Here is a 54986-nt window from a genome sequence, read left to right on the forward strand (position 1 = left end):
AGAAGAAGCAAGGGGGGGGTGGGCGCGAGGACAAGCGGGGTTAGAGCAGGCCCGCGCTGGCGAATTGCTGTTTCATGTCGATCTGGGGCCGGGGGCCGATATGGCTGATCACTTCGGCTGCGCACAGGTTGCCCATGCGCCCGCAGGTGGCAAGGTCTGCGCCCGTTGCCAGCCCATAGATGAACCCGGCGGCGAATTGGTCGCCTGCGCCGGTCGCATCCACGGGAGTGACCGTTTCCACAGGGATGTCGTGGCGTTCGCCGTTTCCGATGATTGTGACGCCGTCGCCGGATTTGGTGCAGACCAGCAAGTCGATCATGTCGGCGGTCTTGTTTAGCGCCATTTCCAGATCGTCGGTTTCAAAGAGCGACGTGATTTCGTGCTGGTTGCCGATCACGAAGTCCAGCTCGTTGCCGATCATGTCGAGGAAGTCGGGGCGGTGGCGGTCGACACAAAACGGGTCGGAGATGGCGATGCCCGCCTTGCCACCTGCGCTGCGTGTGAGGCGGGAGGCCTGGCGGAAGGCTTCTTTGCCCTTGTCCTTGTCGAAGAGGTAGCCTTCTAGGAACATGAATTGCGCGCCGGAGGCCACGTCATCCGGCACGTCGTCGGGACCGAGTTCGGTCGAGATACCCAAGTATGTGTTCATCGACCGCTCGCCGTCGGGGGAGACGAAGATCATGGATCGGGACGTCGGCAGTTCGCCGTCTGGGATCGGCGCGTTGACGAAATCGGTGCCGCTGTCGGCCATGGATTGCGCATAAAAGCGCCCGAGCGCGTCGTCGTGGACCCGACCGATGAAGGCGGTGGGCAGACCGAGGGCGCCGACGCCCGCGATGGTGTTGGCCACGGCCCCACCCGGCGTTTGCAACCGGTCTGTCATGGAGGCGTAAAGCACCTCGCCCCGGTCTTGTTCGATGAGCTGCATGATCCCCTTTTCGATCCCCATGAGGTCGAGAAAGCTGTCATCGGCATGGGTGATCACATCGACAACGGCGTTGCCGATGCCAGCGAGCGTATATTTGGTCATTCGGTTTTGTCCTCAAACGGGCAGAGATCATTGATAATGCAGGTGGGGCAAAGCGGTTTGCGCGCTTTGCAGTGGTAGCGCCCGTGCAGGATCATCCAGTGGTGGGCGTGCAGCTGGAAATCAGCCGGTATGTTGTCTTCGATGGCGCGTTCGACGGCGTCCACAGTCTTGCCCGGTGCGATGCCTGTGCGGTTGCCGAGGCGGAAGATGTGGGTGTCGACGGCCTGGGCAGGGTGGCTCCACCACATGTTGAGAACCACGTTGGCCGTCTTGCGCCCGACGCCGGGCAGCGATTGCAGGGCGGCGCGGCTGTTGGGCACTTCGCCGCCGTACTCGTCCACGAGGATCTGGCTGAGCTTCATCACGTTCTTGGCCTTCTGGCGGTAGAGGCCGATGGTCTTGATGTGGTCGGTGAGCCCTTCGAGGCCGAGATCGAGCATTTTCTGGGGCGTGTCGGCGATCTGGAAGAGCGCCCTTGTCGCCTTGTTTACGCCTGCGTCCGTGGCCTGGGCCGAGAGCGCGACGGCCACGACGAGGGTGTAGACATTCACGTGCTCCAACTCGCCCTCGGGGGCGGGGTCTGCCGCGTGGAAGCGGGTGAAGATCTGGCGGATCGTGTGGTAATCGAGCTGCTTGGCCATGGCGCGGGGTTATGGGGGAAGATGGGGCAGCGGGCAAGTGGTCGTCCAATCGGTACCGATAAGGGTCGTTTCAAGGGGTGGACCGTACTTGACCCTGCGACAACTTGTCCGATTCGTGTCAAAGTTGAGATGTCAACATTGATTGACAGGTTTGTGATGACGACCTCGAACAAAAGTGGCGGGTGGCCATTGGTCTGGGAGGGACGATGTGCAGGGCGCAGGACATCACGATACGCAATTTGACATCGATTTATATGCCAGATCACAGGTCAATCTAAGGCGCTTGAAATCCCGGTTGCCGACCGGTTCGGTGGAGGATCTGGCGCGCGAGGTTCTGGTGCGCCTGAACCGGCCCGACGCGCAGAAACTTGCGGAAAAACCCACGCCCGATCAGATCGACGCGTTCTGCCGTGCGCTGTTGTCCGATGACGACCAGGCAGGCGCCATGTTCATTCAAGAGGTGCGCCGGGCAGGCGCGTCGGTTGAGGTTATTTACCTCAAATACCTCGCCGACGCGGCCTGCCAACTTGGCCGGTGGTGGGATGAGAACCGCGTGAGCTTTGCAGAGGTGACGCGCGGCACAAGCAGGCTTTATGCCATCATGCATGTCATTCGGCGCCAGGTGCCGATTACGGCACCAGCGACATCCAAGAGCGCGCATTTCGTGTCCGTGCCCGGAGAGACCCACACCCTGGGCGTACGAATGGCGGCGGACCTGTTCCGGCGCGATGGCTGGGATGTCACGCTGCTGATTGGCAAATCCCATGAGGAACTGGTGGCGGAGATCGGGCAATCACAGTCGATCATCATCGGCATATCCGCCGGTGGAGGCCATGCGCTGGATGCGCTGTCGCGGTTGGTTGTTGCCTTGCGGTTGGAAAAGCCGGACGCCGCGTTGTTCGTGAGCGGTCCGATCCTTGAGACGGATGCAGAGACCGTGTCGCTGCTGGATATTGATGGCATGGCCCAGGATTTCGAAACGGCGCAGGCCTTGATCGAGTGCCATTGGGACAAGGTGTCGACGCGCCGGAATTCATTGCTGTAGCGGCGGCGTGGACGGTGCGTGTGCCGCTGGTTTGCGCGGTCGTGCCTGCTTTGGTGTCGGATTGGTTGGTTTTCCGGATGTTCGGTCGACGGGAAACCGCCGAAGGATGCCTGTCGTGCGATGTGTGCTTGGCGAATCGCGCGCAGGTTGAATTTGATGGGGCAGTGCTGTCCGCTTGGCTTGTGGGGATGCCATGGCTTCGTTCACGTTCAATCTGCCGATCTACGCCTTTGATCAATGGTCGGAGGATGCGGAGACCGGGTCGTCCACCAGCTACCAGATCGGCACCAGTTTCACCCTCGACCCGGATGCAGAGCTGACCATCATCGAGATTGAGGATGATGACGGCAATCCGGTCGGGTCGGACGACAACCTGTTCAGCGACGGCTTTATCGACACGCCCGGAGACGGATCGAACCCGTCGACCGGCAACAATGATCAGGAACTGACCGAAGAGATCGAGATCAACGACGAGGATTTTGACGAAGGGTCGCAGGTCGAGCTTGAGTTCGCCTTTACCACCACCACCGGAGAGACGTTCTGGGTCATCCGTATTGATGGCGAGAATGTCGGCATCAGCGGTCCGACCCTGCCGGTGCCTGGCACGACCTATGAGGTGGCCAGCAACAGCGACGGGCAGGAAACGCCGGTCAATGACATTCCATGTTTCACAGACGGTGCCATGGTTGAGACACCTACAGGCCCCGTGCCGATTGAACACCTTGTGGCGGGCGATCTGGTTATGACGGTGGATCATGGGCCGCAGCCGATCCTGTGGGTGGGCGCGCGGACCGTGAGCGATCTGGAGGTCATGTTTTTCCCTGAGCTGCGCCCGATTGAATTTGCGGTGGGCGCCTTTGGGCCTGGCAAGCCCGCGCAGCCCCTGACGCTGTCACCCAATCATCGGGTCGTTTTCAATGGCGTCGCGGCGCAGCTGTATTTTGGCGAAACGGAGGTGCTGGTGGCGGCAAAGTATCTGCAAAACGGCACCACGATTGTGCCGGTGGAGCAGATGAGGCCGGTGTGCTATCGGCACATCCTGCTCGAGCGCCACGAGATCCTGATCGTCAACGGCCTGCCCTGTGAAAGCCTGTGCCCGCGCATCGGGACGTCCGATGTCGAGCAGCGGCTGGATTTCGAATTGTTTGGGAACGCCGGTGTGGATGTCGACACTTTTGCTCGCCCTGTGCTGCGCAAGTTCGAGGCGGCGCTGTTGGGGTGACCTGTGCGCGCCTTAGCTGGTGCGCACCGACACGTGCCACCATTTCGGTTTGCCGCCGGTATAGGAGTGGGCTGTCGGCACGAGGTCTGGCGTCGCGCTATTGTCGAACGTGCCGATAAGAAGTGCGATCACGGGCTCGTCGTCGATGGCTCCCAGCGTACTGCCGCAGGTCGGACAGAAGGCGCGGCTGGACCCGTCGGACGACCGGTACGTAGCGGGTGCGCCGCCGGGGCCGGTCCAGGCCACGGCGTCCGTGGGAAACTCGACCCACACTGTTGTCAGCGCGCCGCTGTGGCGTTGGCACATCTTGCAGGAACAGGTGTGGGGTTTCAGCGCGGGGCCGGTCGCCGTGAACCGGATCGCGCCGCAAAGGCAGCCGCCGGTATGGGTGATAGGGTTTGGCATACTGTCCCTCGGCTGTGTCGTGCTGATAGGTCCGTGTCATTATGTGGGCAGATGATGTCGTGGCGCCAAGTGGGCCATCCTTGGAAATGCACAGGAAACGGGTCGCGTGTGCCGTATGGCTCGCCTAGTTTGACTGTCATGGAACAGAGCACACATACCGCCACTGAGACCGGATACCACTACGGCGTGATGCGCCGCGCCATCGACTTGATCGACGGTGCCGAGGCGCCGCTGAGCCTTGATGCGCTGGCCGCCGAGATGGACATGAGCCCCGCGCATTTTCAGCGCATCTTTTCCCGTTGGGTCGGCGTCTCGCCCAAGCGCTATCAGCAATATCTCGCGCTGGGCCATGCCAAGGCCCTGCTGAACGAACGCTTCACGACGCTTGAGACCGCCCATGCCACGGGCCTCAGCGGGTCCGGGCGGCTGCATGACCTGTTCCTGCGCTGGGAGTCGATGAGCCCCGGTGATTACGCCAAGGGCGGTGCCGGGCTGACCATCTATTGGGGCTGGTTCGACAGTCCTTTTGGCCTCGCACTTGTCATGGGTACGGACAAGGGGATTTGCGGTCTGGGCTTTGCCGCTGAGATGGGCGAGGACTGCGCGATGGAGGACCTGGTGCGCCGCTGGCCCAAGGCCACGTATGTCGAGGACCCCATGCGGCTGCGCCCCTGGGTGTTGGCGGCCTTTGGGGCTGAGGATGCGAAGCTGAACAAGGCGCCTCTTTTTCTGATCGGCGCGCCGTTCCAGATCAAGGTGTGGGAGGCGCTGCTGCAGATCCCGTCCGGCCACGTGACCACCTATTCCGAGATTGCCGAGAGCATCGGAAACCCGCGTGCGGTGCGCGCGGTGGGCACCGCTGTGGGCCGCAACCCGGTCAGCTGGTTGATCCCATGCCACCGGGCGCTGCGCAAGTCCGGGGGACTGGGTGGGTATCACTGGGGATTGCCGGTCAAACGGGCGCTTTTGGCCTACGAATCTGCCCGCGCGGAGGCCTGACACGTGCCTTCACGATACTGCGCGGGATGTTGCTGATCGCATTTTCCCCCTGTTTTCGGGAACTTTTGCTGCCTATCTTGCGTCCACGATAAGGAGACGTGCCCGAACACGTCCCCGTTTTGGAAGGCAGTAGGATAAGAGACATGCTTAAATCCCCCGTCGTTTTCGCCATTGGCGCCATTGCCGCGCTGAGCGCCTGTACAGATCCCAACGCGTTGGGCACCACTGGACCAAGCGGTGAACGCATCAATGAAAATCGCAACCGTGGTGCGGCCATCGGTGCCGCGTCGGGCGCGGTCATCGGCGCCATTGCGGGCAATCGCAACACCGCCGTAGCGGGCGCCGTCGTGGGCGGCCTTGTCGGTGGCGCCATCGGCTATGACCTCGACCAGCAGGAAGCCGAGTTGCGCCGCGAGTTGGCCAGCGGCGTGACCATCACCAACACCGGCGACCGTCTGATCGTGTCCTTCCCCGAGGCGATCCTGTTCGACGTCAACAGCTTTACCGTGCGTCCGGGCCTGACCGCCGATATGGCAGCACTTTCGCGCAGCCTTGATCGCTATCCGGCGTCGACGGTCCAGATCATCGGCCATACCGACAGTGATGGCGATGCCGCGTTCAACCAACAACTGTCCGAGCGTCGCGCCAATGCTGTGGCCGATGTGCTGATCGGGCAGGGCGTGCCGTTCAACCGGATCCAGGCCTTTGGCCGTGGCGAGAGCCAGCCGATTGCCACCAACGCAACAGCGGCGGGCAAGCAGCAGAACCGCCGGGTCGAGATCGTGATCCTGCCGAACCCGGCATAAGGTCAAAAACAGACCAAACGGATATCAGAGGCCCCGGTGCATCGCCGGGGCCTCTTGCTTTGTGGGGGGAACGCGCCATTCTGAGTGGCGGTTAAGAATGAAGGACGGATTATGGCGACGCCAATTTTGCTGGGGATTTCTGGGTCACTTCGTAAGGACGCGACGAACACCAAACTCATACGCGAGGCGGCCCGGCTGTTTGGCGACTGCACCTTCAACGAGGCGGATTTGCGGATGCCACTCTACGACGGTGATCTGGAGGCGTCGGATGGTGTGCCGGAGCCTGCGCAAGTGATGGCCAAGCAAATTGCGGAGGCTGATGCCGTCATTATTTCGACGCCCGAATACAACAAGGCGCCCCCCGGTGTGCTGAAGAACGCGCTGGATTGGGTGAGCCGTGTGGAAGGAAAACCGTGGACGGACAAGCCCGTGGCCGTGATGTCGGCAGCGGCTGGTCGCGCCGGTGGTGAGCGGGCGCAGATGATCCTGCGCGCCTGCATGGTGCCGTTCCGGCCGCGGATATTGCAGGGGCCAGAGATCCATCTGGCCGGGTCCAGCAAGGAATTCGATGCGGACGGGCGGTTGACGGGCGAGATCTATGTCCGAGAGTTGACGGCGCTGATGGAAGCGCTGCGGGCTGAGATTGGCCGCTAGGCCCGTGTGCTGATCTCGATCAGGTTGCCGTCCGGGTCGCGGATGTAGAGCGACAGGATCGAGAACTGCGCGCCTGAGCGTGGCACTGGGCCGTCTTCGATGGGTGTGCCTGTGCTTTTGAAGTGCGCCTGCCAGTCGGGGATCGGTGTGTCTGTCAGAAAGCAGAGATCGGCGCTGCCCTTGGTCGGTTGTGCGGCTTTGGGGTCGAAGGTGTTGTCGGCATGGTGCAGGTTGATCTTTTGCGGACCGAAAGCGAGCGCGTGCCGTGTGGAGCCGTCGGCCACCTGGAAGGGCATATGCGTCATGCCAAGGACGGTTGTGTAGAAAGCTATCGTCGTTTCGATGTCCTGCACCGTCAGGACGAGGTGATCGAGTGATGTGAGCGTGGGCTGTTCCAATTTGCATCCTCCTGCCCCATGGTCCGGTGCATGGACCATGACCCTGAACTTGAGCTTCGTCAAAGCGATGTGATGGACCCTGCGCGGGCCTGCGCAATACAGGTGGCGCTCGGGGGTGAAGCGACATTGCAGGCGGGCGATGCGTTGCCGCCATTTTTTCACCAGTTGTATTTCTGGTCACCCGCACCGCCCGAGGGTCTGGGCCGGGACGGGCATCCCAAGGTGGGGGGCGTGATCCCGGACATGGGCCTGCCCCGCCGGATGTGGGCCGGGGGGCGGTTGCGCTTTCATGTGCCTTTACGGCTTGGCGCGGAGGCCGAGCGGGTGACTGTGTGTGAGAACGCCGTGCGCAAGGCGGGGCGGACGGGGCCGCTGGCGTTTGTCACCCTGCGCCATGAGATCTGGCAGGGTGGGACGCTTTGCGTGTCCGAATGGCAGGATCTGGTTTATCGCGAGGACCCGGATCCGGGTGCGCCGCGTTCGGTGCCGCCGGTGGCGGCAACGGATGAGGAGCAGGCGTTGCAGCTGTCCTTTGATGCGACGCTGCTCTTTCGGTACTCAGCGCTGACGTTCAATGGGCACCGTATTCACTATGACCAGCCCTATGCCCGCGCGGTTGAGGGCTATGACGGGTTGGTGGTGCATGGGCCGCTGTTGGCGCAACATTTGATGCTGATGGCAGAGGCGGCTTTGGGGCCCTTGGAGCGCTTCCGGTTTCGGGCGACGTCGCCGTTGATGCACCATGAGGTGGGCACGTTTTGCCGGAAGGGGCGGAGCCTGTGGGTGCGCGGGCCGGATGGACGGCTGTGCATGGAGGCAGAGGCCTAGAGGGAGGCGTCCACCTCGAACCCTTGTGGGATTGTGTCGCGACCGTCGAGGATCAGGTCGGCCATTGTGTGCGCGACTTTCGGGGCCATGCCGAAGCCGATCTTGAACCCGCCGTTTGCGATGTAGTGACCCGGCCTGTCGGGCCATAGGCCGAGCATGGGTGCGCGGCTGCGGGAGCGGGGGCGGAGGCCCGCCCACCTGGCGATGACTTTGGCATCTTTGAGAGCAGGTACGACGGCGCGGGCGCGGGCGATGATGTCGTCCAGTTGCGCGTCTGTGCTGGTGGGGTCGGCATATTCCCGTTCGGTTGTGGAGCCGATGGCCGTGGTGCCGTCGGTATGCGGGATGATGTGGAGCGTGTCTGCGAAGAGTTGCGGCGCATCGGGGGCGGCAAAGTCAAGCAGGGCGGCTTGGCCTTTGATCCCCGCACCGACCATGCGGGGGTTTTGGGCGTTGAGCGCGTCGAGGCCGGCGACACCAGTGGCGTGGATGGTGATGTCGGTGTCCGGGCCTTGGGTCTGGATGTCTACGCCTTGGGTTTTGAGGGCTGCGGCGAGGGCCTGACAGGCTTGGCGCGGGTGGGTGCGGGCGCTGAGTGTGTCGAAGATTTCCATGCCGGTGGGGCTGTTTGCGGACCATTGAGGGTCCGCGATGGGGCGGACCGTCCATGTGGCGGCGTCGCCCCATAGTGGCTTGGCCGTCTCGCTGCGCTGTTGGGCGAGAGCCAATGCCGTGTCGTCGGCGATGGGCTGGCAGCGGCCTGTGCGCGCGTAGCCGGGGGATTTGCCGCCTGTCGCCTCGACCTCGGCCCAGAAGGGTTCGGCCATGAGCAGGCTTTCCAGTTGGAACTGCTTTTTCGGGTTCCAGTTTTCCGGGACGTGGGGGGCCAGCGCGCCGACAATGCCGCCTGACGCCCCTGCGCTGAGGCCGTTTGGGTCGATCACCTGCACCTTCGCACCACGGCGCGCGAGCACCCATGCGATGGACAGGCCAAAGATGCCTGCGCCGCGGACGGTGATGTCTGCCGTTGCCATTCCAGATGCCTTTCGCCAAGGTCGCCGCGACATCCTTTACAGGGGCGGATGATGCAGGACCAGCGGGCAGAGCTTGAGTGGCGCGAGGGGCGCGTTCCGGTGTCGGTGCGCTTTGACGATCCGTATTTTTCGCTTGAGGACGGGTTGGCCGAGACGCGGCATGTGTTTTTGGCGGGCAATGACCTGCCTGCGCGGTTTGCGCATGGGTTTCATATTGCGGAGCTGGGGTTTGGGACGGGTTTGAACTTTCTGACCGCTTGGGCGGCGTGGCGGGATGCTGGGGTGCCGGGGCGGTTCAGGTTCACCAGTTTCGAGGCGTTTCCGATGGAGGTGTCGGAGATGGAGAAGGCCTTGGCGGCGTTTCCCGAGGTGGCGGAGTTGGCCGGGCATTTGGTCGCTGCGGGCGGTGGGTCGGCGAAGTTCGACGATGCCACGCTGACCGTGATCGAGGGCGACGCGCGGGATACATTGGCGGCTTGGGACGGCAAGGCGGATGCGTGGTTTCTGGATGGGTTTTCGCCTGCGAAGAACCCCGAATTATGGGGCGCGGACCTGGTGGCGGAGGTTGCCGCGCATACGAAGCCCGGTGGCACGGCGGCGACCTATACCGCGGCGGGTTTTGTCCGGCGGGGACTTGAAGACGCGGGGTTCACCGTCACCCGCGTGCCCGGCTTTGGCCGCAAGCGGCACATGACGCGCGCGGTGCTGGGGTGAGCCAGGGCAACAATACGCGGTTGGGCATTGCGCTGATGGTTGCCGTGTCGGTGGTGTTTGCGAGCCAGGACGGGATCTCGCGCCATTTGGCGGCGGAATACAACGTCTTCATGGTGGTGATGATCCGGTACTGGTTCTTCGCTGCCTTTGTCATCAGCGTGGCCGCGCGCAAGGCCGGGGGTCTGCGGGCGGCCGCACGGACGCGGCAACCGGTGGTGCAGGGCCTGCGCGGGCTGCTGTTGGCCGCCGAGATTTGCGTGATGGTTACCGCCTTTACCATTCTGGGATTGGTAGAGAGTCATGCGGTGTTTGCCGCATATCCGCTGATCGTGGCGGCCCTGTCAGGGCCGATATTGGGAGAGCGTGTCGGCTGGCGGCGATGGGCCGCGATCGGGGTCGGCTTTGTGGGCGTGCTGATCATTTTGCAGCCCGGTATGGGGGTGTTCGACCCCGCCGTGGTGATCCCGTTGGCGTCGGCGATCATGTTTGCCATCTACGGCGTGCTGACGCGTTACGTGGCACGCGACGACAGCACGGCGACGAGCTTTTTCTGGACCGGGACGGTAGGGGCCGTGGGCATGACCTGCGTCGGCGTCTGGTTCTGGGAGCCGATGAGCGCTGCCGATTGGTGCTGGATGGGGGCGCTGTGCCTGACGGGGGCGTTGGGGCATTGGCTGCTTATTCGCACCTATGAGGTGGCTGAGGCGAGCGCGGTGCAACCTTTTGCTTACTTCCAGATGGTCTTTGCCGCGTTGGTCGGCATCACCGTCTTTGGTGAGGTGCTGGAAGTGAATGTGATGATCGGTGCGGCCATTATCGTGGCGGCGGGGCTGTTCACGCTATGGCGCGAACGACTGCAGGGTTGAGCCGGTCAGCTCTTCGGAAAACGGGATCGGCAGGGGGTCACCGCCGAGGCGTGCGCGATAGATGGGCAGGCTTTCGGTGACGCGCATAACGTAGTTGCGGGTTTCCCGAAAGGGAATGTGTTCGATCCAGTCGATGACGTCGAAATCCTCGGTCCCACGGCGCGGATCTCCATAGCGCAGCATCCACTGGTCGGGGCGGGAGGGGCCTGCGTTGTAGCCTGCCGACATCAGGATCACGTTGCCGTCAAAACGACCGGCCAGCTGGCTGAGATATGTGGCGCCGAGGCGCGCGTTGTAGACCGGGTCGGTGATGAGACGTGCGGTTGTGTGGTCTGCAGACAGGCCCAGATCGGCGGCGACGTCGCGGCCTGTGCCGGGCATGATCTGCATCAGCCCGCGCGCGCCGACACCCGACTGCACCACGGGATCAAATTCGCTTTCGCGCCGCGCGATGGCGAGGTTCATTTCCGGTGCCATGGGCAGGTCGGCATCTGCGAGGGGATGCAGAGGGTAGTAGGGCCCATGGATCGTGATGCCCCGCCGTGCCACCTGCTTGCCGATCATCACGGCAAGGTGGGGCTGGCCTGCGGCGATGGCCACCTGGCCCAGCCGCCCGGCCGCGTCGCGGTCGAGGGTTTCGGCGAGGTGGGTCCAGAAGCGTTCGGCGAGGGAAAGTTCGCCGGAGGCCTGCAGGAGCAGGCCTGCCTCGAAGAGGTCGCTGTCTGCGAGGGGATTGTCTGGAGTGCTTGCGAAGGTTTCGGAGCCATCGAAGAGCGGATCGGTGGGGAGGTTTGCGCGTTCGGCGGCAAGGAGGCCGTAGAAGGAGGTCTGGTATTGCGCGCCTTCGGTGTAGGCGGCGCGCGCCTCTTCTTCGTTGCCCATCGCCTCGTGCGCGCGTCCGATCCAGTAGCCCGCGCGTCCGCGCGAGATTGGGGAGCGGGTGGCGTTGCGGTGATTCTGGAAGTGACCGAGTGCCACCTCGGGGTCCTGTAGCTGACGCAGGGCGATGTAGCCTGCGAGCCATTCGAGATCGGCATAGGCCGACCCTTCGGTCAGGAAGTGGCGGGCGGCCAGTTGGTATGCCAGCGCAGCGTCGCCGTCGCGCATTTCATCGCGGGCGAGTGCGCGGCGGCGGTTGGACCATTCCTCTGGCTGGCCCAGGGCGTCGGCGGAGCGGGACGTGTCCATGAGCAGCGCCTTGGCGTCATCCCAGCGGCCCTTGCGCACGCGCCATTCAAATCGGGCGTGGGCGAGGCCGGGGTCGTTTTGCTGTGCTTCCGGCACTGCGTCGATCAGGGCGTCGACGTTGTTTGCAAGCGCCCCAAGCCCGATGCGCGCCTGGGCGAGGGCCAGTTGCCCCTTGTCCACGAGGTCGAACATGCGGCGCGCGCTGGGGAGGTCGTTTGACCATAGAAGCGCGTCGAGGCGGGCGGCATGATGGGATTTCAGCAGATCACCATGCGCGTTGAGATAGCGTGCATGTGTTGTGTCCGACATGGGCAGCGTGCGCCACGCGAGGACGAGGTTTGCCTCGGCCTCTCCATCCCGACCGGCGCGGGTGAGGGCTGCGGCGTGGGCCAGAACACCTTCGGGTGTTTGCGCGGCCATCTCTTCGAAGAAAGCGAGAATCGCGGCGTCGGAGGCGTCCGCGACTGCCTCTTCGGAGCGTGCGCGCAGCAGTGCTTCGCCGGGCCAGTCGGGGCGGCGGTCGAGGAAGTCGACCACATCTTGATAGGTGCCGCGACCGGCGCGCAGGCGCTGCCATTCGATGATGTCGGCGGCCACTTCACCGTCGCGGGCGGCAAGGGCTGCGGCAGTGTCCCAGCTGCCGCCGCGCAGCGCCTCCATCGCCCAGCCGAGGGGGCGGGGCCGTTCTGCTGCTGCGGCCACAACGGATGCAAAAAGCAGGGCAAAGGCGAGGGCAATCCGGCTCATCTCTTGCAATTCCCTGCGTCGCGTGGCTAGAGCCTCTGAGAATATGTGCGGACGGTGACAGTTCAACTCACGTTTCCGGGCATATCGCAAATTCACACCAGGCCCTCTGCCTGCCACACGTAAAAAAGGAGCGTGAGAATGTTCAAAGGTTCTATGCCTGCCCTCGTCACGCCGTTTCGTAACGGCGCTTTGGATCTGGAAACGCTCAAGAAACTTGTTGAGTGGCATGTGGGCGAAGGTTCGCACGGGCTAGTGCCTGTGGGCACCACTGGCGAAAGCCCGACCCTGACCCATGAGGAGCACGAGACTGTCATCGAAACGGTTGTGAAAGCCGCCGCGGGCCGCATTCCCGTCATTGCGGGGGCCGGGTCGAACAACACGGTCGAGGCCATTCGGTTCGTCGAGTGCGCTGCGAAGGTGGGTGCGGATGCGGCGTTGGTCGTGACGCCCTACTACAACAAGCCGACACAGCGCGGTCTGATCGCGCATTTCACCGCGCTGCATGATTGTGCCGACATTCCGATCATCATTTACAACATCCCCGGCCGGTCGGTGATCGACATGACGCCTGACACGATGGCGGAGCTTGCCAAACTGCCGCGTATTGTGGGTGTGAAGGATGCGACCGGTGATCTGGCCCGCGTATGCGATCAGCGCTTGGCCTGCGGTCCGGATTTCATCCAGTTGTCGGGTGAGGATGCGACGGCGCATGGGTTCAACGCCCAGGGCGGTATGGGTTGTATTTCCGTCACGGCCAACGCGGCGCCGAAGCTGCTGAGCCAGATGCAGGAGGCGTGTCTCGCCGGTGACTATGCCAAGGCGCTGGAGATCCAGGACAAGGTGATGCCGCTGCATAAGGCGATCTTTACCGAGCCGGGGCTTGTTGGTGCGAAATATGCCATGTCGCGGTTGGGGCTGTGTTCGGACGAGGTGCGCTTGCCGCTGACCGGGCTTGCAGATGAGACCAAGGCCAAGGTTGATGCGGCGTTGGAGTTTGCCGGGCTGATGTAAAAGAGGTGGGCAGATTGCCCACCCTATATGCCGCGTAACCGCAGGTTGGGCAATCTGCCCACCGTTATCACCGTTTGCCGTAGTAGAGGCCGACCACGTGTTCGGCCTCCGCAAAGAACAGCCAGCGCGAGGCCAGAGTGCCTGCGACGTAGCTGACCACGGCCACAAGCGCGATCCAGTGCGAGAAGGGCAGCGCCAGCAGCAAGACCGGCAGCACAACCATCAGCACGAATGAGATCGTCCGCAGCTTCATGCTGTGCTTGCGGCCCACGACGTACGCAAATTCCTTGAGCAGATAGTTGGTGCCTGTATGCGGCGGCTCGAACGCGCGGACGCTGCCGTTTGTGCCGAGGCCCGTTGCGGTTGCGAGCGTCGTGCCCGAACCTTTGAGCGCGCCATCGCCTTGCATCCATAGCACCACCTGGATGACGCCCGATATGGCGATGAGGGCCATGGCCCACGTGACCTGGCCAGCGAGCAACGCGCCGCCTGCAAGCGAAAAGCTGAGGAACATGGCGGGGGTGAGGGGTGAGTTCCAGCGCGGGATGGTTTTGAGCTGGGCGTAGATCATGGACGTCGTGAAGACGGTCATGAGTGAGAAGAACGACCCGATGACACCAAGAAGACCCCAGCGCTGGCCGAAGAACACCAGCCCTGCGCCATAGAGCGCCATGAGGATCAGGGCGACGACCGCACAGATGCCCTCGCGGCTGAGCCAGGACGATTGCCACTGGGTGAACGCTTTGAATGCGCGTTCCGGGTGGCCCAAGTGGAAGGTGGAGGAGATCAGCCCGCCGACCGCGCAGAGATAGCCGATGACGAAGAACGCGAAGGCAGACCAACCGGTGACCGCCGGGTAGCCGAGGCCGAGGAAGGTCAGGAGGCCAAAGCCGATGCCGGAAAAGACCGTGAAGAAAATAACGGAGGGTGCGGGATGCATCAGAGTTTCTCCAACGTCTTGTCGAGCCAGCCGAGGAAGCCAGTGGCTTCTTGTGCGACGGGTTCGAGGTAGGGGGCAAGGATGTCGATGTCGCCCGCGCCCTCGGACAGCGTGTCCTTGGGACGGGGCGGCAGGTACTTGTTCACGGGCTTGGTGCCCTGTTCGGGCATCAGGTCCATGCCGCCGCGTTCGGCGGTGAGTTTCGACACATTACTTTCGGGGTCCGCGAAGTCACCGAAGTGGCGCGCACCTGCGGGGCAGGTCCGCACGCAGGCGGGTTCGCGGTCTTCCTCGGGCAGGTTTTCGTTATAGATGCGGTCCACGCAGAGGGTGCATTTTTTCATCACCTTTTCCACCGCGTCCATTTCCCGCGCGCCATAGGGGCAGGCCCAGGCGCAGAGGCCACAGCCGATGCAGTCCGACTCATTCACCAGTACGATGCCGTCTTCGGTGCGCTTGTAGCTGGCGCCCGTCGGGCAGACCGTGACGCAGGGCGCGTCCTCGCAATGCAGGCAGGATTTGGGGAAGTGGATGAGTTGTGCTTCGCCTTGGCTTGGTTGCACCTCGTAGCTGTGGACGCGGTTGAGGAACGTGCCGGAAGGGTCGCTGCCATACGCATCCGTGTCTGCCAGCGGTGCGCCGTAGTTTTCGGTGTTCCAGCCTTTGCACGAGATCACGCAGGCGTGGCAGCCGACACAAGTATCCAGGTCGATGACGAGGCCGAGTTTGCGTTCGGTGGATTGGGGTAGGGTGGTCATGCGGTGGTCCTCACTGAGAGGGCAGGACTGGGGCTCTGCCCCAGACCCCGGGATTTTTTCGAAACAGGGAAGGCTGGACGGTCGTGCTTCATGCCGATGGGTTCGGCTTTTGACGCGTCCCAGTTGGCGATGAAGTAGATGAACGTACCCACGGCGATGATAACGAAAGCCGCGATGGCGAGGAGGGTGCGCTGGATGGGGGTCATTTGCCGACCTTCCATGCCAGCTGCATTGGCCCTTTGCCCACCGGGGATTTGATCGGCCCCATCGCGGGTTGGCTTTCGCTGGGTGCGTCGGCCTTTTCGATGCGGACCTTGAGGTCGAACCACGCCGCCTGCCCCGTGATCGGGTCGGAGTTGGCCCAGCGGAGCCCGTCGCCCTTTGGTGGGAGCAGCTCGTGGATCAGGTGGTTCAGCAGGAAGCCCTTGGTCGCTTCTGGCGCGTTTTCGTCGAGCGCCCAGGCGCCTTTGCGCTTGCCGATCGCGTTCCAGGTCCAGACCGTGTTTTCATTGAGTGCGGCCATTTCGAGAACCGGCACGGTGATTTCGCCGTGGGGCGATGTGACTTTGGCCCAGTCGCCGTCGCTGAGGCTGTTTTCCCGCATCAGCTTGGTCGGCAGGTAGAGCGGGTTGTGGCCGTGGAGTTGCCGCAGCCATGCGTTCTGGCTGCCCCAGGAGTGGTACATCGCCATGGGGCGCTGGGTGAGTGCTGTGATCGGGTAGTCGTCGCAGTGGTTGTCGGGTGACGGGTCGTACCAGATCGGCAGCGGATCCATCGTTGCCTTGATCCGCTCGCGCAGGTGATCCGGGGGCTGGCGGTCGCCATGCCCTTCGGCTGCGAGTTGGAAGCGGCGCATGGGTTCCACGTAGAGCGTGAAGAGATAGGGTTGTGGGCTGTCGAAGAGGCCCATGCCCACGGCCCAGTCCTGGTACGCACTGTTCCAAGGTTTGTAGTAAAGCGCTTCGTCCGGGATATGCCCGACCCAGAAGCCGCCATTTTCGATGTAGTTGTCGAGTTGGCTTTCGTTGATGCCGCCACGCCCGTTTACCAGGCCATCCTCGCCCATGCGCCAACCGGCGAGGGGGCCGATGCCCGGTTTGCGTTCGTGGTTGACGATGTAGTCGCCGTAGTCGGCATATTTCTGGCTGCCGTCGTCATTGGTGAAGCCGGGCAGGCCGAGTTTGGCGCCGAGCTCGCAGAGCACCGATTGGAAGCCGCGCACGTCGCGGTCGGGTTCGATCACTGGCCAGCGGATGGCGTCGGCGGCAGCGTCGGCCTCGCAAATGGGGCGGTCGAGCAGTGAGATGCAGTCGTGCCGTTCGAGGTAGGTTGTGTCGGGCAGGATCAGGTCGGCATAGGCGACCATTTCTGAGCTATACGCATCCGAATAGATGATGCGCGGAATAACGTAGTCGCCGTTGTCGTCCTTGTCGGTCAGCATGTCGATCACACCGCGCGTGTTCATGGACGAGTTCCACGACATGTTCGCCATGTACATGAACAGCGTGTCGATCTTGTAAGGATCGCCCGCATAGGCGTTCGAGATCACCATGTGCATCAGCCCGTGGGCGGACATGGGATTTTCCCAGCTGAACGCCTTGTCGATGCGGGCCGGGGTGCCGTCTTCCTTCAGGGCCAGATCATCAGGGCCGTGGACAAAGCCCAGGTGCGGGCCATCAAGAGGTTTGTCGGGCGTGGTGCCGCAGTGCGGTTTCGGGTGCGCCGTGGCGGGTTTCGGGTAGGGCGGTTTGAAGCGGAACCCGCCGGGAACTTCGACCGTGCCCAGCAGGATTTGTAGCACGTGAAGCGCGCGGCAGGTCTGGAAGCCGTTGGCGTGGGCCGAAATCCCGCGCATGGAGTGGAAGGAGACGGGGCGGCCTTGCATTGTCTTGTGCGTTTCGCCGCGGAAGTCGGTCCATTCCTGTTGCAGCTCGAACGCTCCGTCGAAGGCGACGCGGGCGATTTCGGCGGCCAGCGTGCGGATGCGTTTGGCGGAGATGCCGACGCGGTCTGCGACGGCCTCGGGCGCGTACTCGTCCGACAGGTAGCGTTCGGCCATATGCTGCATGACCGTGCGGTGGCTAATGCCTGCGTGGCGGTGGGTGGCGGTGAGGTCGGGTTTGACGCCTTTCTGGTCGAAGGGGGTCAGCTTGCCTGTGGCGCGGTCGATCACCAGTTCCTTGCCGTTGTCGTCGCGCAGGAGGAGGCCGAACTCCGGCGACTTCTCGTCGCCGTTGATCAGGCAGGGCGCGTTGGTGAATTGCGCCAGGTAGTTCACGTCGATCTTGCCCGCTTTCATCAGGCAGTGGACGAGGGACAGGATGAACAAGCCATCAGTGCCGGGGGTGATGCCGACCCAGTCATCGGCCACCGCGTTGTAGCCTGTGCGGATCGGGTTCACGCCGATAACGCGCGCGCCGCGTGCCTTGATCTTGCCGATGCCCATCTTGATCGGGTTGCTGTCGTGGTCTTCGGCCACGCCGAACAGCATGAAGAGCTTGGTGTGATCCCAATCGGGCTGGCCGAATTCCCAGAACGCTCCCCCCATCGTGTAGATGCCAGCGGCGGCCATGTTGACAGAGCAGAAACCGCCATGGGCCGCATAGTTGGGGGTGCCGAAATTCTGGGCAAAGAAGCTGGTGAAGCTTTGCGACTGGTCGCGGCCTGTGAAGAAGGCCAGCTTCGAGGGGTCGTCCTTGCGGATCGGGGCCAGCCAGTCGGTTGCGATCTGTAGCGCCTCGTCCCACTCGATTTCCTGGAATTCGCCAGAGCCGCGTTCGCCCACGCGCTTGAGCGGCTTGCGCAGGCGCGAGGGGGCGTTGACCTGCATGATGCCTGCCGATCCTTTGGCGCAGAGCACGCCCTGGTTCACCGGGTGGTCGCGGTTGCCCTCGATATAGGCGACCTTGCCGTCCTTCATATGCACGTTGATCCCGCAACGGCAGGCGCACATGTAGCAGGTGGTTTTGCGCACCTCGTCCGAGACATGGGGCGAGGTATTGATCTTAGGTTGCTGGAACGTCATCTGGCCTCCCGTTTGCCTGTTTGTCAGGCTAAATAGTAAATCCCCGCAAGTATCAGCGCTGCGATGAACAGGGTTTCGGTGACAAGCAGCGCAATTGCGGCCCCTCCGACCGCGAGCACCCGCTTGAGGTTTGTTTTCATGCCGACCGCCGCGATCGCGATCAGGAGCATCCAGCGCGAGGCCTGGCTCATCAGATCGGTGACCGGGGTCGGGATCAGATTGAACGAATTGAGTGTCGCGAGCGCCAGGAAGCCGATCACGAAGAGCGGCAGGAGCGGCGGACGTGCGCCGTCCTCGGGCGCTTCGGCGAAGGAGCGGATGAGGAGCGCGGCGATCAGGACCACAGGGGCCAGCATCGACACGCGGATCAGCTTGACCAGGGTCGCGGTGTCGCCTGCTTCCTCCGAGATGGAGAAGCCCGCGCCGACCACTTGAGCGACGTCATGGATGGTGGCGCCGAGGAAGATACCGCCCGACATGTCGTCCATGCCGAGTTGGGTGACGAGGATCGGGTAAGCGACCATGGCGATGGTCGACAGGACGGTGACGCCCAGCACGGTGAAGATCAGCCGCTGTTCGGAGCGTTCGTCCTTGGGCAGGATGGCACTGATCGCAAGCGCGGCCGATGCGCCGCAGATGGCGACCGAGCCTGCGGTGAGGAAGGCGAACCGCCAGCCGTGGCCGAAGAAGCGCGCGATGAGCAGGCCGAAGCCGATGGTGGCGGCAACCCCGCCGATGACGAGCGCGACCAATTCGAGGCCCAGCCCCGCCATCAGTTCGAATGAGATACGCACGCCCAGAAACGCGATGCCAAGGCGCAGGATGGTACGGGCGGCAAAGGCGATGCCCTCCACCGTCTTGCCCTCGTCCCCGAGGAACGCGACGGCAATGCCCAGCAACAGCGCCATAAGCATCGCGGGTGTATCGTAGTGATCCGCCAGGAACTGCGCTGTTATCGCGACGATGATCGCGACCAGAACGCCGGGGAAGAGCACGCGGACGCGGTCGGGCAGGTCCTGAAAGAACGAGTTGGGGTTGCCGGTCGCCGTCATTGTGCGGCACCCGTCATCAATGCGCGCGCGTCTGTTGCGATTTGGCGTTCTTCGTCGGCTTTGACCACGTGTACAGGCACGTCGCCGAAAAGGTGCAGGTGCTCCATGATGCGGGTGCGGATAGGCACTGCGTTCTCACCGATGCCGCCGGTGAAGGCCACGGCGTCGAGACCGCCCATCGCGACGATGGCCGAGCCTGCATGACGGGCGGCCCAGTAGCAGAAATGCTCGACTGCCAATTTCGCGCGGTCCGTATCGGCGCCGAGCAGCAGGCGCATGTCATTGCTGCCGCCAAGTCCTTTGAGCCCGCTTTCGTGGTTGAGCATGTGGGCCGCTTCGTCCGCGCCGTAAATCTCGGCCAGCCGCAAAACAGCCATGCCGTCGATCGCGCCGGAGCGGGTGCCCATGGTCAGCCCATCAAGCGGGGAGTATCCCATGGAGGTGGCAACTGAGACGCCTTTTTGGATCGCGCAGAGTGACGCGCCGGAGCCGAGATGGAAGGCGAGCAGGCGGTTGGGCAGGTCAGAGCCGAATTGCGTGACGATCCATGCGTAGCTGAGGCCGTGGAAGCCATAGCGGCGAATGCCCATGGAGCGTGGCTCTTTCGGGAGGGCATAGGTCGTCGCGACCTCGGGCTGGTTCGCATGGAATGCCGTGCCGAAGCTGGCATATTGCGGCAGTTCGGGCGCGAGCGTTTGCAGCGCGCGGATGCCTGCGAGGTTGTTGGGGTTGTGCAGGGGCGCCAGAGGCGTGGCCGCTTCGATCCCTGCAATCACCGTGTCGTCCACCGCCACCGGGTCGACCAGTGATGTGCCACCATGCACCACGCGGTGCGCTGCCGCCGTCAGTTGATCCGGGGTGATCCCCTGCCGCGTGAGGCTGTCGAGGATTGTCGTCAGCGCCGCGTCATGGTCGGGTGCTGTGACGTTCTGATCTTCTTCGCCCAGTTTCAGATGAGCCAATGCGCCGCCAATGCCGCTCACTTGCCCTGCCATCACTTCTGTCAGATCGGGCTGAAACAGCGCGACCTTGATGGAGGAGGAGCCTGCGTTGACGACCAGGATCATGCGGCGGCCATGATGGCCCCAAGGGCCACGGACGACAGGCGCGCCGCAGGTGGGTCGGCGCGCGAGGTCAGAAGGATCGGGACCTTGGCCCCCATGACGATGCCGCCTGCGCAGCCACCGGCCAAGTAGACAAAGGATTTGAAGAGTGCGTTGCCGGACACGATGTCGGGCACGATGATCGCGTCGGCTTTGCCCGCGACCGGGTCGTCGGTCATCTTCTTGGTCGCCACGGATTTAGGCGACATGATCAGGTCAAAGGCGAGGGGGCCGGAGAAATCGGCATCGGCGATGTTTTCGATGGCCCAATCGCGCAGAGCGCGTCCATCCATGGACGAGGGCACGCTTTCAATGGCGGATTCGGTTGCTGACAGGAAGGCGACCTTGGGCCGGGCATTGCCCAGCTTGTGCAGCAATTTGACCACCTCGGCCGTCGCGTCCTGGCGCGTGGCCATGTCGGGGGTCACGTTCACGGCAGCGTCCGAGATGGTGATCGAGCCGGTGCCGTCCGGCGTGGTGATGTGGAAGATGTGGACAAAGCGGCGGCCCGTGCGCAGGCCCGCATCGCGGGACACGGCAGCGCGCATGAACGCATCCGTATGGAGTTGGCCCTTCATCAGCACATCGGCGCGGCCCTCACCGCAGGCCAGTGCGGCGGCGGCGCCCGAGGCTGCTTCGCCCTCGGCTTCGATCAATTCGAAGCCTGAGATGTCCCAGTTCAGCTTCTCTGCTTCTGCCTCGATCATATGACGCTCACCGGTGAAGACCGGGATCATCATGTTGGCTTCGGTTGCTTCCTTGGCTGCCAGCATCGGCAGGGGCGCACCGGCGCGGGCAATCGCCACGCGGGGGCTGGCCGCTTTTTGCGCCATCTCGATGATGTGCGGGGGCGCGATGGCCTCGGCGTCGGACAGGAAGGATTGTGGCAAGAGGCCGCCTTTCAGAAATGAAAAAGAGGGGACGGGCGTGTGCCCATCCCCTCGGGTCTTGTGAGGTTACGCAGCGGTCTGCGGAACCATGTCGTCTTTGGAGATGCCAGCCACCTGGACTGGCTTCTTCATCGCGTCGCGGCGGAATGGATCGCCCAGTTCCTGGTTGATCATCGCTTCGATCAGGGTCGTAATGCCGTTTTCCATCTGATCCTTGATCGCCTGGTTCAGCGCGGCGGTCAGTTCCTCTTGGGTCCGGGCAACGACACCTTTCAGGCCACATGCGTTGGCGATGCCTGCATAGGACACCTGCTCGTCCAGCTCGGTGCCAACGAAGTTGTCGTCGAACCACAGGGTCGAGTTCCGCTTTTCCGCACCCCACTGATAGTTGCGGAAGACGATCTGCGTGATGGCAGGCCATTCGCCGCGACCGATGGCGGTCAACTCGTTCACCGCGATGCCAAATGCGCCATCACCGGCGAAACCGACAACCGGCACGTCGGGTTGACCGATCTTCGCACCCACGATGGCGGGCAGGCCGTAGCCGCAGGGGCCGAACAGGCCGGGTGCCAGATATTTCCGGCCTTCCTCGAAGGAGGGATAGGCGTTGCCGATGGCGCAGTTGTTGCCGATGTCGGAGGAGATGATCGCCTCGACCGGCAGCGCCGCTTGGATGGCGCGCCATGCCATGCGGGGCGACATCCAGTCTGGTTTCGCGGCACGTGCACGCTCGTTCCAGTTGGTGCCGGGATCGTCCTGCTCTTCGTTCATGGACGTCAGTTCTTGAGCCCATGCCGATTTGGTCTGAGCGATCTTGTCTTTGCGTGCCTCGCGGCCTGCGTCGCCAGCGTCATCGGACAGTTGAGCGATGATGCCGTTGGCCACTTTGGCGGCGTCGCCCACGATGCCCACGGTGACTTTCTTGGTCAGACCGATGCGGTCGGGGTTGATGTCGACCTGGATGATTTTCGCGTCTGTTGGCCAGTAGTCGATGCCGTAGCCGGGAAGGGTCGAGAACGGGTTGAGGCGCGTGCCGAGGCACAGAACCACGTCCGCTTCGGAGATCAGCTGCATGCCTGCTTTGGAGCCGTTATAGCCCAGCGGGCCAGCAAACAGCGGGTGGTTGCCGGGGAAGGCGTCGTTGTGTTGGTAGCCCACGCAAACCGGCGCTGTCAGGCGCTCGGCCAGTTCCTGCGATGCGGCCAGACCACCTTGGGACAGGACCACGCCTGCGCCGTTCAGGATGACGGGGTTTTTGGCTTCCGACAGGATTTTCGCTGCTTCGGCCACCGAGTTCTGGCCGCCAGGGGAGGCTTCGAATTCGATCGGCTCGGGGATTTCGATGTCGATAACTTGCGTCCAGAAGTCACGCGGGATGTTCAGTTGGGCCGGGCCCGACAGGCGTTTGGCCTGGCTGATGACGCGGGTCAAAACCTCGGCCACGCGGGACGGGTCGCGGACCTCTTCCTGATAGGCGACCATGTCTTCGAACAGCTTCATCTGCTCGACTTCTTGGAAGCCACCTTGACCAATCGTTTTGTTGGCGGCCTGCGGGGTAACCAAAAGCAAAGGAGTGTGGTTCCAGTACGCCGTCTTGACCGCAGTCACGAAGTTGGTGATGCCGGGGCCGTTTTGCGCGATCATCATCGACATTTTGCCGGTGGCACGCGTGAAGCCGTCGGCCATCATGCCGGCGGAACCTTCATGGGCGCAGTCCCAGAACTGGATACCGGCATCAGGGAAGATGTCGGAAATCGGCATCATGGCCGAGCCGATAATGCCAAATGCGTGCTCAATGCCATGCCGCTGCAGGCATTTCACAAAGGCTTCTTCGGTGGTCATTTTCATGGGGCAGTCTCCAATAGAGGCAGGGGCGTCGAATCGCCCCGGAATGTTGTGCACGACGATAGTGGCGTGTCGGGTGGTCCGTTAGGGCCAGTTTATATATCCATTTAAGTCCAGGCTAGTGATTCAGGTGCTGCGCGATAAGGCCAATGCCGTCGTGGATGCGGTCAGCATGGATTGAGGAGTATCCAAGGCGGTAAAACCCGCGGGGCTGGTCATCGCCGGAAAAGAAGGCGTGGCCGGGCTCGATCAAGACGCCAACCCCTTGCAATTGTTGGGCCATTGCCCGCGTGTCCACCCCTTGCGGCGCGCGCATCCAGTAAGAGGAGCCGCCGAAGGCGCCCTGGCCTGCGATGTCGAGGCCGTGGGTTTCTATGGCGTCCTGCATGGCGTCGCGCCGAGTGTGCAGCGCGGCACTCATTTTTCGGATTTGCGCATCATAATGCCCCATCGACAGGAAATAGGCTGCTGTTCGTTGGATGTGGCCCGGTGGATGGCGCAGAACCGAAGTACGCAGGGCGCGGGCTTCGCGCACAAACGGCTCTGACCCGACAAGGTAGCCAAGCCGGAGGCCGGGAAAGAGCGACTTGGAGAAGCTGCCCACATAGATCACCCGCCCATCCGTATCCATCGACTTGAGCGCAGGGGAGGGCGGGTTGAGGAAGGACATCTCGAACTCGTAGTCATCCTCGACAATCAGCGCGTCCAACTCGCGTGCGCGGTCCAGCAGGGCCTGTCTGCGGGGCATGGGCATGGTGGACGTGGTCGGGCATTGGTGGCTAGGGGTTGAGAAAATCACGTCGGTGTCCGGCGGGATGCCGTCAGGCGGCAGGCCGTCCCTGTCCACGCGCACGGGGGCCATATGGCAGCGGGATTGGGTCAGAACCTCCCGCAGGGCGGGGTAGCACGGATCCTCGAATGCCGCGGTGCGCCGTTGGGTCAGGAGGATTTGGGCCGCGAGCCAGAGAGCGTTTTGCGCGCCGAGTGTGATCAGGATCTGATCCGCATTTGCCGAGATGCCGCGCCGGGGAAGGGTGTTGCGCTGGATGAACTCGATAAGCTGTGGGTCATCCTGATCGAAATAGTCCGAGGTCAGCGCCGCGAAGTCCCGCTGGCCCAGTGCCTGCAGCGCGCACTGGCGCCAGTTGGCGTGGTCAAAGAGCTGCGGATCGGTCTGGCCGTAGATAAACGGGTATTTGAAACGCGCCCAATCCTGCGGTTTCGAGAGGGTATGACCGCCCGAAAAACGCTGGCCGATGGCGCGGGTCCAGTCCACCGCGTCGCCCGAGGCCGGTTGAGGCTGATAGCTGGGCGGGACGGGCGCGTTGGCCGACACATAGTAGCCGGAGCGCCCCCGCGCAGTGAGGTAGTCGGAGGCGACAAGCTCGGTATAGGCGAGCGTGACGGTGATCCGGCTGATGCCCAGATGGCCCGCCAGTTTGCGGGTTGAGGGCAGCTTTTCCCCGGAGCCGAAGCGCCCGGACAGGATGCCGTGGGCGATCATCTGCTGCACCTGGCTTTGCAGAGTGCCCTGATGGCCGGGCTGCAGGAAGAATGTTTCGACAGGGAGTGCCATGGCCTGAGCGTATTCTGGACTTACCTAGAAATCAATCTGGCATTACGCACTTACGAAACTGTCCGAAATAAGCAGATCTCGGTGCTTCTATGGTGTCCATTAATGAGATTATTCGTATCATTAATAGTAGTGTTGTGCAAGGCAAATCGGAAAGACCGCGCGGCACATCCCGTGCATAAACTATGCACAACCTGTACACCGTTCGGTCATATCATGCGATGTTTACCCGACCTGGGGAGGATTATGTCTTATCTGTGAAAGGGCATGACCATGCCCACCCCAAGCGAAAGCGCAGCCCACACCCAGGCGATTTACGAACTGGAAGCGCTGCAGACAGACCTGTTCATTCAATGGCGGGACAAGAGCCTGCCGGAACGGGTTTGATCTGGACGTCCGGTGGAACCGCACAAGACGCGGATCACCCTGCGGATGGACAGTGACATGGTGGCCTGGTTTCGCAAGTTGGGGCCGGGATACCAGAAGCGGATCAACCGGGTGGTGCGCGTATACTGGCTGTCGCTGCTCTGTGGCTATACCCAGGGCTATCCGTCGGACAATACGCTGCCGCGTCTGGAAGCCGACGCGCGCGATATCATGCGCCAAATCCGCGATAACATGTCGAGCACGACCTGATCCGCCGTATGGTGGGTCGCAAACAAACCTTGCCTGCAGCGCACCCTGTTGCGCAGGATGCGGGAATGACCAAGCATTTGTCCTTCTGGTTGGGCGTCTTTGCCGCCGCCCTTTTGACCGTGCCGATTGCGGCGAGCATCATGGGCGCGGCGGAGCAGGAGCTGCGCCGTATTGCGGTGACCGTCTTTGTCGCCGTCGCCGCGTTGGTCGTGGTGCTGGTGATCGCGCTGTTTTTCCGCGACTGGATCCTGCGCAGGCTTTTTGGTCGGGCCGAGGCGACGTTGGATGATGTGAGCGCGTCGCTCATCGCGGGCGTCTCGGCGGCGACGGCCGGGGACCGGGCGGCGGCCACGCAGCACGCGCAGGAGGTCGTGCAGCGCGGGATGGGCTGGTACGCTTGGACCGGGTTTTACCGCTGGGTGATCGCGACGGCGGTGGCGCTGCTGCTGGCCTTTGGTGCGTTCATGGGGACTGTGCTGCTGTTTGAGCAGAACCGGAAGCTGGGCGAGCAGACCGAGGTGCTGCGGGTGCAGACCGAGCGGCTGGCCGAGCAGACCGGGTTTATGGCGGCGCAGACAGAGTTGATGCAGGCGCAGACCGAGCGGTTGCGGGAGCAGACCGAAGCGGCGGCGATGCAGAATGAGATCCTGACGCTGAATTTAGTGAATGAGATCCGCGACCTCATGTTGGCCACCGTTGAGACCCGTACGCTTGGTGAATGGTTGGAGGTACTGGGACGGCAGGGTACGTCTGACCCGCTGGCAAGTTATGCTTCAGACGATGCCACCTGCAGTCTGTATTTCAATTTCCAGCACGTTTTGCATACACCGCCGAGCGCAGCGACGTTGGGCGCAGTTGCCACATTGGCCCAAGGTGAAAGCATGGGACCTCGCGTACGCGATGCGCTCGCCTTGCTGACTTTGGATCGAAATGGCGGTGTCGCCTTGGGTGCGCTGTTGGTATTGGACATGATCGGCACGCCGAAAACGGATAATGAGGTCACGCTGCGCAATCTGTTTGTGGAAGAGCGTGTCGAGCTGCAGAGTGACGCGCATGTCTTGCGCATAGAGGCCTCTTATCTGGGCAACTTCGCCTGTCCCGATTGTGATGTTTATCTGAGTGGATCCTACTACTTGCAACTATATGATGGGCACTTGAACGGTCGGCACAACATCTTCGACGGACGGGATCCGAACAAGTTCATGTTCAACGGTTTGACCTTGCGAGACAGGGAGCGGCCGCAAACACCCACCGCGTTGAACGCACCGCTTGTCACTGGGCCTTTCTTTGATGCGAGCAAACAGGTGTGGTTGGTGCGGCTGTCGGGCGATGAGATGTCGGTTTGTGACTCGTTTCAGCGGATTGCACTGCGCAGCCCTATCTTGCAGGCGACAGCTCCAGCACTTGACTGATGTGGCGGACCGTACCAGCCCCGTTCCGGTTGTTGGTTTAGCACGGGCCTGCGCACGAAAAAGGCGGGGGACACCCCCGCCTTACGATTGATGTGTTGCGCCCAGTAAGGCGCATCCTGATGCGCCTCAGCCGAACACGCGGGTCAGCGCGCCGTCCACGGCGCCGCAGATCTGGTCGATGTCGTCCTTGGTCGCGATCAGGGCAGGCGAGAAGCAGAGCGTGTTGTTCTTGCCCGGCAGGGACCGGTTGGTCGCGCCGATGACAACGGCTTGCGCCATGCAGTCCTTGACCACGGCTTGCACCATGGCTTCGTCTGCTGGGTCGCGGCTGTCGCGGTCCTTGACCAGTTCGGCGCCGAGGAACAGCCCTTTGCCCCGGACGTCGCCGATCACTTCGTGCTTGTCCTTCAGCTCGGACAGCTTGTCGAGCATGTAGTCGCCCATCTGGGTCGTGTTTTCGAGCAGGTTCTCATCCTCAATGATCCGCATGTTTTCGAGCGCTGCCGCAGGGCCTGCCGTGCAGCCGCCGAAGGTGGAGATGTCGCGGAAGTAGTTGAGGTGGTCCGACGTGTCGTCCTTGAACATGTCGAAGACTTCGTTGGTTGTGGCAAGGCACGAAATGGCGGCGTAGCCCGAGGCGACCCCTTTGGCCATCGTCACAATGTCAGGTTTGATCCCGTAGTGCTGGTAGCCGAACCATGTGCCGGTGCGGCCCACGCCGCAGACGACCTCGTCAATATGCAGGAGGATGTCGTACTTCTTGCAAATCTCCTGCACCCGTTCCCAGTAGCCTTCCGGGGGCACGATCACCCCGCCGCCTGCGGTGACGGGTTCGAGGCAGAGGGCACCCACGGTGTCGGGGCCTTCGCGCAGGATGACGTCCTCGATCTGGTTGGCGGCCCATTCGCCGTAGCCCACGTCAGGCGCGCCGTCCTGTTCGTGCTTGCGGTATTCGAGGCAGTGGGGCACGCGTACGAAGCCGGGGGTGTAGGGGCCGTATTGCGCGTTGCGCTCGTCCTGGCCACCGGCGCTCAGGCACGCGATGGTGGTGCCGTGGTAGTCGCGGTCGCGGTAGAGGATCTTGTGTTTTTTGCCGCCATAGCGCTTGTGCGCGATCTGGCGGACCATCTTGAAAGCTTTCTCATTCGCCTCGGACCCGGAGTTGGCGTAGTAGACGCGGTCAAGGCCGGGCATCTTGGTCAGCAGCTTTTCGGCAAAGAGCGCGCCGGGGATGGAGCCGACGGTGCCGCCGAAGAAGTTCATTTTCACGATGGCATCGCGCACGGCGTCGCCCATGCTCTCGCGGCCGTAGCCCACGTTCACCGTCCACACACCACCCGAGACGGCATCGATATGTTCGATGCCTTTCTGGTCCCAGACGCGCAGGCCCTTGCCCTCGATGATGATCTTGGGATCAGCGCCGGTGAAAAACGGCTGGTGTTGGATGAGATGGTGCCAAACATTTGCGCGATCCGCTTCGATCACGCGGCTCATATCGTTTTCGTTGAACGTACCGTCCATGGGAGGAACCTTTCGAAAAATGGGGGCGGCCCATGAAACAAAGGGCCAATCAGGCGTGCTGAGGCGCACAATCGCTGAGAATCTGGTCACAACAGTAGGGCCAGTTTGCCTGCACAAGTAAAGCCAGTTGCGCGTGGCCGGATGCGGGTGGCCCTTGTGGGCTTTACGAAAACCCCTTGTTTTCATGGCCCTGTGGGAAATTTGGGAATCTCAAAGACTGAATTCACCTGCACAAATTTGCGCCATGTGCCCCGATTTTACGTTGATCCGGGCCGGATTATCGTTTCGGATCACGCCAGCGCCGCGATCACTCGCGTGCGACAGAGGCGGACCACCGCCCGAAACGATCCAGACGCGGGCTCCACTGTCCGCGAAAAACACGGGAGTAAAGACATGACATTCAAGACCAAGCTGATGGGTGCCGTTGCGGCCTCTGCCATGCTGGTGGGCGCGCAGAGCGCTGTCGCCGAGGAAATCACCGTGGCGTACTTCCTGGAGTGGCCGATGCCGTTCCAGTTCGCCAAGGAAACCGGCATGTATGAAGCGGCTATGGAAGGCACGACTATCAACTGGGTGAGCTTCGACACCGGCACCGCCATGAGCGCGGCCATGGCGTCGGGCGACGTGCAGATCAGCGTGTCCCAGGGCGTGCCGCCCTTCGTGGTGGCCGCCTCTGCCGGGCAGGACATTCAGATCGTCGACGTCGCGGTCAGCTATTCCGACAACGACAACTGCGTCGTTGCCTCCTCTTTGGAGATAGACAAGGAGTCCGCCGGTGAACTGGCAGGCAAGAAAGTGGCCGTGCCGCTGGGCACTGCGGCCCACTACGGCTTCCTGAGCCAGATGAGCCACTTTGGCGTGGATCTGGCATCGCTTGACGTGGTTGACATGGCGCCTGCCGAGGGCGCGGCTGCCCTTGCACAGGGTTCGGTCGACATGGCTTGTGGTTGGGGTGGTGCCCTGCGCCGCATGAAGGAAAGCGGCAACGTGCTACTGACCGGTGACGAAAAGCAGGCACTGGGCATCCTGGTGTTTGACGCCACAACCGCGCCCGCCAGCTTTATCGCCGAAGAAGGCGAGCTGCTGAGCCAGTTCCTGGCTGTCACCGCCGAAGCCAACGCCATGTGGAACAGCGGCGAGAACACAGCCGAAATGCTGCCCGTCATCGCCAAGGATGCGGGTATGGATGAGGACGCAACCGCCGAGACACTGGCCGGTTTCGTGTTCCCGTCGGTCGAAGAGCAGCTGAGCGAAGCATGGCTCGGTGGCACCGCCGCCAGCTTCATGAAGGGCGTGGCGGACGTGTTCGTCGACTCCGGGTCGATCGACGCGGCGCTGGACAGCTATGACGGCACAGTCAACACCGGCCCACTGGCCGCCACACAATAAGCCGACAGGCCCGCGCGACATTCGCGCGGGCCTTTTCAAATCGAGGCAGGCCGGAACCTGCCCGAGCCCGCGCGCACAGACGCGCAAGCCACAGGTGGGAAAATTATGTCCGGATTATCCATCCAAAATCTGTCCATGCGCTTTGACCTGCCAAACGGTGGGCATGTGCAGGCGCTGCAAGACGTATCGCTTGATCTGAAGGCGGGCGAGTTGATGTCTGTCCTTGGTCCATCGGGCTGCGGCAAGACCACGCTGTTGAATATCGTGGCGGGGTTCCTCGCGCCGACTTCGGGCGTGCTGGAGCTAAATGGCCACCGTGTGACCGGCCCCGATGCAGAACGCGGCATGGTGTTTCAGCAGGGCGCGCTGTTCGAATGGATGAGCGTGCGCGAGAATGTGGGCTTTGGCCCGTCGATGAAGGGCACGCCAAAGAAGGACAAGGATGACACGGTCAATCACCTGCTCGACGTGGTCGGTTTGCAGGACTTCAAGGAAAAGGCGGTGTACGAACTGTCGGGCGGGATGCAGCAGCGCGTGGCTTTGGCCCGCTGCCTGGCCAATGACCCTGATGTCATTCTGATGGACGAACCGCTGGGCGCGCTCGACGCGCTGACCCGCGAGAAGATGCAGTCGCTGGTCCTGAAGCTGTGGAAAGAGACGGGCAAGACCATCATCCTGATCACCCACTCGGTGGAAGAGGCGCTTCTCTTGGGCGAGCGCTTGCTGGTTATGGCCCCCCGTCCGGGTCGCATTCACACGGAATACCGCTTGCCCTTTGCCGAACTGGGTGTCGGGCAGGACCTGCGCGAAGTGAAGAAACACCCCGAATTCGCCGTCAAGCGCGAGGAGATCCTAGGTATGATCTGGGACATGGAAGAAGAGATTATGGGTCGCACCGAAGGAGAAGACGCATGATCCCGTTTCTGATTTACGTAGGCATCTTTGTGGTCGCGTTCTTTGTCGTCAAGGCGATCGCCCAGCGGACCGCCATTGCGGACTACGGCTCGCTCAAGACCGTGACGTTTGGTGACGAAAGTGCTGTTACGCCGAACCGGGCGGCCAGCATCATTTCGGTTCTGACCATTTTCCTTTTGTGGGGGATGTTCACGGGCTCTGCCCTGCTGCCGAAGTTCCTGCATGCGCCCGGCCCTTTTATGGGTACGGGCACGTTTGAATACACGGCCTCGAACGGGGATGAGACCGACACCGCCACGGTCACCGTCCTTGTGCACCCGATTGATGTCGAGACCGAAGCGCCTGAAGTGGCCGCAGGCGACGGCTGGGCCAAGGATGACAGCGTGGCCATTGGCGTGTGGCGCTCTGGCCTGTTGCGTGTGGACCGCAATGACGAGTTGGGCCGCGACGAAGGTGTGGCCGTGACCGAGATCAACGGAACAGCCGTTTCGCCCGGCGACAGTGTCGATGTGGGCTTTGGCACCGTGACCATTTCGGACAAGGGCACGCCCAACATCATCCCCGCCAAGGGCTGGCAGATGGAACCCATCTGGCTGCCTGCGCCTGAGGCTGTGGTCCAGCGCATTGGTGAGATTGCCAGCGCGGGTTTCCGCGGCTCAACGCTTTGGGAGCATTTGGGCTATTCGTTGTTTCGTGTTGTCGTCGGCTTCTTCTTTGGCGCATTGGTCGGCATTCCGCTGGGCTACGCCATGGGGCTGTCGAACTGGTTCCGGGGCTGGTTTGATCCCATCGTGGAATTCATGCGCCCGGTGCCGCCTTTGGCCCTGATCCCTCTGGTGATCATCTGGGCGGGTATTGGCGAGACCGGGAAGATCATTCTGCTGTTCCTGGCTGCGCTATGGATCATGGCCATTGCGGCCCGATCCGGGGTGAGCGGCGTGAAGATTTCCAAGGTGCATGCGGCCTACAGTCTGGGCGCGTCCAAGGCGCAGATCATGCGTCATGTCATCGTGCCCAACTCGTTACCCGAGATATTCACCGGCGCGCGCGTGGCGATGGGGGTCTGTTGGGGCACCGTTGTGGCGGCCGAGCTTGTGGCGGCCGAGCAGGGGGCCGGCATGATGATCATGGTGGCGTCGAAGTTCCAGAACACTGACATCGTGATCATGGGTATCATCCTGATCGGTGTGATCGGGTTCGGGATTGATATGCTGATGCGCTATGCCGAGAAGCTGCTGGTGCCGTGGAAGGGCAAGGGCTAATCCGCGCCTCCAGGCGCGGCAAACGCTCCGGTGGAGCGTTTGTAGCCCTTGTGGGCGGAACCCCGGGGGTAGAACGGTTTGGTTCAGATGCGATGTAAGAAGGACGGCGCCTCTAGGGCGCCGTTCTTTTGTTTGAGCGGATGCTCTGTGGGCCGGTCAGGCGGTGGCCATCGGGGCTGAGGGCGTTGTGAAGCATTTCACCAGGCCAATGAGGGATCTGACGGTGAACCAGAGCTGTCCGGCCAGCGCGATCAACAGGCCCACTGCAAAGAGTGTAGACATGCCTGATCCGGCCGGGCTGGTGTCTGTCACCACGCCTACGACCATGACGGCAAACGCGATGAGCCATATGAGGCCGCACCGCCAGAACACCTTGATCTGTGTGTCGTATTGCATGCGCGCCGGAGCTTCCGCTTTGCCGCGCCAAATGTAGGCTAGTGCGACGGCGATGAACGGTGTGAGGATGGCCGCGATGCCGGCTGAATAAAGGGCCCAAACGAGGGTCGGTTTGTTGTCTTTCATGGTCTGCTCCAACGGGGATTGTAAAATGGGTATGGGCAGACCCTGTCCGGCCATTACGGCAGCAATAGGGTCAGAGCAGGGGGATAAATGGACAGGGGTGTTGGGCTTGGTGCAGCGGTAAGGCCGATGGGTACGTCAGCGCGCGAGTAGAATGCGAGTGCCGGTCGGTATGTAAATACTGAGAGAGGGATGGTGGAGCATAGCGGGATCGAACCGCTGACCTCCTGCATGCCATGCAGGCGCTCTCCCAGCTGAGCTAATGCCCCATCCTTGGTGGCCATCTCTGGCCGTGCGCCGCTGATTAGGCGCTTTGCCGGGCGGGATCAAGCGAAAAAGACCCCGCCAGACAGGCGTTTTACGACTCGTCTTCTTCTGCGGCGACGTCGGCCAATTCGTCGAGCGAGACGTTGTCCTCGTCGTCGTCGTCATCGTCCAGAAGATCGTCATCCAGCTCGACATCGACGTCGTCATCGTCGAGCACCTGATCCTCGTCATCCGCCGATGCCTTGGCCTTGTTTTTGGCTGTGACGGCGTCTTCGGCGTCGGCGGCGATCATGCGTGTTTTGGAGCTGTCCACTTCGACCACGTCACCGGTATACGGGCTGACGATGGGTGTGCGGTTCATGTCGTAGAACCGTTTGCCGGTCGTCGGACACAGCCGTTTCGTGCCCCATTCTTCCTTTGGCATGTGATATCCTCTTGTCTGCGCGTGGCCCGGAACCATTGCGACGTGCGCATGCGCGGGCGTGCCTCGTGTTGCGGCGATTCTGGGCAAGTGCCATAAGGTCGGGACGGAGTCAAAGCCTTATGGTCTGGCGGTGGCCCGGGATGGGGAGATGGGATGGCCGAACGCGTCCTTCAAGGGCAGCCGGATATTGTTTTGACGTTGCGCCGGTCGGCCCGCGCGCGGCGTATCACGTTGCGCATTTCGTCGTTGGATGGGCGTGTGACCCTGACCCTGCCCACCCATGTGGCCGAGCGCGAGGCGCTGGCATTTGCGCGCCAGAAGGAGCCGTGGATCCGCAAGCATCTGGCGGCACGGGTCGAGGATGTGCGTGTGGGCTACGGTGTTGCCCTGCCGGTAGAGGGGCGGGACCGGACGGTGGTTGCGGGATCTGGGCGCGCGGTGTGTCTGGGGGACGAGGCCTTGGCCGTGCCTGGACAGCCCGATGCGGTGGCGCGCCGCTTGCAAGGGTTTCTGAAGGCCCGCGCGCGGGACGTGCTGGCTGCGGCCTGTGATGAATATGCGGATCGGCTGGGCCGCGCCTACTCCGGCCTGAGCCTGCGCGACACGCGCTCACGCTGGGGGTCGTGTTCGTCTGCGGGGCGGTTGATGTTCTCTTGGCGCCTGATCCTCGCCCCGCCTGAGGTGCTGCGCTATGTCGCCGCGCATGAGGTGGCGCATCTGGCGCAGATGAACCACTCACCCGCCTTCTGGGCCGAGGTGACCCGGCTTCACGGCCCCTACGACACGCAGCGCCGTTGGCTGCGTACCGAAGGCAATGCCCTGCATCGCTTTCGCTTTGGTGATTGACCGCCCGCCTGACGTGTGATCACAAAAGGGCATGAGCCAGGCTCCCCGCATCCGTGACACCGCCTCTGCCGCGCATGACCGCGTGTATCGCCGGTTGCGCACCCGCATCATGCATGGCGACATATCTCCGGGGCAGGCGCTGACGCTGCGGGGGATTGGCAAGCAATACGATGTGTCCATGACCCCAGCGCGCGAGGCCGTGCGGCGGCTGGTGGCCGAGGGCGCGCTAACGCTGTCGCAATCAGGTCGCGTATCCACGCCGGAGCTGTCGAACGAGCGGATCGAGGAGCTCGCCGCATTGCGGGCCCTCATCGAGGTCGAGCTTGCCACGCGCGCGCTGCCGCGCGCCCACCTTGCCCTGATCGAGCGGCTGCAATCCATCAACAGCGCCGTTGCCGAGGCTGTCGCGCATCGCGATGCGGTCAGCTATATCCGGACGAACCTTGAGTTTCACCGCACGCTGTACCTGCGCGCGCAGGCCCCGGCAATGCTGGCGATGGCCGAAACGGTCTGGCTGCAGATGGGGCCCACTATGCGCGCGCTTTATGGCCGCCTGCGCCGGACCGAGCCGCCGCGCTATCACCGCCTGATCATCGCCGCACTGCGCGCCGGAGACGAGCCGAGCCTGCGGCTGGCAGTGCGGTCGGACGTGACGCAGGGTCTGCGCATGTTGGCCAGCTGAGGTTAAGCGTTTTGTAGCGCCTGCGTGCTAGTCAGCATTGATACGCAACGGATGCAGGGCGCGAACGGCTTGGATTATTCGATCTACGATATGGTGGACACGCCCGTTTTCGTGCTGGTCGGTGACCAGCGTGATCGGCCTGTTTTTGACTTCCTGAACAGATCCGGCCGCACGCTGTTGGGGTTGTCCTTGCCTGACGTCGTTGGAAAGGCGGTGCATGAGATCCTCGACGGACGGGCCGCCTATGCCGTGTATCGTCAGCATCTGAAAGCGTGGCGGGCTGGCGAGACGGTTGAGTTCGAGACGGCCCTGCCAATGGGCGAAAGCGTCATGTGGTTTCGCACGTCTCTGGTGGCGTCCCACGATGACAACGGCACGCTGCTGCGTATGGTCGGCACCTCTTATGACATTTCGGCCGAATATGCCCTGTTGCATCAGGATGCGATGACCGCGGCAGCCACGCGCGAGGTGGAAGATTTGGTGTGTCTGTGCGCGCATGACTTGCGCAGTCCGATCAGCGACCTGAAATCGCTGGCGCATCTGATGCGGCATGACTTCGTGGATCACGGGGACGGCAAGCTTGAGTTGATCGACGTGATCGACGATCTGGCCGACAGGTCACTGTCCATCATTTCCGAAACGATGTCACAGGTCATGGCGCGGGCGGAGCAGACGTCGCTCAGGCAGATCGACCTTGGTGCGATATGCGACGACATCGTTGTGCTGCTGGATCCTTCGCGCCAGCATTCCGTGACCTATCCGCGGTGTGTGGTCGAAGCGGACCTGACCGCTGTGCAAATCATCCTGCGCAATCTGATCGAACACGCCTTGAAGCATTCCGGCGCTGACGCAACGCGCGTTGATGTGGGTGCCGAGCAGGTGAATGCGCGCCGCTTGGCACTGACCGTCCGCGATCATGGCGGCGGATTTGACGCTTGGGCAGAGGGACGTGCGGAGGGGCCGCCGTTTGACGATGTTTTCGCGCTGCAGGTCGTTATGCGACTTGTGCGGGCGCGTGGTGGTGCGTTCTTTGTCGACGCGCCGACTGAGGGTTCTGGGACGGAAATCCGGGTCGAACTGCCGGGCCGAATCCTTCACGATGCAGAGGAACACCTGCGCGCCGGATAATCAGGCGGCGAGACCCTGGTTGCCCAGGCCGAGGAATTTGCGCCGGCGGTCCGTGATCAGGTCATCGCGCGTCTTGCCGTCCAGCTCGGCCAGCATGGCCGTGATGGCGTTGCCGACAGACATGATTGTCGCTTCGCGGTGCCGGTGTGCGCCGCCCACCATTTCGGGAATGATCCGGTCCGTCACACCTAGCTGCTTGAGGTCCTGCGCCGTCAGCCGCAGGGCCTCGGCCGCCTCACGCATCTTTTCTGCGTCCTTCCAGAGGATGGAGGCGCAGCCTTCGGGGCTGATCACCGAATAGACCGCGTGTTCCAGCATTGCGAGCTTGTTCGCGGTGGCAAAGGCGACGGCGCCGCCGGACCCACCCTCGCCGATGACGACGGATACCAGCGGCACGCCGATCTGCAGGCATTTTTCGGTGGACCGGGCGATGGCCTCGGACTGGCCGCGTTCTTCGGCGCCTTTGCCAGGATAGGCGCCCGGCGTGTCGACGAGGGTGATGACCGGCAGGTTGAAGCGGTCGGCCATGTCCATCAGCCGGATCGCCTTGCGGTATCCTTCGGGCCGCGCCATGCCGAAATTGCGTTCGATCCGCGACTTGGTGTCGTTGCCCTTTTCGTGACCGATAATGACCACGGGCTTGTCATTGAACCGCGCGAGCCCGCCCATGACAGCGTGGTCGTCGGCGAAGTTCCGGTCCCCGGCTAGCGGCGTGTATTCGGTGAAGAGCGCGTCGATATAGTCGACGCAGTGCGGCCGGTCCGGGTGCCGCGCCACCTGGCATTTGCGCCATGGGGTGAGGTCGGCATAGAGATCTTCGAGCAACTGGGTTGCCTTGGCGTCGAGGGCGGACGCCTCTTCGGTGATGTCCATCTCTTCGCTTTGGCGCGCGAGGGCGCGCAGTTCTTCTGCCTTGCCCTCGATGTCGGCCAAGGGTTTTTCGAATTCCAGATATTGCGTCACGCCTGCGTCCTCGGTCCCGGTTTTGCGGCTATATGGCGGCAGGATGCACCTTTTGCAATGTCAGGGAAAGAGCACGGGGTAGAGGGAGGCGACGAGAAGAGAGGCCATGGTCCAGTTGAATGCCGTCAGCCGTGCCCGGTTGGTCAGGATGCGGGCCATTTGCTGGCCAAGCAGTGTCCACGAACTGACAGACGGCAGGTTGATGGCGCCGAAGACGATGGCCACGACCGCAATCGCCCAGAGCGTGGTGTCGGGCGTGTAGACCGTGACGGCAGTCAGCGCCATCGTCCACGCCTTGGGGTTGACCCACTGGAATGCGGCCGCTTGCAGGAATGTCATGGGCGTGCCGGTGCCTGCGCCGTCGCGGATCGGCGCGGCGGTGGCCATTTTGTAGGCGAGATAGAGCAGGTAGGCGACCGAGGCGACTTTGAGGATCGTGTGGCTGATCGGGTAGGCGTCGAACACCTGCACCAGCCCCGCGCCGACCAGCAGCACCATAAAGACAAAGCCGAGGCCCACTCCCAGCATATGCGGGATGGTGCGTCGGAATCCGAAGTTTGCGCCGGACGCCATGAGCATCAAATTGTTTGGCCCCGGCGTGATCGAGCTGACAAAGGCAAAAGCGGCGAGGGCGGTGATAAGGTCGAGCGTCATGCGCAATGAATGACGTGTTTGATTACGCCAAGGGTTGTGAATTGCGTTGATCTGGATAAAATAGTGCAATGAATGACTAAGCTAGATGACTTAAACGAACGGATATTGCGTGAGCTTGGCCGGGACGGACGGATCAGCAATATCGAATTGGCAGACCGGGTGGGGCTGTCACCGTCCGCCTGTTTGCGGCGGGTGCAAGAGCTTGAGCGGTCGGGGGTCATCACCGGCTACCGCGCGGTTCTGGATCGCACACGGCTGGGTGTTGGGTTTGTCGCCTATATCGGCGTGGGTTTGAACAATCATTCAAAGGCCAGCCAGGAAGCGTTCGAGAGAGCCATTTCGCGCGCGCCAGAGGTGCGGGAGTGTCACAATACGACAGGAACCATTGAGTATCTGCTGCGCGTCGAATGTGCTGACCTCGCCAGCTACAAGGTGTTTCACACCGATATGCTGGGCGCCTTGCCGCAGGTGAACGGCATCACGTCCTATGTGGTGATCGGCTCACCGAAGGATGAGCGCGCCTAGCCTTGTTTGACCGCCCGCCGCATATGCGCGTCGGTCTCGTCGAACAGCCGTTGGTAGGTGGTGCGGCAAAGCCCTTTGGGCATGGACGCGTCGTTGGGTTGCCGCGTTTTTTTCCTTGTGGTCCTGCGCTTGGCCGCCGGGGTCCGCGCGGCGGTCGCGCGCTGAATATCCTTGGCGGTTTCATCGGGGGCGTGAGGATGGCGTAGCGCGAAGCTTTCCATGAGCACGGCAAGGGGGACCTCAATGCTGTCATCGATGACGAGCGGTGTTTCGGATGCACAGCGGCGGAGTGTCCGGCGCAACGGGCGCAGGTCGCGCATCTCGGTCTCTGTCACGGGGATCAGGATCCGGTCCCGGCTGTCGATCCCCAAGGGTCGTTGATCGCCGACTGTCGCGCCAAAGCGCAGGCGCAACACACCAAGCGCCTGTGCCACGCTTTGATCGCCCCATGTCCGTCTGAGCCAGCTTGATGTTTTCAGCGTGACGGCGATGACCCCGCCAAGGCGGTGGTCGTCCTGCGAGGCGTGAAAATGCGCGACCTCTTGTGCGAACGCGGGTGTCGGTAGCAGTCGTGTGACCGGATCGAGCCTGGCAGATGCGGACAGGAACGCTGTCCGCTCGACAAGGTTCACTTCGCGCAGGAGCAGCCAGCCTATGGTGGGCACACTGCACATGTTCAGAAAGAAGACGGTAGGTGCAGCGGCCGTAAAATACCAGTGCATGATGTCCGATGGAGCGACAAAGGCCGACAGCATGTGAAGGTTGGTAATGAGCCCCAGAACACCCAGTTTTCCGACATCATTCAGCGGAAGCCTATGGCGCAAGCTGCCCCAGACATATCCGGAAACACCCGCAAGCAGCATTCCGAGGACACCGGCGGGCATGCCGATCCCGCCGATGGCCAAACGCATGGAGACCGCAATGCACAGGCATACCGCAAGGCCCCGGAACCCCAGAAAGGCACCGGCCAGGACGATGGGGACTTGGCGCATGTCAACGATGACACCGTCGGCCGGGCTGAGTGTCATGGACATTTGCAACCCGACGACCAACGCGAAAAACGCGCCCAGCGTCGGAGCGACATACCATCCGCTGCGCAGGGCAGGGGCCAGCGCACTGAAGCTGAGCACCAACAGGCCGAGCACCGCAAGCGAACTTACAAAATCCAAGAGGACCGTCGCATCAACCACTGCCATACAATTTCCCTTCAACCACTGCGCCTTTTAGCGTCCAAGTGTTGAAGAAAGCGCCAAGCCGGCTGTCTGGATCCAACCGAAATATTTAGAATTTATGGATTATTTGACGGCTTTGGTCGCGATACTGGCAAAGATCGCGTCCAGTTCGTCGGCCAGCGCGGCGAGGTCGTCACCGGCCTCCGGCACATAGGGCGCAAAGACTGTCGAGGGCAACTTGTAGCTGAGCGTAGCGGTGCCGTCCGCGTTTTCGGTCACGTAGACGCGGATCGGTGCTTCGATCATCGCCGCGGTCGACAGGTTCAGGACATTCACGGCGTAGGCATTGTTGAAAAGTCCAATCACCCGGTTGCCGGGGATGGTGATGCCGCGCGCCTTGGCGGCCCCGGTCGGTCCGGCTTGCGTGACGACGCCCATCTTGTTGGCTTTGGCTGCCGTTTTCACATCAGCGATCAACTGGTCATAGGTCTTGGATGTGGGTGTGACGGACCAGCCATCCCGCGGGGCCATGTCGGCCTGTGCCGTCGCGGTGGTCAGGATCAGAGCAAGCGTGGCGAGGGGCAGGCGCATGGGTGGTCTCCGACATTGAATACCGGCACAGGGAAGCATGTGGGCGGAGCCTTGCCCAATCACGTCTGTGTGCGTGGATTTTGCCCGGACGGACGGGTAGGGAAAGCCCATGAAACGCTTGCTTGTGATTGTCATGCTGGTCGCAGTGGCGGCCTGCGCATCGCCCGAACCCGAGGCGCCGCCCGTGTCGGCCGTGCCGCTTTATCCCAACGAGACACCCGAGTTGCGCGCCCAGATCGAGGCGGCGGCTGTCGAGAACGACATACCCGTGGCCTTGGTGCAGAGGGTGGTTATTCGCGAAAGCACCCACCGCCCGTGGGCGCGGAACGGGCCCTATTACGGGTTGATGCAGATTCTGCCCGCGACCGCCCGTAGCATGGGGTTTCGTGGGCAACCCACTGATTTGCTGGATGCGGAGACCAACTTGAAATACGCGACACGCTATTTGCGGGGGGCGTGGCTTGTGTCCGGTGGGGATATGGATGAGGCAGTCATGTGGTATGCGCGTGGCTACTACTTCGAGGCCAAGCGGTTGGGTCTGATCGAGGAAACCGGCGTGGATGGGCGCAAGGTCTGGCCGGATTGAAGCCGGTGCGTGACGCTCTTTGCCCGCGGCAAAGACGCCCCACCCACCGTCCCTGATTTGGTTTAGGTGCTGGCGATCATCTCGGACTGCCGCACGATCACTTCGGCCTGCTTGATCGAGGCGATGTCGACGAGGCGGCCCTTGTAGACGGTTGCCCCTTCGCCTTTGGCCTTGGCTTCTTCCATGGCGGCGAGGATTTCGCGGGCTTCGGTGATGGCTTCCTCGGACGGGGTGAAGACGTCGTTGGCGAGTGCCACCTGCTTGGGGTGGATCGCCCATTTGCCGACCATGCCGAGCGTGGCCGAGCGCAGGGCCTGTGCGCGGAATCCTTCGTCATCGGAGAAGTCGCCGAAGGGGCCGTCGACGGGCAGGACGCCGTGGGTGCGGCAGGCCGCCACGATGGCGGCTTGTGCCCAGTGCCACGGGTCGGACCAGTGTTTTTGCCCTTCGTGCAGCATGTAGTAGTTCGCCTGCGTGCCGCCGATGCCGGTGGTGGCCATGCCCATGGAGGCGGCGAAGTCGGCAGCGCCCAGCGACATGGCGGCAAGGCGGGGGGAGGCGGCGGCGATCTCTTCGACATGGGCGATGCCGGCGGCGGATTCGATGATCACTTCGAAGGTGATCTTCTTGCTGCGTCCTTTGGCGGCCTCGATAGCAGTGACCAGCGCGTCAACGGCGTAGATGTCGGCGGCGCAGCCCACCTTGGGGATCATGATCTGGTCGAGACGGTCGCTGGCTTGCTCAAGCAGGTCCACCACGTCGCGGTACCAGTAGGGGGTGTCGAGGCCGTTGATCCGGACGCTGAGTGTCTTGGTGCCCCAGTCGATATTGCCGATGGCTTCGATCACGTTGGCGCGGGCGCTGTCCTTGTCGGAGGGGGCCACGCTGTCTTCGAGGTCGAGGTTGATGACGTCGGCGGCCGAGCCTGCCATCTTTTCAAAGATCGCGGGGCGCGAGCCCGGACCGAAGAGCTGGCAGCGGTTTGGGCGGGCAGGGGGCGTCGGTTGAAGGCGGAATGACATGGCGCGACCTTTGGTAAGATAATTTCGTTTTGGCTGTCTTGGCTGGTATTAAATTGCGCTAGCGGCTGCAAGGGCCATTTTGCAGGTGCAGCATCGGGCGAAGATTCTGTGGTGGTGTCATTCTCGTGTGCGAGAAAATTCGACAAATACTGAATTGGCGCACAAATCTTCGAAGATGGGGTGAATTCGGAAGTGTTTCGCGATGTGCTTGCGCCGCACTTGCGTAGACTGCCCGGCAAGGACCAAGGGGATGTCAGATGATTCAAACACCGTATCTTTTGTTTTTGGGTGACGCGCCGGACCAACTGGCGGCCAAGGTGGCGCAGGGGATCAAGGATTGGCGTCCCGAGAATGCCGTGGGCCAGATCCGGCTGGAGGGCTGTGGCGCGGATATGGGCCTGACCGATATGACTCTAGAGGAAGGCTTGGCTGCCGGGGCCAAGACACTGGTGATCGGTGTTGCGAACCGAGGTGGCGTGATCTCGGACGCCTGGAAGGTGGTTTTGGTCGAGGCCTTGAAGCTGGGCTACGATCTGGCGGCCGGGCTGCACAACCTGCTGCGCGACGAGGACGAATTGCAGGCGGCGGCCAAGGTGAACGGGCGGACGCTGCATGATGTGCGGGTGCCGACGATTGCCTATCCCATCGCCAACGGCAAGAAGCGCAGCGGCAAGCGGGTGTTGGCCATTGGCACCGATTGTTCCTGCGGCAAGATGTACACCGCCATGTCGATGGATGCGGAGATGCGCGCGCGGGGGATGAACTCGGACTTCCGGGCGACCGGACAGACCGGCATTCTGATCACCGGCAAGGGCGTGCCGCTGGATGCCGTCATCGCCGATTTCATGGCGGGTGCTGTCGAGTATCTGACCCCGGACAATGATGACGATCACTGGGATCATATCGAGGGACAGGGCAGCCTGTACCATGTGTCCTATTCCGGTGTGACCATGGCGCTGATCCACGGCGGCCAGCCGGATGCGCTGGTGCTGTGTCACGAGCCTACCCGGACACACATGCGCGGGCTGCCGCATTACGGGTTGCCGACGCTGGAGCAGTTGCGCGACACGGCTCTGCCGATCGCGCAGGTGGCGAACCCGGGCTGCTTTGTGGCAGGTGTGTCGGTCAACACCAAGGCGTTGGGCGAAGATGCCGCGCGGGCGTGTTTGGCGGAGATCGAGGACCGTATGGGGCTGCCCACCACCGACCCGTTCCGTTTTGGGGCTGGCAAGCTGGTGGATGCTTTGACATCCTGACCTTCGGCCCCGTGGCTGGTCGACCCTTCGGGGAGGATTTTTTGAAACAGGGAAGGGTGGACCCATGCGCATTGAAGTGACGCGGGACGTGTTTCGGCTGGCCCAGGCCTTTACCATTTCGCGGGGGTCGCGGACCGAGGCGCATGTGTTGACGGTGCGCGTGTCCGATGGCGTGCATATCGGGTGGGGGGAATGTGTGCCCTATGCCTGGTATGATGAGACGTTGGACTCTGTGACGGCAGAGATCGAAGCGCTGTCTGGGGAGCTGACGCGCGAGGGGCTGTACGACTTGCTGCCTGCTGGTGCGGCGCGCAATGCCGTCGATTGTGCGTTGTGGGATCTGGAAGCGAAGCAAGCGGGCAAGCGCGCTTGGGAGTTGGCTGGTTTGGCGGTACCCGGGCCGGAGATCACGGCCTATACCCTGTCGTTGGACACGCCCGAGGCCATGCAGGCGCAGGCGGCGGAGCATGCGCATCGGCCCCTGCTGAAGATCAAGCTGGGCACGCCGGATGATATGCCACGGCTGGAGGCGGTGCGGGCGGGTGCGCCCAAGTCGCGTATCATTGTTGATGCCAATGAGGGGTGGTCTGCCGAAGTTTATGCCGATCTGGCGCCGCATCTGGTGCGTCTGGGTGTGCAGATGGTGGAGCAGCCGCTGCCTGCGGGCGATGACGAGGCCCTGATTGGGCTGGAGCGGCCCGTGCCCGTGTGTGCCGACGAGTCTTGCCATGACCGGTCTGACCTACCTGCGCTGAAGGGCAAGTATGACATGTTGAATATCAAGGTCGACAAGACCGGAGGGTTGACCGAAGCGCTTGCCCTGCGTGATGCGGCGCGGGCCGAAGGCTATGACATCATGGTGGGTTGCATGGTTGGCTCGTCCCTTGCCATGGCACCTGCGACGCTGGTGGCGCAGGGCGTGGCTGTGACAGATCTGGATGGGCCTTTGCTGCTGGCGGAGGATCGGCAGGCGCCGCTGGTCTTTGATGAGGCCGGGGTGCATCCGCCCGAGGCGGCCTTGTGGGGATGAGGCTGCTTGGGTGCGACAGTGCGCCTGCGCCCCTTGCGCCCATTGAAATCGTAACATAACGCCACGCGCAAAGACCTGCCCGAAGGAGCGAAGCCCATGACCCGGACCGTATATGTAAACGGAGAGTACCTGCCCGAGACCGAGGCCAAGGTGTCGATTTTTGACCGGGGGTTCCTGATGGCCGATGGGGTTTATGAGGTGACATCGGTGCTGGACGGCAAGCTGATTGACTTTGACGGCCATGCTGTGCGCTTGCAGCGGTCGCTGGATGAGTTGGAGATGCAGTCGCCGATCTCGAAGGATGACCTGCTGGAGGTGCATCGCGAGTTGGTGCGTTTGAACGGGATCGAAGAGGGGATGATATATCTTCAGATCACGCGGGGCGCGCCGGATGATCGTGACTTTGTCTTCCCTGATCCCGAGACGACCGAACCTACCATCGTGCTGTTTACCCAGAACAAGCCTGGTCTGGCCGACAATCCGGCGGCCAAGAAGGGGATGAAGGTCATCAGCATCGACGACATCCGCTGGGGGCGTCGCGATATTAAGACGGTGCAGCTGCTCTATCCGTCCATGGGCAAGATGATGGCCAAGAAGGCGGGGGCCGATGATGCCTGGATGATCCAGGACGGGTTCGTGACTGAGGGTACGTCGAACAACGCCTATATCGTGAAGGGCAACAAGATCATCACGCGCGCCCGGTCGAACGACATTCTGCACGGGATCACCCGTGCGGCTGTGCTGCGGTTCGCCAAGGAAGCGCAGATGGAGGTTGAAGAGCGCAATTTCACCATCGAAGAGGCGCGTGAGGCGGATGAGGCGTTCATCACCTCGGCCTCGACTTTCGTGATGCCGGTCGTGGAGATTGACGGCGAGAAACTGGGTGAAGGTGTGCCCGGTCGCGTGGCCCCGCGCCTGCGCGAAATCTATCTGGACGAGAGCCGCAAGGCCGCCATCTAACCCCCCGATTTCAGGCCCGCTTTTCGATTATCCCTTGAAAAGCGGGCTTTTTATTCCCATTTGGGAATGTGAACTATATTAACATCGAGGGATAAATTAAATGAATGAAGAGATCATCCTGAGCCTTTTGAGCGAGAATCTGATCCTGATTCTGGCTGCCCTTTTCCTGCTGGTCTGTCTGTTTCTGGGCGTGCGCATCGTGCCGCAGGCTGACAAGTTCGTGGTCGAACGCTTTGGCCGCCTGCATTCGGTGCTTGGGCCAGGCATCAACTTCATCGTGCCGTTTCTGGACGTGGTGCGCCACAAGGTGTCGGTGCTGGAGCGCCAGTTGCCCAATGCGAACCAGGACGCGATTACGTCGGACAACGTGCTGGTGCAGGTGGAAACCAGCATCTTTTACCGCGTGACCGAGCCTGAGCGGACGGTGTATCGTATCCGTGACGTGGATGGTGCTGTGCAGACCACCGTTGCAGGTATCGTGCGGGCCGAGATCGGTAAGATGGAGCTGGACGAGGTGCAGTCGAACCGGTCGCAGTTGATCGACCAGATCAAGCATCTGGTGGAAGAGGCCGTAAACGACTGGGGTATTGAGGTGACGCGGGCCGAGATCCTGGACGTGAACCTCGACAAGGCGACGCGCGATGCGATGTTGCAGCAGTTGAATGCCGAGCGCGCCCGTCGTGCGGCAGTGACCGAGGCCGAGGGCAACAAGCGGGCCATGGAACTGAACGCGGATGCGGAGTTGTATGCCGCTGAGCAAGCGGCCAAGGCGCGCCGGGTTGAGGCGGAGGCCGAAGCCTATGCGACGCAGGTGGTGGCAGAGGCGATTGCGTCCCACGGGATCGAGGCCGCGCAGTATCAGGTGGCGCTCAAGCAGGTTGATGCCGTGTCGACCATTGCTTCGGGTGCCGGACAGCAGACCATTGTATTGCCGTCGAGTGCGATGGATGCGTTTGGTGAAGCCTTTGGCATGTTGAAAGGGAGGAAAGTGTGATGACGGCTTTGTGGAGTATCTGGTGGGCGTGGATCGTGGCCGCCCTGATCTTTGCCTTCATTGAAGTGTTCGTGCCTGCCTTTGTCTTTCTGGGCATGGCTGTGGGCGCGGTTGTCGTGGGCGTCGCGCTGGGGTTTGGCGCGCTGGGCTGGATCGGGGCTGGGTTGCCTGCGCTTCTGTTGCTCTTTGCGGTGTCATCCGTGGCCGCGGCTGTTGGACTGCGCAGCGTGATCGGCGTGCGCCGGGGGCAGGTGCGGATTGTCGAGCGTGACATCAATGACTAAGGGGTAAGGCGGAGGACACCTCCGCCTTACGAGTTCATGCGCCGTTGCCTGCGTGGCTGAGCAGTTCGTCCCCGTTGTGCACCAGCCGCGTGGTCCACGGAATCGGATTGCGCAGGGCGAAATGAGCCATGCAGGCGCCCTCGGCCTCGGCCAGCAGCGCCTCGATCCGGTCGCGCGGTTCGGGGCTTTCGATCAGCACATGGGTTTCAACCAGTTCAGTTTTGCCATCCGTGGTGTGGCCGAAGTCGCGCATGTGCCCGAGGTTGGTGGCAAAGCGCACCCGTTGTTCCAGCCTCAGCGACGTGATCTCGATCTTGCGGGCGGTGTAGATGTCGGTGAGGTGGGTCATCAGGCAGAAGCCGATGCCCGCGCAGAAATAGGCGAGCGGCGGTGGGGCCTGATCCTCACCCACGGGCGGCTGTTCATCGCAATAGAGTGTGAGCGGCGAGAAACCGGGGATGTTGACCGAGACGGAGCCGGTCTTGTGCTGTTTGGTGCTTGCTTCGGCGACGAGGTTGACCTCGAATTGCAGCGGGTCCGGGGCCTTGGCCCGTTTGAACGGCTCGGGGGTGAATGCCGTTGGGGTTGGGGCGTCTGTCGCGCGGGCGCCGACGCGGTAGCTCATCCCTTGTCTCCGACATTTTGTGCGAATGCGTCCTTGAACTCGGCCTTTTGCGCGTCGGAGGCTTCGGTCTGGTAGTTGGCTTTCCACTCGGCCATGGTCATGCCGTAGAATGTTTCGCGGGCGGCGTCCTTGGATATCTCAATACCCCTTTCGGCTGCAGCTTCCTGATACCAGCGCGACAGGCAGTTCCGGCAGAAGCCCGTCAGGTTCATCATGTCGATGTTTTGGACGTCTGTGCGGTCTTCCATCAGGTGCTGGCGCAGGCGGCGGAAGGCGGCGGCTTCCAGTTCGATGCGGGTTTGATCATCCATATGTGTGGTCCTTTTTGCTGGGGTTGGACCGGGGCGCTGCCCCGGACCCCGTCGTATTTCGGGTCAGAAGAAACTTGGATTAGAGATTGGCTTGTGCGCGCGCCGCTTCAAGGTGATGTGCCAGAAGGGTTGCCCAATGGCGTTGGCCCTCGGGGTGCGCGATGAGGTCCTGGCGGATTTCGAGGAGGACGTTGGGGCGGCCCGGGATATGGGCGTGCTGGCTCATCGCGTCACCGGGGAAAAAGCCCGCGTAAGGGGCGTTGTCACCCACGGGTGAGGTGAGTGCGGCAGAGAGGCTCGCAATAAGCGGGTCGGCAATGCGCCTGTCGCGGGCCGACAGCACGCCAATTTCCCACGGGCGAGGCGGGCGACCGATGAGTTGCGGCGTGAAGCTGTGCACGGCGAGAAAGGTGACGTCGCGCGTGTTTGCGGTGCGCGCAATCGCGTCGTGGTAGGGATCGTAAAGCAGATCAATGCGCCGCTGGCGTTCTGCCCCGGTTAGGGTGCGGTTGCCGGGGATGATCGTGCCGTCATAGAGCTGGGGCACCAGTGTCGGATCGTCGGCACCCCGGTTGGGGTCAATAACGAGCCGCGAGAAGTTGGCGCTGACCACCGGAGCATTCAACGCGGCACCGAGCGCGTTGGCAACGCCAAGGGCGCCAATGTCGATGGCGATGTGGCGCTGCATCTGAATATCGGGCAGGCCGAGGGTACCGCCGTTGACGTGCTGCGGCACGATATTTGTCGCGTGATCGCAGGTGATCACCCAAGCGCCCTTGCGCTCTGCCCCGATCACCGAAAACGGTGCCTGTGTCATTCGATCGTCACGCATTGCATTGCAGGTTTAGGTCAGTTGCCTCGGGATGTGAATTGGGCAATAAGAGCGCTGTTAGCGGTATCAAAAAAGGGGCAAGAGCATGCGACGCCTGCGCAATGTAAAGATCGTGGCCACTTTAGGCCCTGCCTCGGACACGTATGAGACGATCCGGGCATTGCACGAGGCGGGTGCGGATGTGTTCCGCCTGAACATGTCGCATGGCAGCCATGAAGAGATTGCCGAAAAGCACAGCATTATCCGCAAGGTTGAGGAAGACACCGGATCGGCGATTGCCATTCTCGCCGATTTGCAGGGCCCGAAACTGCGTGTGGGTGTCTTTGCTGGTGACAGCGAGATGCTGGATGAGGGTGCCAAATTCCGTCTGGATCTGGACGAGAAAGAGGGTAACAGCAGCCGGGTGTGTCTGCCGCATCCCGAGATCTTTCAGGCTCTGGAGGTGGGCAAGACACTTTTGGTGAATGACGGCAAGATCCGTTTGAAGGTGGAAGCCTGCGGCCCTGACTTTGCCGATTGCGTTGTTGTCGCCGGTGGTTTGATTTCCAACCGTAAGGGTGTGAACGTGCCTGACGTCGAGCTGCCGCTCGCCGCCCTGTCGGACAAGGACCGGTCTGACCTGAAATTTGTAGCCGAGCTGGGGGTCGACTGGATCGCGCTGAGCTTTGTACAGCGTGCGGCTGACGTGGAAGAGGCCAAGGACCTGATCCGGGGTCGCGCGGCTGTTCTGTCCAAGATCGAAAAGCCGAATGCCGTTGATCGGTTCGACCACATCCTGCAGGTCAGTGATGGCATTATGGTCGCCCGTGGCGATCTGGGCGTCGAGCTGCCTGTGCAAAACGTGCCGCCCATCCAAAAGCGTCTGGTCCGGAAGTGCCGCCATGCGGGTAAGCCAGTCATCGTGGCAACACAGATGCTGGAAAGCATGATCGAAAGCCCGATGCCCACGCGTGCCGAGGTGAGTGATGTCGCCACAGCGATTTACGAGGGGGCCGACGCAGTGATGCTGAGCGCGGAAAGTGCCGCGGGCAGCTATCCGATCGAGGCGGTGACGACCATGGATCGCGTCGCGGCTGAGGTTGAGCAGGACCCAACCTACACCCAGATCATCGAATCCAGCCGCAGTGCGAGCCGGGCGTCGGTGGCCGATGGGATCGTGGCCGCCGCGCGCGAGATTGCGGAGACGACCGATATCAAGGCGATCTGCTGTTTTACGCAAAGCGGGACAACGGCCCTGCTGGTCGCGCGCGAACGCCCGCGTGTGCCAATCCTGGCGCTTACACCGCTGGCCCGAACGGCCCGACGTATGGCCCTGAGCTGGGGCTGCAACTGCTACATCACACCGACGATGGAGCGGTTCAAGGAAGCCGTTGTTGGCGCAGCTCGTGCCGCGCGCGAGGGCGGTTTTGCCGATACCGAGGATCAGATCGTGGTCACTGCCGGTGTGCCCTTCAACGTCACGGGCACGACAAACATCCTCCGTGTGGCACCCTGTGATGAACGTTTGATTTACGCGACCGATCCGGAGTAGCGTCGCAAACATAACATAAGAACACGACACGAGCCCTGAATGAGCCCTGACTTCTACCTGGTTCTTGGCATCCTTATTGCCGCATTTTCGATCCCGTCCATCCTGTCAGCAATATCCGACCGGCGGGCGCCGCGCGCTTCGGCCATTACCGTGTTGATTGCTGGCGGCTTGATCGTGCTGGCACTTCAGACGAAGCCCGGTGGTTACACCTTGAACGAAATCCCGGACGTTTTCGTTCGGGTCATCGCCTCGTTTATCTGATCGCGGGCCTACACTGTTTCGGGGCGGAATCCCCCTTGCCATGTGCAGCAACTGCTCGTATACGCCAGCTTCGTTCCGCGCGTCCGGCCAAAGTGGCATGCCGAGTCGTGCGTCTACCGCAATCAAACGATGGAGACGGAAATGCCCAAGATGAAGACGAAATCGAGCGCCAAGAAGCGCTTTAAGGTGACCGCCACCGGTAAGGTGATGGCAGGTCAGGCCGGCAAACGCCACGGCATGATCAAACGCACCCGCAAATTCATTCGTGACGCCCGTGGCACCACGACCCTGTCCGCCCCCGACGCGAAAATCGTCAAGGGCTTCATGCCCTACGACCGCTAAGAAGAAGGAGCAGAGACATGTCCCGCACCAAAGGTGGAACCGTCACCCACGCCCGTCACAAGAAGGTCATCAAGGCCGCCAAAGGTTACTACGGTCGCCGCAAGAGCACCTTCAAGGTCGCACGCCAAGCCGTAGACAAGGCCAACCAGTACGCGACGCGTGACCGTCATAACCGCAAGCGCAACTTCCGCGCCCTGTGGATCCAGCGCATCAACGCCGCTGTCCGCGCCCATGACGAAGCGCTGACCTACAGCCGCTTCATCAACGGCCTGAACCTGGCCGGCATCGAAGTGGACCGCAAGGTTCTGGCCGACCTGGCCGTGAACGAGCCCGATGCGTTTGCTGCGATCGTGGACCAGGCCAAGGCACAGCTGAACGCCTGATCCCAACCACAAGTTGATGAAAAAGCCGCCCCATACGGAGGCGGCTTTTTTATTTGGTTTTGCAGCCTTTTGAGCCCGTGATTTCGCTTGATCCTGTAGGTTCAGCAGTTCACGATACTAGATGTAGGATTAAAGAGGTGGCGTAATGAATCTCACTCGGCTGGTGTACTATTCCCAACGAAACCCATCGGAGAGCCTGGACGCGCAGGAATTAATCGATACGTGCCAGCGCAATAACAAGCGTATGAACCTGACCGGGATGCTGCATTACAATGGCGACCACTTCCTGCAGGTGATCGAAGGCGGACGGGTTGAAGTGTCGGCGCTGTACCACCGGATTTCGCGTGACCCACGGCACAGCAACATCATCCTGCTGTCTTGCATGGACGCACGTGAGCGTATCTTTCCCACTTGGTCGATGGGCCTGCATCAGGGCATGGATGACCGCGCGCAAGGTATCTATCTGCGCTACTTCTCGACGGATGAGATCAATCCTGAAACAGTGAACGTAGACAGTCTGCTGGACGTGTTGCAGGATCTGTCAGTGGAATTATCACCGCGCTTTTCCGTAGACAGAGTGTAAATATCAGCGCCGGGCTTTCCGGCGCTCGCGGACCAGCGCATTCTCGGCACTGCGGGCGCGGTCTTCAGCCATGTTCGCCCTGCGCCGCCACTTTGCCGTTTCACCGGACAGCATTGCGATGTGTGCTGCACTTTCGTTGCGATATTTCTGCCGCGACAGCAGGTAGCCTATCGCGGCAGATACCGCCATGAATACAAGCGCGATGCCGAACTGAAGCGCAATCGTCGCCATCACCGTGTCCCCCCTTTCAACACCCGCAATTCCACGCGGCGGTTGACGCCATTATCGGCGTCGCTGCCCTGTTCAAGCGGCGCGCGGGACCCAAAGCCGACCGTTTCGAATTGCCGCGTGTCGATGCCGAGCGCTGACAGAGCCTCGACCGTGTTTTCGGCGCGGCTCCAGCTGAGTTGAAGGTTGGCAAGGTCCGAGCCTGAACTGTCCGAGTGCCCAGCCACCAAAACGCGTGCTTCGGGGCAAGCGTTCACCTGCGTCCCGATTTGCCAAAGCTTGTCGTAACTGCCCGGTGGAACCAGCGCACTGCCCGCATCGAATTGCATCCGTACCCCCGATACATCGGCGGCGAGGGCGACGACGCAGTCTTCTGTGACCTTGACTGACGCGGATGGCTCGACCTGTTGAGTGTCAGTTTCGGAACCACTTTCGAGCGCCACATGCCACGGCAACTCGGCGGGTTCATCCGCAGGTGACGTCGCCAAGGCAGGTGCGGTTGCTGTTGCCACCGGTGTCGTGGTCACTGCTGCGGTTGCCACATCATTGCTGATTTCTGGCGTTGCCGGGTCTGGATCTAAAGCGGCGTGTTGGCCCGCTTCTGCCGGTTCGCTGGCGGGCATGTTCAAGCTCAGCACACTGACGCCAGCAAGGACGATGATCCCCAAACCTCCAAACACCGACAGGGCCAGCGTCGAACTGCCCTTTGTCTGTGTCAGTCGCTCTGCACCGGCCAATGTCAGTCCGGCCGCCCGTAACGCGCGCATTTCGCGCTGCTTTGCCTTGCCCCGCATGTCGTCTCCCCCAGGTGACGTTTACTTGTAAAAAGTGACAGACAGTCCCGCTTCGTTGCGTTCAAAATGCACCTGCAACCCCAAAAGCTGCGCCGTCTCCCGGATCATCGGCTCGTTCTCGGCCAGGTCGAGGTCGGTGCGCCCGTCGTCGAGAACGAGGGTCAACCCCAGTTCACGCACAGTGTGCTGCAGCACCGATTTCAAACGATGCGAATACATGATTGGTTTCATTTGTCGCGACCGTCACTTCTTATCTACTCGATTCTTCATCAGTACCATATACTGTGCAATACGCTATTGAATACGCCAAGTGTTGTGATCTGGCGTAGATAAATGGATCATTCTCGGACGGCGAGATTTTTGCCACCTCCGATTGCAGCAGGCGCGTCCACAATCTGTCACGTCTGCACCTGAATTTTGGCACAGTCGTACCATCTAAACGACGCAGCCCGACGTAAGACAGAACAGGACGGTCATCGCAGTGCCTCGGATCAGTGAACTCCACTACTCAAACGCCTACGCCCGAAACTCGGGCGTGTCCGAGTTTTTGGAAGTGGCACTTGGTCCTTCGGACGACCCGGCAGATTTTGTGGTTGGCTTTTATCAGGCAGACGGCAGTCTTGGCATTGAAGTGCGTCTCGATGACCCGCGTGTGGTCCGATCCGTTGATCCTGACAATGGCGAAGTGATCTTTGTTCTGTCGGCGGACAATCTGCCGATCTTACTGACCGATCCGGATGGCGGCGGGGCGGACAACTACGAAGCTTACGCGCTGACCAACACCGCGACGGGCGATGTGCTGGATTTCTACGACATTGGGGGTGGAACGCAGAACATCACGGCGCAAGGCGGGGCAGCGTCCGGTGCCGTGTCAGAGAACCTGGCTGTTGTCGTTGGTCCCAACGCCACAACAACCTCGATCCAGTTTAATCAGCCGAATCCTGACCAGATCTCATACGGGACAACAAGTGCGGGCGACACGGGCATCGCCTGTTTCGCTGCAGGCACCATGATCGACACACCTGATGGACAGCGTGACGTGGCTGCATTGAACGCAGGCGATACGGTGCTGACACTTGATCATGGTCCCATGCCGCTGCTCTGGTGCGGGCAGCGTACGGTCGCGGGAACCGGGCGGTTTGCGCCCGTCGAATTTGCACCCGGCGCGCTAGGGGCGACGTGCAGGCTGCGCGTCTCGCCACAGCATCGGGTCTTGATCCGGGGATGGCAGTCGGAGTTGTACTTTGGCGCCGACGAAATCCTGGTCCCGGCCAAGGCGCTGGTCAATGGGTCAACCGTGGTGCAGCGTGAGGTATCGCAGGTCACTTATGTACATTTGTTGTTCGAGTGCCATCAGATTGTGCGCAGCAACGGGCTGTGGAGCGAAAGCTATTTGCCGTCATGCCCAGACGCGTGCCCATGGAATCGCGAAGCGGAGGCGGAGTTGCTGGCGCTTTTCCCTGAGCTGCAGTCGCTTGCAGGCTTTGTTACGGCGCGCCCTTCCTATCCTGTCCGTCTGGGATCGCTCCTCAACGTCGCCTGATCTTGCCATCCTGCCGCGTTGTGGTAGCAGGGCAGCGAATGAAGGAGCACGTCATGGACGATCTCAAATCCAAGTACCTGACCCAGATCGCCGATGCCGCCGATGAAGCGGTGCTGGAAGACATCCGTATCGCCGCTGTGGGCAAGAAGGGCGAAGTCGCGTTGAAGATGCGCGAGCTGGGCAAGATGACCGCCGAAGAGCGTCAGGTGGCGGGCCCCGCGCTCAACGCGCTCAAGTCCGAGATCAACAGCGCGCTTGCCGCGAAGAAAGCGGCGCTCGCAGATGCGGCGCTTGATGAGCGGCTGCGGTCCGAATGGCTGGACGTCACCTTGCCGACCCGCACGCAACGTCGCGGTACGATCCACCCGATCAGCCAGGTCAGCGAAGAAGTCACGGCCATCTTCGCCGAAATGGGCTTTTCCGTCGCCGAAGGGCCGCGTATCGACACCGACTGGTACAACTTCGACGCCCTGAACATCCCCGGCCACCACCCCGCACGAGCCGAGATGGACACGTTCTACATGCACCGGGCCGAGGGCGACAATCGCCCGCCCCACGTGCTGCGCACTCACACCTCGCCGGTGCAGATCCGGTCGATGGAGGCCACTGGCGCTCCCACCCGGATCATCTGCCCCGGTGGTGTCTACCGCGCCGACTACGACCAGACGCATACGCCGATGTTCCATCAGGTCGAGGGCCTCGCCATCGACAAGGACATCTCGATGGCGAACCTGAAATGGGTGCTGGAAGAGTTCGTGAAATCCTATTTCGAAGTGGATGGCGTCGACCTGCGCTTCCGAGCCTCGCACTTCCCTTTCACCGAACCCTCGGCCGAGGTCGACATCCGCTGCTCCTGGGAAGGCGGCACGCTGAAAGTGGGCGAGGGCGACGACTGGCTCGAAATCCTCGGCTCCGGTATGGTGCACCCCAAGGTGCTGGAAGCGGGCGGGATCGACCCCACCGAATGGCAGGGCTTTGCCTTCGGCATGGGCATCGACCGGATCGCGATGCTGAAATACGGCGTGCCTGACCTGCGCGCCTTCTTCGACAGCGACCTGCGCTGGCTGCGGCACTACGGCTTTGCAGCGCTGGACGTGCCGACGCTGCATGGCGGGTTGAGCCGGTAAACCCGGCCCAATCCTTCCCTGTTTTGAAAAAATCCCCCCCGGAGGGCCGCTCGGCCAACAACGCCGACCGCTTGCCCTATTGTGTGGTCCGACTATCTCTGCCGCATGCGCAAATGGCTCGTTCTCACCCTCGTCACTCTGATCGTGATCGCCCACATTTTCCTGTGGCGCTCGGATATGCCGACGCATCTCAAATTGACCTTCACCATCATCAACGCGACAGGCTGGACCATCGTGCTGGCCCCTATCCTGCTGATCGACCGCTGGCTGGAGGCGATCCAGCGGCGCAATGGCGACGACCACGACAATGTGACGTGACATGCGGATCTGAATGGCTAGCGTGCGTCGGATGATAAGTCGACTTGCTATTGCCGCGCTGCTCAGCGTACTGCCAGCCCTCACCACCGCCCAGACCCAACGCGAGACCTGCCATATCGGCGTCCCCTGCGCGTTGGGCGACCGGTCCTACCATGTGCGTGAGCCCGACGGCTGGGACGGCACCAGCCCGATGCCGCTCCTCATCCACTTCCACGGCTGGCAGCGCACCGGCGCGTTACCGGTCCAGCACCAACGCATTTCTGACGCCACCCAAAGACGCGGGGTGCTGTTGATCG

The 54986-nt window shown here is 62.1% G+C and carries 61 protein-coding genes, 1 tRNA gene and 2 pseudogenes (1 of these 64 only partly in view); 34 read left to right on the plus strand and 30 right to left on the minus strand.

The genetic code is table 11. The features are described 5' to 3' along the window. Positions 1–74: 74 nt before the first annotated feature. A pseudogene (locus tag FD715_RS23055) lies at positions 75–119 on the plus strand (hypothetical protein); the annotation flags it as partial. Here FD715_RS23055 and FD715_RS12905 read toward each other — a convergent pair. Beyond that, positions 101–1030: pseudogene (locus tag FD715_RS12905) on the minus strand (adenosine kinase); the annotation flags it as partial. The pseudogenes FD715_RS23055 and FD715_RS12905 overlap by 19 nt on opposite strands. Next, positions 1027–1671 (minus strand): endonuclease III, encoded by a 645-nt coding sequence (gene nth, locus FD715_RS12910; protein ID WP_147110260.1) that lies wholly within the window; start codon positions 1669–1671, stop codon positions 1027–1029. The gene nth and the pseudogene FD715_RS12905, both read right to left, overlap by 4 nt. A gap of 283 nt (positions 1672–1954) precedes the next feature. On the opposite strand from nth, the gene FD715_RS12915 reads away from it, so the two are divergent. Together FD715_RS12915 and FD715_RS12920 are read left to right on the plus strand one after the other, a co-directional pair. Further along, positions 1955–2716: a B12-binding domain-containing protein gene (locus FD715_RS12915; RefSeq protein WP_147110263.1), complete on the plus strand. Its 762-nt coding sequence runs from the start codon at positions 1955–1957 to the stop codon at positions 2714–2716. A gap of 193 nt (positions 2717–2909) precedes the next feature. Next, complete coding sequence (locus FD715_RS12920) at positions 2910–3938, plus strand: Hint domain-containing protein (RefSeq protein ID WP_147110265.1); 1029 nt, start codon at positions 2910–2912, stop codon at positions 3936–3938. A 12-nt stretch (positions 3939–3950) separates the two neighbouring features. Here FD715_RS12920 and FD715_RS12925 read toward each other — a convergent pair whose 3' ends face one another. Beyond that, complete coding sequence (locus FD715_RS12925) at positions 3951–4343, minus strand: GFA family protein (RefSeq protein ID WP_147110267.1); 393 nt, start codon at positions 4341–4343, stop codon at positions 3951–3953. A gap of 138 nt (positions 4344–4481) precedes the next feature. On the opposite strand from FD715_RS12925, the gene FD715_RS12930 reads away from it, so the two are divergent. From FD715_RS12930 to FD715_RS12940, 3 genes are all read left to right on the plus strand, one after another. After that, complete coding sequence (locus FD715_RS12930) at positions 4482–5342, plus strand: bifunctional helix-turn-helix domain-containing protein/methylated-DNA--[protein]-cysteine S-methyltransferase (protein ID WP_147110269.1); 861 nt, start codon at positions 4482–4484, stop codon at positions 5340–5342. A 143-nt stretch (positions 5343–5485) separates the two neighbouring features. After that, positions 5486–6148 carry an OmpA family protein gene (locus FD715_RS12935; protein WP_147110271.1) on the plus strand — a complete coding sequence of 221 codons (663 nt, stop codon included), beginning with the start codon at positions 5486–5488 and terminating at the stop codon, positions 6146–6148. A 111-nt stretch (positions 6149–6259) separates the two neighbouring features. Beyond that, positions 6260–6802 carry an NADPH-dependent FMN reductase gene (locus FD715_RS12940; protein ID WP_147110273.1) on the plus strand — a complete coding sequence of 181 codons (543 nt, stop codon included), beginning with the start codon at positions 6260–6262 and terminating at the stop codon, positions 6800–6802. On the opposite strand, the gene FD715_RS12945 is transcribed toward FD715_RS12940, so the two are convergent. Then, positions 6799–7200 (minus strand): VOC family protein, encoded by a 402-nt coding sequence (locus FD715_RS12945; RefSeq protein WP_223274870.1) that lies wholly within the window; start codon positions 7198–7200, stop codon positions 6799–6801. The genes FD715_RS12940 and FD715_RS12945 overlap by 4 nt on opposite strands. A 30-nt stretch (positions 7201–7230) precedes the next feature. Here FD715_RS12945 and FD715_RS12950 point away from each other — a divergent pair, with 30 nt between their 5' ends. After that, the gene (locus FD715_RS12950) at positions 7231–8028 is read left to right on the plus strand and encodes an acyl dehydratase (RefSeq protein ID WP_147110277.1); all 798 of its coding nucleotides are present in this window, start codon (positions 7231–7233) and stop codon (positions 8026–8028) included. On the opposite strand, the gene FD715_RS12955 is transcribed toward FD715_RS12950, so the two are convergent. After that, positions 8025–9062 carry an FAD-binding oxidoreductase gene (locus tag FD715_RS12955; protein WP_147110279.1) on the minus strand — a complete coding sequence of 346 codons (1038 nt, stop codon included), beginning with the start codon at positions 9060–9062 and terminating at the stop codon, positions 8025–8027. The genes FD715_RS12950 and FD715_RS12955 overlap by 4 nt on opposite strands. Positions 9063–9113: 51 nt before the next feature. On the opposite strand from FD715_RS12955, the gene mnmD reads away from it, so the two are divergent. Next, positions 9114–9776: a tRNA (5-methylaminomethyl-2-thiouridine)(34)-methyltransferase MnmD gene (gene mnmD / locus FD715_RS12960; RefSeq protein ID WP_147110858.1), complete on the plus strand. Its 663-nt coding sequence runs from the start codon at positions 9114–9116 to the stop codon at positions 9774–9776. Further along, complete coding sequence (locus FD715_RS12965; protein ID WP_255450650.1) at positions 9773–10642, plus strand: DMT family transporter; 870 nt, start codon at positions 9773–9775, stop codon at positions 10640–10642. Before mnmD ends, FD715_RS12965 begins: the two co-directional genes overlap by 4 nt. Here the strand turns inward: FD715_RS12965 and FD715_RS12970 are convergent. Further along, entirely contained in the window at positions 10616–12577 is a 1962-nt protein-coding gene (locus FD715_RS12970; protein WP_147110281.1) for a lytic transglycosylase domain-containing protein, read from the minus strand. The two genes, FD715_RS12965 and FD715_RS12970, sit on opposite strands and share 27 nt — an antisense overlap. A gap of 138 nt (positions 12578–12715) precedes the next feature. Between FD715_RS12970 and dapA the strand changes: the two genes are divergently transcribed. After that, positions 12716–13588 carry a 4-hydroxy-tetrahydrodipicolinate synthase gene (gene dapA / locus FD715_RS12975; protein ID WP_147110283.1) on the plus strand — a complete coding sequence of 291 codons (873 nt, stop codon included), beginning with the start codon at positions 12716–12718 and terminating at the stop codon, positions 13586–13588. Positions 13589–13655: 67 nt separating this feature from the next. Here the strand turns inward: dapA and FD715_RS12980 are convergent, their stop codons facing one another. From FD715_RS12980 to FD715_RS13020, 9 genes are all read right to left on the minus strand, one after another. After that, the gene (locus FD715_RS12980; RefSeq protein WP_147110285.1) at positions 13656–14528 is read right to left on the minus strand and encodes a DmsC/YnfH family molybdoenzyme membrane anchor subunit; all 873 of its coding nucleotides are present in this window, start codon (positions 14526–14528) and stop codon (positions 13656–13658) included. Then, positions 14528–15286, minus strand: coding sequence for a 4Fe-4S dicluster domain-containing protein (locus FD715_RS12985; RefSeq protein ID WP_147110286.1), 759 nt, complete (start codon positions 15284–15286; stop codon positions 14528–14530). Before FD715_RS12985 ends, FD715_RS12980 begins: the two co-directional genes overlap by 1 nt. Further along, entirely contained in the window at positions 15283–15492 is a 210-nt protein-coding gene (locus FD715_RS12990; RefSeq protein ID WP_189799488.1) for a hypothetical protein, read from the minus strand. The genes FD715_RS12985 and FD715_RS12990 overlap by 4 nt, the downstream gene beginning before the upstream one ends. After that, complete coding sequence (locus tag FD715_RS12995) at positions 15489–18311, minus strand: molybdopterin oxidoreductase family protein (protein ID WP_147110290.1); 2823 nt, start codon at positions 18309–18311, stop codon at positions 15489–15491. Before FD715_RS12995 ends, FD715_RS12990 begins: the two co-directional genes overlap by 4 nt. Before the next feature lie 23 nt (positions 18312–18334). Then, positions 18335–19363 (minus strand): YeiH family protein, encoded by a 1029-nt coding sequence (locus FD715_RS13000; protein ID WP_147110292.1) that lies wholly within the window; start codon positions 19361–19363, stop codon positions 18335–18337. Continuing rightward, complete coding sequence (locus tag FD715_RS13005; RefSeq protein ID WP_147110294.1) at positions 19360–20430, minus strand: acetate/propionate family kinase; 1071 nt, start codon at positions 20428–20430, stop codon at positions 19360–19362. Before FD715_RS13005 ends, FD715_RS13000 begins: the two co-directional genes overlap by 4 nt. Further along, a complete protein-coding gene (locus tag FD715_RS13010; protein WP_223274871.1) occupies positions 20427–21356 on the minus strand; it encodes a phosphate acyltransferase in 930 nt (309 codons plus the stop codon). Before FD715_RS13010 ends, FD715_RS13005 begins: the two co-directional genes overlap by 4 nt. Positions 21357–21422: 66 nt before the next feature. Further along, on the minus strand, positions 21423–23204 hold the full coding sequence (xsc, locus tag FD715_RS13015; RefSeq protein ID WP_147110296.1) for a sulfoacetaldehyde acetyltransferase: 1782 nt from the start codon (positions 23202–23204) through the stop codon (positions 21423–21425). Between the two features lie 115 nt (positions 23205–23319). Then, on the minus strand, positions 23320–24777 hold the full coding sequence (locus FD715_RS13020) for a PLP-dependent aminotransferase family protein (protein WP_147110298.1): 1458 nt from the start codon (positions 24775–24777) through the stop codon (positions 23320–23322). 396 nt (positions 24778–25173) lie between these two features. On the opposite strand from FD715_RS13020, the gene FD715_RS13025 reads away from it, so the two are divergent. Continuing rightward, positions 25174–25410 carry a BrnA antitoxin family protein gene (locus FD715_RS13025; protein WP_147110299.1) on the plus strand — a complete coding sequence of 79 codons (237 nt, stop codon included), beginning with the start codon at positions 25174–25176 and terminating at the stop codon, positions 25408–25410. 65 nt (positions 25411–25475) lie between these two features. Continuing rightward, on the plus strand, positions 25476–26822 hold the full coding sequence (locus tag FD715_RS13030) for a hypothetical protein (protein WP_147110301.1): 1347 nt from the start codon (positions 25476–25478) through the stop codon (positions 26820–26822). Between the two features lie 126 nt (positions 26823–26948). Here FD715_RS13030 and FD715_RS13035 read toward each other — a convergent pair whose 3' ends face one another. Then, positions 26949–28343 (minus strand): aspartate aminotransferase family protein, encoded by a 1395-nt coding sequence (locus FD715_RS13035; protein WP_147110304.1) that lies wholly within the window; start codon positions 28341–28343, stop codon positions 26949–26951. Positions 28344–28736: 393 nt separating this feature from the next. Between FD715_RS13035 and FD715_RS13040 the strand changes: the two genes are divergently transcribed. From FD715_RS13040 to FD715_RS13050, 3 genes are all read left to right on the plus strand, one after another. Beyond that, on the plus strand, positions 28737–29732 hold the full coding sequence (locus tag FD715_RS13040) for an ABC transporter substrate-binding protein (protein ID WP_147110306.1): 996 nt from the start codon (positions 28737–28739) through the stop codon (positions 29730–29732). Positions 29733–29837: 105 nt separating this feature from the next. Then, the gene (locus FD715_RS13045) at positions 29838–30647 is read left to right on the plus strand and encodes a taurine ABC transporter ATP-binding protein (protein WP_147110308.1); all 810 of its coding nucleotides are present in this window, start codon (positions 29838–29840) and stop codon (positions 30645–30647) included. Then, positions 30644–31909, plus strand: coding sequence for an ABC transporter permease (locus tag FD715_RS13050; RefSeq protein WP_147110311.1), 1266 nt, complete (start codon positions 30644–30646; stop codon positions 31907–31909). Before FD715_RS13045 ends, FD715_RS13050 begins: the two co-directional genes overlap by 4 nt. Positions 31910–32065: 156 nt before the next feature. Here the strand turns inward: FD715_RS13050 and FD715_RS13055 are convergent, their stop codons facing one another. From FD715_RS13055 to FD715_RS13065, 3 genes are all read right to left on the minus strand, one after another. Beyond that, complete coding sequence (locus tag FD715_RS13055; protein ID WP_147110313.1) at positions 32066–32431, minus strand: hypothetical protein; 366 nt, start codon at positions 32429–32431, stop codon at positions 32066–32068. A 190-nt stretch (positions 32432–32621) separates the two neighbouring features. Then, positions 32622–32697, minus strand: a tRNA-Ala gene (locus FD715_RS13060). A gap of 89 nt (positions 32698–32786) precedes the next feature. Continuing rightward, positions 32787–33119 carry a TIGR02300 family protein gene (locus FD715_RS13065; protein ID WP_147110315.1) on the minus strand — a complete coding sequence of 111 codons (333 nt, stop codon included), beginning with the start codon at positions 33117–33119 and terminating at the stop codon, positions 32787–32789. 153 nt (positions 33120–33272) lie between these two features. Here FD715_RS13065 and FD715_RS13070 point away from each other — a divergent pair, with 153 nt between their 5' ends. From FD715_RS13070 to FD715_RS13080, 3 genes are read left to right on the plus strand one after another with little or no spacing between them, the layout of a single operon-like run. After that, a complete protein-coding gene (locus tag FD715_RS13070) occupies positions 33273–33965 on the plus strand; it encodes a M48 family metallopeptidase (protein ID WP_147110317.1) in 693 nt (230 codons plus the stop codon). A 31-nt stretch (positions 33966–33996) separates the two neighbouring features. After that, the gene (locus FD715_RS13075; protein WP_039681932.1) at positions 33997–34647 is read left to right on the plus strand and encodes a GntR family transcriptional regulator; all 651 of its coding nucleotides are present in this window, start codon (positions 33997–33999) and stop codon (positions 34645–34647) included. Positions 34648–34671: 24 nt separating this feature from the next. Beyond that, positions 34672–35775 (plus strand): PAS domain-containing sensor histidine kinase, encoded by a 1104-nt coding sequence (locus tag FD715_RS13080; protein WP_147110319.1) that lies wholly within the window; start codon positions 34672–34674, stop codon positions 35773–35775. On the opposite strand, the gene FD715_RS13085 is transcribed toward FD715_RS13080, so the two are convergent. Then, positions 35776–36738, minus strand: a complete 963-nt coding sequence (locus FD715_RS13085) for an acetyl-CoA carboxylase carboxyltransferase subunit alpha (protein WP_147110321.1) — start codon at positions 36736–36738, stop codon at positions 35776–35778. Positions 36739–36798: 60 nt separating this feature from the next. Then, a complete protein-coding gene (locus tag FD715_RS13090; protein ID WP_147110323.1) occupies positions 36799–37392 on the minus strand; it encodes a LysE family translocator in 594 nt (197 codons plus the stop codon). A 72-nt stretch (positions 37393–37464) separates the two neighbouring features. On the opposite strand from FD715_RS13090, the gene FD715_RS13095 reads away from it, so the two are divergent. After that, a complete protein-coding gene (locus FD715_RS13095) occupies positions 37465–37917 on the plus strand; it encodes an Lrp/AsnC family transcriptional regulator (RefSeq protein WP_147110325.1) in 453 nt (150 codons plus the stop codon). Here FD715_RS13095 and FD715_RS13100 read toward each other — a convergent pair. After that, entirely contained in the window at positions 37914–39113 is a 1200-nt protein-coding gene (locus FD715_RS13100; RefSeq protein ID WP_147110328.1) for a LytS/YhcK type 5TM receptor domain-containing protein, read from the minus strand. The genes FD715_RS13095 and FD715_RS13100 overlap by 4 nt on opposite strands. A 99-nt stretch (positions 39114–39212) precedes the next feature. Next, positions 39213–39680, minus strand: coding sequence for a DUF302 domain-containing protein (locus FD715_RS13105; protein ID WP_147110330.1), 468 nt, complete (start codon positions 39678–39680; stop codon positions 39213–39215). A 109-nt stretch (positions 39681–39789) separates the two neighbouring features. Between FD715_RS13105 and FD715_RS13110 the strand changes: the two genes are divergently transcribed. Further along, positions 39790–40266: a lytic transglycosylase domain-containing protein gene (locus tag FD715_RS13110; RefSeq protein WP_147110332.1), complete on the plus strand. Its 477-nt coding sequence runs from the start codon at positions 39790–39792 to the stop codon at positions 40264–40266. Between the two features lie 62 nt (positions 40267–40328). Here the strand turns inward: FD715_RS13110 and FD715_RS13115 are convergent, their stop codons facing one another. Then, entirely contained in the window at positions 40329–41288 is a 960-nt protein-coding gene (locus FD715_RS13115) for an L-malyl-CoA/beta-methylmalyl-CoA lyase (protein ID WP_147110334.1), read from the minus strand. Between the two features lie 257 nt (positions 41289–41545). On the opposite strand from FD715_RS13115, the gene dgcN reads away from it, so the two are divergent. From dgcN to FD715_RS13140, 5 genes are all read left to right on the plus strand, one after another. After that, the gene (dgcN, locus tag FD715_RS13120; protein WP_147110336.1) at positions 41546–42544 is read left to right on the plus strand and encodes an N-acetyltransferase DgcN; all 999 of its coding nucleotides are present in this window, start codon (positions 41546–41548) and stop codon (positions 42542–42544) included. Between the two features lie 64 nt (positions 42545–42608). Further along, positions 42609–43574, plus strand: a complete 966-nt coding sequence (dgcA, locus tag FD715_RS13125; protein WP_147110338.1) for an N-acetyl-D-Glu racemase DgcA — start codon at positions 42609–42611, stop codon at positions 43572–43574. Positions 43575–43670: 96 nt separating this feature from the next. Further along, on the plus strand, positions 43671–44534 hold the full coding sequence (locus FD715_RS13130; protein WP_147110340.1) for a D-amino-acid transaminase: 864 nt from the start codon (positions 43671–43673) through the stop codon (positions 44532–44534). Positions 44535–44634: 100 nt separating this feature from the next. Beyond that, positions 44635–45528, plus strand: a complete 894-nt coding sequence (locus FD715_RS13135) for an SPFH domain-containing protein (RefSeq protein WP_147110342.1) — start codon at positions 44635–44637, stop codon at positions 45526–45528. After that, on the plus strand, positions 45528–45812 hold the full coding sequence (locus FD715_RS13140) for a hypothetical protein (protein WP_147110344.1): 285 nt from the start codon (positions 45528–45530) through the stop codon (positions 45810–45812). The genes FD715_RS13135 and FD715_RS13140 overlap by 1 nt, the downstream gene beginning before the upstream one ends. A gap of 34 nt (positions 45813–45846) precedes the next feature. Here the strand turns inward: FD715_RS13140 and FD715_RS13145 are convergent, their stop codons facing one another. The 3 genes from FD715_RS13145 to FD715_RS13155 form a co-directional block, all read right to left on the minus strand. After that, positions 45847–46437, minus strand: coding sequence for an OsmC family protein (locus tag FD715_RS13145; protein ID WP_147110346.1), 591 nt, complete (start codon positions 46435–46437; stop codon positions 45847–45849). Then, complete coding sequence (locus tag FD715_RS13150; RefSeq protein ID WP_147110348.1) at positions 46434–46748, minus strand: DUF1244 domain-containing protein; 315 nt, start codon at positions 46746–46748, stop codon at positions 46434–46436. The genes FD715_RS13145 and FD715_RS13150 overlap by 4 nt, the downstream gene beginning before the upstream one ends. A 79-nt stretch (positions 46749–46827) precedes the next feature. Next, positions 46828–47565 carry an N-formylglutamate amidohydrolase gene (locus FD715_RS13155; protein WP_147110350.1) on the minus strand — a complete coding sequence of 246 codons (738 nt, stop codon included), beginning with the start codon at positions 47563–47565 and terminating at the stop codon, positions 46828–46830. A gap of 100 nt (positions 47566–47665) precedes the next feature. Between FD715_RS13155 and pyk the strand changes: the two genes are divergently transcribed. The 5 genes from pyk (at position 47666) to FD715_RS13180 (ending at position 50680) form a co-directional block, all read left to right on the plus strand. Beyond that, positions 47666–49111, plus strand: coding sequence for a pyruvate kinase (gene pyk / locus FD715_RS13160; protein WP_147110352.1), 1446 nt, complete (start codon positions 47666–47668; stop codon positions 49109–49111). Between the two features lie 39 nt (positions 49112–49150). After that, positions 49151–49372 carry a hypothetical protein gene (locus FD715_RS13165; protein WP_147110354.1) on the plus strand — a complete coding sequence of 74 codons (222 nt, stop codon included), beginning with the start codon at positions 49151–49153 and terminating at the stop codon, positions 49370–49372. A gap of 141 nt (positions 49373–49513) precedes the next feature. Further along, a complete protein-coding gene (gene rpmI / locus FD715_RS13170; protein ID WP_027263382.1) occupies positions 49514–49714 on the plus strand; it encodes a 50S ribosomal protein L35 in 201 nt (66 codons plus the stop codon). Between the two features lie 17 nt (positions 49715–49731). Then, positions 49732–50097 carry a 50S ribosomal protein L20 gene (rplT, locus tag FD715_RS13175; protein WP_147110356.1) on the plus strand — a complete coding sequence of 122 codons (366 nt, stop codon included), beginning with the start codon at positions 49732–49734 and terminating at the stop codon, positions 50095–50097. A 145-nt stretch (positions 50098–50242) separates the two neighbouring features. Next, positions 50243–50680 carry a BLUF domain-containing protein gene (locus tag FD715_RS13180; RefSeq protein ID WP_147110358.1) on the plus strand — a complete coding sequence of 146 codons (438 nt, stop codon included), beginning with the start codon at positions 50243–50245 and terminating at the stop codon, positions 50678–50680. Positions 50681–50683: 3 nt separating this feature from the next. Here the strand turns inward: FD715_RS13180 and FD715_RS13185 are convergent, their stop codons facing one another. The 3 genes from FD715_RS13185 to FD715_RS13195 are packed head-to-tail and all read right to left on the minus strand — an operon-like array spanning position 50684 to position 51933. Further along, positions 50684–50911, minus strand: coding sequence for a hypothetical protein (locus FD715_RS13185; RefSeq protein ID WP_147110360.1), 228 nt, complete (start codon positions 50909–50911; stop codon positions 50684–50686). Beyond that, positions 50911–51702, minus strand: coding sequence for an OmpA family protein (locus FD715_RS13190; protein ID WP_147110362.1), 792 nt, complete (start codon positions 51700–51702; stop codon positions 50911–50913). The genes FD715_RS13185 and FD715_RS13190 overlap by 1 nt, the downstream gene beginning before the upstream one ends. Before the next feature lie 21 nt (positions 51703–51723). Further along, a complete protein-coding gene (locus FD715_RS13195; protein ID WP_147110364.1) occupies positions 51724–51933 on the minus strand; it encodes a hypothetical protein in 210 nt (69 codons plus the stop codon). Between the two features lie 250 nt (positions 51934–52183). Between FD715_RS13195 and FD715_RS13200 the strand changes: the two genes are divergently transcribed. The 4 genes from FD715_RS13200 to FD715_RS13215 all read left to right on the plus strand — a co-directional run. After that, positions 52184–53245: a Hint domain-containing protein gene (locus FD715_RS13200; RefSeq protein ID WP_147110366.1), complete on the plus strand. Its 1062-nt coding sequence runs from the start codon at positions 52184–52186 to the stop codon at positions 53243–53245. A gap of 53 nt (positions 53246–53298) precedes the next feature. Beyond that, the gene (pheS, locus tag FD715_RS13205; protein ID WP_147110368.1) at positions 53299–54372 is read left to right on the plus strand and encodes a phenylalanine--tRNA ligase subunit alpha; all 1074 of its coding nucleotides are present in this window, start codon (positions 53299–53301) and stop codon (positions 54370–54372) included. 105 nt (positions 54373–54477) lie between these two features. Continuing rightward, positions 54478–54690: a hypothetical protein gene (locus FD715_RS13210; RefSeq protein ID WP_039681976.1), complete on the plus strand. Its 213-nt coding sequence runs from the start codon at positions 54478–54480 to the stop codon at positions 54688–54690. 31 nt (positions 54691–54721) lie between these two features. Continuing rightward, on the plus strand, positions 54722–54986 hold the start of the coding sequence (locus FD715_RS13215) for a PHB depolymerase family esterase (protein WP_147110370.1). 557 nt of this gene lie beyond the right edge of the window; the window shows 265 of its 822 coding nt (coding positions 1–265); the start codon lies at positions 54722–54724; its stop codon lies beyond the right edge, outside the window.

It is taken from the genome of Tateyamaria sp. syn59 (assembly GCF_007995245.1).
Classification (GTDB): domain Bacteria; phylum Pseudomonadota; class Alphaproteobacteria; order Rhodobacterales; family Rhodobacteraceae; genus Tateyamaria.

Bases quoted from the DNA above. Each gene is read 5' to 3' on its own strand.
- FD715_RS13070 (WP_147110317.1), top strand. From the start codon at position 33,273: ATGGCCGAACGCGTCCTTCAAGGGCAGCCGGATATTGTTTTGACGTTG.
- FD715_RS13135 (WP_147110342.1), top strand. From the start codon at position 44,635: ATGAATGAAGAGATCATCCTGAGCCTTTTGAGCGAGAATCTGATCCTG.
- FD715_RS13155 (WP_147110350.1), bottom strand. From the start codon at position 47,565: ATGACACAGGCACCGTTTTCGGTGATCGGGGCAGAGCGCAAGGGCGCT.
- FD715_RS13190 (WP_147110362.1), bottom strand. From the start codon at position 51,702: ATGCGGGGCAAGGCAAAGCAGCGCGAAATGCGCGCGTTACGGGCGGCC.
- FD715_RS13090 (WP_147110323.1), bottom strand. From the start codon at position 37,392: ATGACGCTCGACCTTATCACCGCCCTCGCCGCTTTTGCCTTTGTCAGC.
- rplT (WP_147110356.1), top strand. From the start codon at position 49,732: ATGTCCCGCACCAAAGGTGGAACCGTCACCCACGCCCGTCACAAGAAG.
- FD715_RS12995 (WP_147110290.1), bottom strand. From the start codon at position 18,311: ATGACGTTCCAGCAACCTAAGATCAATACCTCGCCCCATGTCTCGGAC.
- FD715_RS12925 (WP_147110267.1), bottom strand. From the start codon at position 4,343: ATGCCAAACCCTATCACCCATACCGGCGGCTGCCTTTGCGGCGCGATC.
- FD715_RS12985 (WP_147110286.1), bottom strand. From the start codon at position 15,286: ATGACCACCCTACCCCAATCCACCGAACGCAAACTCGGCCTCGTCATC.
- rpmI (WP_027263382.1), top strand. From the start codon at position 49,514: ATGCCCAAGATGAAGACGAAATCGAGCGCCAAGAAGCGCTTTAAGGTG.
- nth (WP_147110260.1), bottom strand. From the start codon at position 1,671: ATGGCCAAGCAGCTCGATTACCACACGATCCGCCAGATCTTCACCCGC.
- FD715_RS12940 (WP_147110273.1), top strand. From the start codon at position 6,260: ATGGCGACGCCAATTTTGCTGGGGATTTCTGGGTCACTTCGTAAGGAC.
- FD715_RS13180 (WP_147110358.1), top strand. From the start codon at position 50,243: ATGAATCTCACTCGGCTGGTGTACTATTCCCAACGAAACCCATCGGAG.
- FD715_RS13110 (WP_147110332.1), top strand. From the start codon at position 39,790: ATGAAACGCTTGCTTGTGATTGTCATGCTGGTCGCAGTGGCGGCCTGC.
- FD715_RS13030 (WP_147110301.1), top strand. From the start codon at position 25,476: ATGACCAAGCATTTGTCCTTCTGGTTGGGCGTCTTTGCCGCCGCCCTT.
- FD715_RS13150 (WP_147110348.1), bottom strand. From the start codon at position 46,748: ATGGATGATCAAACCCGCATCGAACTGGAAGCCGCCGCCTTCCGCCGC.
- FD715_RS13075 (WP_039681932.1), top strand. From the start codon at position 33,997: ATGAGCCAGGCTCCCCGCATCCGTGACACCGCCTCTGCCGCGCATGAC.
- FD715_RS13115 (WP_147110334.1), bottom strand. From the start codon at position 41,288: ATGTCATTCCGCCTTCAACCGACGCCCCCTGCCCGCCCAAACCGCTGC.
- FD715_RS13165 (WP_147110354.1), top strand. From the start codon at position 49,151: ATGAGCCCTGACTTCTACCTGGTTCTTGGCATCCTTATTGCCGCATTT.
- FD715_RS13020 (WP_147110298.1), bottom strand. From the start codon at position 24,777: ATGGCACTCCCTGTCGAAACATTCTTCCTGCAGCCCGGCCATCAGGGC.
- xsc (WP_147110296.1), bottom strand. From the start codon at position 23,204: ATGAAAATGACCACCGAAGAAGCCTTTGTGAAATGCCTGCAGCGGCAT.
- pyk (WP_147110352.1), top strand. From the start codon at position 47,666: ATGCGACGCCTGCGCAATGTAAAGATCGTGGCCACTTTAGGCCCTGCC.
- FD715_RS12990 (WP_189799488.1), bottom strand. From the start codon at position 15,492: ATGACCCCCATCCAGCGCACCCTCCTCGCCATCGCGGCTTTCGTTATC.
- dgcN (WP_147110336.1), top strand. From the start codon at position 41,546: ATGATTCAAACACCGTATCTTTTGTTTTTGGGTGACGCGCCGGACCAA.
- FD715_RS13055 (WP_147110313.1), bottom strand. From the start codon at position 32,431: ATGAAAGACAACAAACCGACCCTCGTTTGGGCCCTTTATTCAGCCGGC.
- FD715_RS13195 (WP_147110364.1), bottom strand. From the start codon at position 51,933: ATGAAACCAATCATGTATTCGCATCGTTTGAAATCGGTGCTGCAGCAC.
- FD715_RS13105 (WP_147110330.1), bottom strand. From the start codon at position 39,680: ATGCGCCTGCCCCTCGCCACGCTTGCTCTGATCCTGACCACCGCGACG.
- FD715_RS13130 (WP_147110340.1), top strand. From the start codon at position 43,671: ATGACCCGGACCGTATATGTAAACGGAGAGTACCTGCCCGAGACCGAG.
- FD715_RS13140 (WP_147110344.1), top strand. From the start codon at position 45,528: ATGACGGCTTTGTGGAGTATCTGGTGGGCGTGGATCGTGGCCGCCCTG.
- FD715_RS12970 (WP_147110281.1), bottom strand. From the start codon at position 12,577: ATGAGCCGGATTGCCCTCGCCTTTGCCCTGCTTTTTGCATCCGTTGTG.
- dgcA (WP_147110338.1), top strand. From the start codon at position 42,609: ATGCGCATTGAAGTGACGCGGGACGTGTTTCGGCTGGCCCAGGCCTTT.
- FD715_RS12980 (WP_147110285.1), bottom strand. From the start codon at position 14,528: ATGCATCCCGCACCCTCCGTTATTTTCTTCACGGTCTTTTCCGGCATC.
- FD715_RS13100 (WP_147110328.1), bottom strand. From the start codon at position 39,113: ATGGCAGTGGTTGATGCGACGGTCCTCTTGGATTTTGTAAGTTCGCTT.
- FD715_RS13145 (WP_147110346.1), bottom strand. From the start codon at position 46,437: ATGAGCTACCGCGTCGGCGCCCGCGCGACAGACGCCCCAACCCCAACG.
- FD715_RS13065 (WP_147110315.1), bottom strand. From the start codon at position 33,119: ATGCCAAAGGAAGAATGGGGCACGAAACGGCTGTGTCCGACGACCGGC.
- FD715_RS13005 (WP_147110294.1), bottom strand. From the start codon at position 20,430: ATGATCCTGGTCGTCAACGCAGGCTCCTCCTCCATCAAGGTCGCGCTG.
- FD715_RS12920 (WP_147110265.1), top strand. From the start codon at position 2,910: ATGGCTTCGTTCACGTTCAATCTGCCGATCTACGCCTTTGATCAATGG.
- dapA (WP_147110283.1), top strand. From the start codon at position 12,716: ATGTTCAAAGGTTCTATGCCTGCCCTCGTCACGCCGTTTCGTAACGGC.
- mnmD (WP_147110858.1), top strand. From the start codon at position 9,114: ATGCAGGACCAGCGGGCAGAGCTTGAGTGGCGCGAGGGGCGCGTTCCG.
- FD715_RS13040 (WP_147110306.1), top strand. From the start codon at position 28,737: ATGACATTCAAGACCAAGCTGATGGGTGCCGTTGCGGCCTCTGCCATG.
- FD715_RS13035 (WP_147110304.1), bottom strand. From the start codon at position 28,343: ATGGACGGTACGTTCAACGAAAACGATATGAGCCGCGTGATCGAAGCG.
- FD715_RS12955 (WP_147110279.1), bottom strand. From the start codon at position 9,062: ATGGCAACGGCAGACATCACCGTCCGCGGCGCAGGCATCTTTGGCCTG.
- FD715_RS12935 (WP_147110271.1), top strand. From the start codon at position 5,486: ATGCTTAAATCCCCCGTCGTTTTCGCCATTGGCGCCATTGCCGCGCTG.
- FD715_RS12950 (WP_147110277.1), top strand. From the start codon at position 7,231: ATGGACCATGACCCTGAACTTGAGCTTCGTCAAAGCGATGTGATGGAC.
- pheS (WP_147110368.1), top strand. From the start codon at position 53,299: ATGGACGATCTCAAATCCAAGTACCTGACCCAGATCGCCGATGCCGCC.
- FD715_RS12930 (WP_147110269.1), top strand. From the start codon at position 4,482: ATGGAACAGAGCACACATACCGCCACTGAGACCGGATACCACTACGGC.
- FD715_RS13185 (WP_147110360.1), bottom strand. From the start codon at position 50,911: ATGGCGACGATTGCGCTTCAGTTCGGCATCGCGCTTGTATTCATGGCG.
- FD715_RS13210 (WP_039681976.1), top strand. From the start codon at position 54,478: ATGCGCAAATGGCTCGTTCTCACCCTCGTCACTCTGATCGTGATCGCC.
- FD715_RS13095 (WP_147110325.1), top strand. From the start codon at position 37,465: ATGACTAAGCTAGATGACTTAAACGAACGGATATTGCGTGAGCTTGGC.
- FD715_RS13050 (WP_147110311.1), top strand. From the start codon at position 30,644: ATGATCCCGTTTCTGATTTACGTAGGCATCTTTGTGGTCGCGTTCTTT.
- FD715_RS13000 (WP_147110292.1), bottom strand. From the start codon at position 19,363: ATGACGGCGACCGGCAACCCCAACTCGTTCTTTCAGGACCTGCCCGAC.
- FD715_RS13045 (WP_147110308.1), top strand. From the start codon at position 29,838: ATGTCCGGATTATCCATCCAAAATCTGTCCATGCGCTTTGACCTGCCA.